The organism is Micromonospora sp. NPDC047557, assembly GCF_043205095.1.
Taxonomy (GTDB): Bacteria; Actinomycetota; Actinomycetes; order Mycobacteriales; family Micromonosporaceae; genus Micromonospora.
On sequence record NZ_JBIDDK010000016.1, the window covers coordinates 114,157 to 159,765 of the forward strand.

Below are 45,609 nucleotides of genomic sequence, written 5' to 3' on the forward strand. Positions count from 1 at the left end.
AGTGACACCGCCGCGTACGCCGCGGCGGACCCGGCGACCCTGGCGGTGGTGGACGCGCTGCGCCCCGACCGCGGCGACCTGATCGACTACGACGAGGTGTGGAGCGCCAAGCGGCACGCCCTGGAGCTGCTGCACCCGTACGCCCAGCCGGTCGACCTGGCCGCGGACCCGGCGCTGGCCAGCTTCGCCACCTGGTGCGCGCTGGCGGAGCGGCACGGCAACGACTGGCGTGCCTGGCCGGCGGAGCTGCACCACCCGGACGCCCCGGCGGTCGCCGAGCAGCGTCGGCGGCTCGCCGACCGGGTGGCCTTCCACGCCTGGCTGCAACACCTGTGTGACGAGCAGCTCGACGCCGTCACCGCGGCGGCCCGGGCGGCCGGGATGCCGGTCGGCGTGGTGCACGACCTGGCCGTCGGCATCGACCCGGGCGGCGCGGACGGCTGGCAGCTCGCCGACGTCCTGGCCCAGGGGGTGCGGGTCGGCGCCCCACCGGACGACTTCAACCAGCTCGGCCAGGACTGGGGCCTCGCCGCGTGGCGGCCGGACCGGCTCGCCGAGACCGGGTACGCGGCGTACCGGGACATGCTGCGGCGGACCCTGCGGCACGCGGGCGGCCTACGGGTGGACCACGTCGCAGGGCTGTGGCGGCTGTGGTGGGTGCCGCCGGGCGCCAGCGCCGCCGAGGGCACCTACGTCCGATACGACGCCGAGGCGATGCTCGGCATCCTCGCGCTGGAGGCCCACCGGGCCGGCGCGGTGGTGGTCGGCGAGGATCTCGGCACGGTCCAACCCGCCGTGACCCGGGGCCTGCGGGGGCGCAACATGCTCGGCTCGACCGTGCTGTGGTTCGCCCGGGAGGACGACGGCACCTTCACCCCGCCGGCCCGCTGGCCGCGTAACGCGCTGGCCAGCATCTCCACCCACGACCTGCCCACCGCGCCGGGGTTCCTGACCGGCGAGCACGTCCGGGTACGCGACGAGTTGAAGTTGCTCGGCACCGACGTGGCGGTGGAGCGAGCCCGGGCCGCCGCCGACCGCGAGCGGCTGCTGGCGATGCTGCGCGACGAGGCGCTGCTGCCCGAGCCGGCCGACCCGGGGTCGACGCTCGGCGGCGAGCCGGGCCCACCCGACGACGACGTGGTGGTGGCGATGCACGCGGCGCTCGCGGCCAGCCCCACCCGGCTGCTCGGCGTCTCTCTCTACGACGTGCTGGGTGAGGTGCGCCAGCCCAACATGCCGGGCACGGTCGACGAGTATCCGAACTGGCGGCTGCCACTGCCGGCGACCGTGGCGCAGCTCCGGGCCGACCCGCGGGTGACGCGGATCGTCGACCTGCTCACCGCCGCGCGTCCCCGATCGGCCGCCCCGCGCCGGTCCGAGGCGAGCAGCCCTCAGGCCGACCAGTCGTAGCGGGCGGGCAGCCCGAGGAAGTCGGCGTACCGTCCGAGGGCCTGCTCCACCCGGGCTCGCTCGCCGACGTCCAGGGTCGTCAGCGGCCGGATCGCCACGGTGACGGCGGCCCGGCCGAGCGTGCGCTTCCAGACGCCCACCACTCGGCCGGCGCGGACCACGGTCGCCTGGAAGATGCCGTTGTTGCCGGGCACCACGGCCGCCTGGTGCGCGGGGTCGAGCATCAGCGTGCGGTCCCGGTAGCCGAGCAGGTACTCGTCGAAGCCGGGCAGCGCCAGCACGTCGTCCTGCGGCGCGCGCGCACCGGCCAACGCCGTGTCGCCCAGCGCCGCGTCCACGTGCATCGGCTCGCCGTCGACGAGCACCGTGCTCAGCAGTTCGCCGGCGGCTGCCAGGCCGCGCCGGGCGTCGGTCAGGGTGAGGCCGCTCCAACCGGCGAACTCGCGGGCGGTGACCGGCCCGTGCCCGCGGACGTAGCGGTGGGCGAGCAGGGCCAACGCCTCGTCCCGATCCAGGTGGCGTTGCTCCGGCGCCCACTCGTCGAGCAGGGCGAAGGTCTGGTCGGTGCCGACGTTCGGCGCCACGCAGGTCACCCCGCGCACACTCGCGTACCAGAGCAGGTGGTAGCCACGCTGGCCGTCCGTCGACAGGCCCGCCGAGCGAAGGGCGGCCAGGCACTCCGCCCGCGTGAGCCGGCGCCCGCCGACCAGCGCGGCGCCGAGCACGTCCAGCGCCCGGTCCGCGTCGGCCTCGGTGAGCCCGAGTTGCGTTCGACGGGTCGCCGCGCCGGCCAGCGAACGGACGCCGGTCAGCTCCAGCATCCAGCGGGTGTCGGCGGGAGGTACGAGGTGCACGGTGCCCCGCATCGGCCAGCTGCGCAGCGCTTCGCGGCGCTCCAGCGCCGCCTGCACGTCGGACCTGGTGCACCCCGGCAACCGGGCGCCCAGCGACCACAGCCCGCTCGCCAGATCCTGCGCCTGCATCGCGCCGAACCACTCGACCACCTCGGCCACCGCGCCGGGCCGGATGCTCGGGTGCGGTCGCAGCAGCAGGCTCGTCATCCGCAGACCGAGCGCCTCGGACGCGGTGAGTTCCGTGGTCATCGGACTCCCTTCCCCGGAGGTGGCTGCGTCAGGGTAGGGCACCCGGCCGACAGTGGCTCGTGTGCATAACCACCTGAGCAGCGGGAAGGCGGCCCCCGGAAGTACGCGAGCCGCGCGTACGGAGGGGGAGTCTCATGACTGCCGCAAGCGAGCCGGCCCGGGGTGCCGGCGTACCGGCCGGGTCCCGGAGCCACCGGGGGGAAACCAACGCGAAGACCAGTGCGGCCGCCACCTTCGCTCTGGTGTTCGGCGTCGCCGGCCTGTTCAGCGTGTTGACCGCCATCCTCGCGTGGCTGGGGCTGGTGCTCGGCATCATCGGAATCATCCTCGGCATCGTCGGGCTCAAGATGGCGCAACGACCCGGGGTGACCGGCCGCGGGGTGTCGATCGGCGGTCTGGTGCTGAGCATCCTGGCGGTGCTGATCGGCCTCGGCCTCGCTGCGGGCATCACCACCTTCGTCAACAACGAGAGCGCGGTGGACCGCCTCCAGACGCAGGTCGACAAGTTGCGCGACAAGCTCTGACGCGGGCCGCCAGGACGGCGGAGCACGTTCGATGACACACGGCGCGGGTCGCGACCCGGGCCCCAGTAGGGTGGGCGACGTGCTTCGGCAGGTCAACGCCATCCGTTACGTCACGCCGCTGCGTGAGGGTGGCTCGCTGCCGGGCGTCGTGGAGGCCGACGACCTCGGCACGTACGTGGCGAAGTTCTCCGGTGCCGGGCAGGGGCCCAAGGCGCTCATCGCCGAGGTGATCTGCGGTGAGCTGGCCCGCCGGCTGGAGTTGCGGGTGCCGCCGCTGGTGGTCCTCGACATCGACCCGGTGATCGGGCGGGCGGAGCCCGACCAGGAGGTGCAGGAGCTGCTGCGCAACAGCGGCGGCGCCAACCTGGGGATGGACTTCCTCCCGGGCGCGCTCGGCTTCGACCCGGTCGCACACCCGGTCGACGCGGTGCTGGCGTCCCGGGTGCTCTGGTTCGACGCGTACGTGGAGAACGTCGACCGGAGCTGGCGCAACCCGAACCTGCTGGTCTGGCACCGGGAGCTGTGGCTCATCGACCACGGCGCCGCGCTGTACTTCCACCACAACTGGCCGCGCGCCGACGCCGCCGTGCACCGGGCCTACCGCGCGGACGATCACGTGCTGGAGCCGTACGCGTCGCGGCTGGCCGAGGCCGACGCCGAGCTGGCGCCCCAGGTCACCCCGGAGCTGCTGCGGGAGGTGCTGGCGCTGGTGCCGGCCCAGTGGCTGACCGCCGCCGACTTCGACTCGGCCGACGCGGCGCGGGAGGCGTACGTGGCGCACCTGTCGCGGCGGGTCGCCCGCCCGGCGGACTGGCTACCGGCGGGAAGCGTGGCATGAGGCATCCCTTCGAGTACGCCCTCATCCGGCTGGTGCCCCGCATCGAGCGCGGCGAGCAGATCAACGTCGGGGTGCTGCTCTACTGCCAGCAGCGCGACTTCCTGGCCGCGCGGACGCACCTGGACGCCGATCGGGTCCGCGCGCTGGCATCCGATGTCGATCTACCGGCCGTGGCCGCGGTGCTCGACTCCCTGGACCGGACCTGCTCCGGTGACGGGCCGGCGACCCGGATGCGGCTCGGTGAGCGGTTCCACTGGCTGGCCGCGCCCCGCAGCACGATGATCCAGGCGGGCCCGGTGCACACCGGCCTGACCGCTGACCCGGCCGGCGAGTTGGATCGGCTGATGGCGGCGCTGGTCCACTGAGCGGACCGGCCGGGAGGCTCGGGAAGTACCCCTGATCGCGCTGCGCCAGCGTCGTTGCCAGCGGAGCGCGATCCCCCGTTCAGGCGCCCGGTGCCATCCGGCGGCAGGATCCCGCCGGCACCGATGGCATCAGGATGGCCGCCCGCGCGGGCGGCCGGGCCGCAACGACCGGGAACTTGCGGAAAACTTGAGCCCGGACGACCGGAAGGCCGCTGTCGGCGTCGTTTGTCACCGCACCTGAGGGGTAGTCGCGGGAGCTGACCCGAGACGAGAAGGGGACAATCTGATGGCTGCCCAGACCAAGGTAGCGGTGATCTATTACAGCGCCACCGGCATCACCTACCAGATGGCGCAGGCCGTGTGCGAGGCCGCCGGGGAGGCCGGCGCCGACGTGCGTATGCGCAAGGTGCGGGAGCTGGCGCCGGACGAGGCGATCCGCTCCAACTCCGGCTGGCAGGCGCACCACCTGGAGACCCAGGACGTGCCCGAGGCGATGATCGACGACCTGGCCTGGGCCGACGTGGCGGTCTTCGGATCGCCCACCCGGTACGGCATGATCGCCGCCCAGCTGAAGCAGTTCATCGACACCACCGGTCCGCTGTGGGCGCAGGGCGCGTTGGCCAACAAGGTCTACGCGGGCTTCACCTCGACGGCGACCTCGCACGGCGGGCAGGAGACGACCCTGACCTCGCTCTTCAACGTCTTCTACCACTGGGGTGGTGTCGTGGTGCCCCCCGGCTACACCGACTCCAGCCAGTTCATCGCCGGCAACCCGTACGGCGCCTCGCACACCAGCAACAACGGGGAGATCGCCCCGGACGCGGTGGCGCTGGGCGCCTGCGCCCTCACCGCCCGCCGGGCGGTGCTGATCGGCGCTGCGCTCAAGCAGGGCATGGGCGGCTGACAGATGGTGCGACCGGTGGCGCGGGCGGGGGCTCTCGGCCCGCTCGCACCACCGGTCGCACCAGCCCTACCCCACGACGGCGGTGGCTATGCCGAGTGGGCGCGGCCGGTCGGCTACGCCTGGTGGGCCGGGCCGGTCGGCGATGCCTGCCGGGCCGGGCGTGGCGCCGGCAGCAGATCGGCCAGCAACTCGGTCAGCACGGTCAGCCCGTCCGGGCTGAGCACCGACTCCGGGTGGAACTGCACCCCGGCGAAACCCTGCCCGCGCAGGGCGTGCACGGACCCGTCGCGCGCGTCCCGGGCCAGCTCCACCGTGCCGTACGCGGTGTGCAGCCGGTCCACCTCGGCCCGCGCGGTGAACGAGGAGTAGAAGCCGACCCGGCGGGCCCGGCCGAACAGGGCGACCTCCCGTTGCAACCCCTGATAGGGCGCGTCGCGGCGGTGCAGGGGCAGCCCCAGCAACCCGGCCAGCACCTGGTGCCCCAGGCAGACCGCGAGGGTGGGCCGGCCGGTCGCCAGCAGCCCGTCCAGCAGCTTGCGCAACGCGGCCATCTTCGGGTCGTCCGAGCTGCCCGGGTCGCCCGGCCCGGGCCCGGCCACCACCAGGTCGTACTCGTCGACCGGGCCACCTGCGTGCCACGGCCGCAGGGTGACCGCGAGACCCAACGCGCCCAGTTGGTGCGCCAACATGCCGGTGAAGGTGTCCTCGGCGTCCACGATCAGTGCCCGCAGACCGACCAATCCGGGCAGCCCTGGCGCGTCCGGCGCCCGCTGGTCCAGCCAGAACCGGGCCAGCGGCGTGTTCCGCGCGGCGAGCGCGTCGCGTACCGCCGGGTCGTCGGCCAGCCGCACGACCGGCCCGCGGTCGCCGGCGGGCGCCGCCGGGCCGAGACCGAGCGCGGCCAGCACTCCGGCGGCCTTGGCGTGCGTCTCGGCCACCTCGCCGGCCGCCGTGGAATGCCGGACCAGGGTCGCGCCGACCGGCACCCGCAGCCGGCCGGTGGGGGAGATCTCGGCGGTACGGATCAGGATCGGCGCGTCCAGCGTCTGGCGACCGGCGTCGTCGTGACCGAGCAGGGCCAGCACGCCCGCGTAGTAGCCGCGGCCCCGGCGCTCGTGCCGGGCGATCACCCGGCAGGCGTTCTCCATCGGGCTGCCCGTCACGGTGGGCGCGAACATCGTCTCCCGCAGCACCTCCCGCACGTCGCGGGTGCCCCGCCCGGCCAGCAGGTACTCGGTGTGCGCCAGGTGGGACATCTCCTTGAGGTACGGGCCGATGACCTGGCCGCCGTGCTCGGCGACGGTCGCCATCATCTTCAGCTCCTCGTCGAGCACCATGTAGAGCTCCTCGACCTCCTTCGGGTCGGCGAGGAACCGCAGCAGCGCCTCCCGGTCCGGGGTGTCGCCGCTGGGCCGGAAGGTGCCGCTGATCGGGTTCATCATCACGAGCCCGTCGTCGACGCTGACGTGTCGTTCCGGGCTGGCGCCGACCAGGGTCCGGGTGTCGGTGTGCACCACGAACGTCCAGTAGGCGCCGCGCTCGGCGACCAGCAGCCGGCGCAGCGCGGCCAGCGCCGCCACCAGCGGGGCGCCCTGCACGCTGGCGTGCAGGGTGCGGTGGATGACGAAGTTCGCGCCCTCGCCGCGGCCGATCTCCTCGGTGAGCACCCGCTGCACGATCCGCGCGTACTCCTCGTCGTTGACGTCGAACGCGGCGTCGCGGGTGCGGACCGGCTGGTCGGGCAGCGCGGCCAGGGCCTCGGCCAGGGGGATCCGCCGGTGCTCGCGGACCTGGAGGCACTCCAGCGGGGCGTCGTCGTCGACGCAGGCGAAGCCACGCTCGGCGATCTGCCGGAACGGCACCAGGGCCAGCGTCCGCGCTCCGGGCGCACCCGGCGACAGCGGGATGTCCGCCAGGCGGTCGACGGTGGCGACGACGCCGGTGAACAGTTCCAGCTCGTCGGCGCCCTCGCGGCGCAACAGAGCGAACGGGCCGGGGTCGTCGCCACGGGAGATGGCGGCGAGCAGGTCGGTCAGGTGGGTCAGGCTGGTCATCGTGGTCTCCGTGGGCCGGGCGCCGCCAGCGGTGGCGGCCATCCGGGCCGGGAGATCCGGCGGCCGCCTCGTGGCGGCCGCGTGGATGGAGCTACGCGCGGGGGGTGGCCGCCGGGTCGGCGGGCCACCAGGAGGTTGGGTGCGCGAGCATGCGGTCCACCTTACGCGGCTGCGGGCCGGCTCGGGACCCCTTCGGGCCTACCGGTGTGCCCGGCCGGACCTCCGTTCCCGCGCGGCCGGCACCGGGTAACTTGACCGGCGATGAACATTCTCGCTCTCGACCTGGGCACCTCCTCCGTACGGGGGCTGGTGCTGGACGGGGAGACCCAGCCGCTGCCCGGCGCCCTGGCCCGGCGCAAGGTCAACCTCGCCATCGGTGACGACGGCACCGGCACGCTCTCCGGCCCCGACTACCTCGCCTGTCTCATCGAGTGTCTGGACGAGTTGGCCGAGGCGGGGCACCTGCACGACGTCGACCTGGTGGCGACCTCCGCGCAGTGGCACTCGGTGCTTCCGCTGGACCGCGACGGCACTCCGCTGGGCCCGGTCGTCACGTGGTTGGACACCCGGCCCGCGCCGGTCGGCGACACGTCCGGCCCGGCCGATCCGGACGCCTTCCACCAGCGCACCGGCTGCTGGTGGCACCGCTCCTACTGGTCGGTGCGCCTGCCCTGGCTGCGGGAACAGTCCGGCACGCCGATCGCCCGGTTCGTCGGCCTGCCGGAATACGTGCTGGGTGAGCTGCTGCAGGGGGCGCCCATGTCGGTCTCCCAGGCCTCCGGCACCGGCCTGCTGGATTTGAGCAGCCTGCGCTGGGACGAGGAAGCGTTGACGCTGGCCGGTGCGCGACCGCGCGACCTGCCGACCCTGGGTGAGCTGGACTGGCACGGCCGGCTCCGGCCCGACCGCGCCCGCCGCTGGCCGCAGCTGGCCGAGGCCCGGTGGGCGCCGCCGGTGGGTGACGGCGGGGCGTCGAACGTCGGCTCGGGCTGCGCCGACCCGAGCCGGGCCGCCGTCACGGTGGGCACCTCCGCGGCCGTACGCCTGATGCAGCGGATCCCGGCCGGAGAGCCGCTGCCACGACTGCCCGAACGACTCTGGCGCTACCGGGTCGACCACGACCACGTGGTGACCGGGGCGGCGTACTCCAGCGGTGGCAACCTGTTCGCCTGGGCGAACAGGGAGCTGCGACTGCCCCGGGGGGATGAGCTGGACGCGGCGCTGGCGTTGGTGCCGGCCGGCGGCGGCCGGCCGGCCGACCCTCGTTTCGGGGGCGACCGGCCGCCCGGGTTGGCGCCGGCGGGCTCGGGCGAGCTGCGCGGCCTGAGCTTCAGCACCACGGCGGTGGACATCCTGGCCGGGTTGATGCAGGGGCTGTGCGAGCTGGTCGCCGACGACCTCGCGGTGCTGGAGTCCACGGTCGACAAACCGGTCGGGGTGGTGCTGGGTGGCGGCGCGGTGGCCGCCTCGGTGTGGTGGCGTCAGGCGTTCGCCGCCGCGCTCGCGCCGCGACCGGTGTCGCACCAACGCAACCCGGAGATCGGTGCCACCGGCGCCGCGTTGGTCGCGCTGGGCCGCTTTGGTGCGGCGGCCGAGCTCGCCGACATCGGCCAGACGGATGAGCTGGTCTTACCGACCACGACAGGACGATCCCACCCGCAGTATCCTTCCTGAACTTTCGCCCTGCCCGGGCCGTTGACAGCGCTACCGAGCCTGGTTGGATGGACTGCGCTCCCCGGGTCGCGGTGGACGCGGCAGGAGGAGGCAGGGTGGCGGGAGGTCCCGATCCGGCGACCGGCGGGGTGTCGAACCACCGCCGGCGACGCTTCGACGTCCGCGTCGTTCCGCATCGACGCCGCTCGCCGTTCCGACTGCGGGACTGGCGGATGAGCACCAAGTTGGCCACCGTGCTGGTGGTGCCGTCGGTGGCGTTCCTGGTGCTCGCGGGCGTGCAGACCAGCGCCCTGGTCGGACGGACGACCGCGCTGAACGACTTCTCCCGGCAGGTCGGCATCGGCCGGGAGATCACCGCCGTGGTGCACCAGCTCCAACAGGAGCGGGACCGCTCGGCTGGTGAGCTGGGCGAGCTGCGCCGCGGTGGCGACCGGCAGGCCGCCGCCACCGCGCTGCGACCGTTGCAGGCGGCCTCCGACCGGGCGATGGCCGACCTGAGTCGGGCGGCCAGGCCGCTGGCCGACGCCGACGCGTCCTGGCGGGTGGCCTTCTCCGAGGCGCAGGAGGCGTACGACCAGGTGATCGACATCCGTCCGGCGATCCCGCCGGCGGTGCTCAGCAACGACACCATCCTGAGCAACTACCACCGGGCCGTGGGAGCGCTGCTGGACCTGCTCGCCGAGCCGACGCCCGGTCAGGACCGGGCGGCGCTGAGCGACTCGGTGCTGCGCTACGTGCAGCTGGCCCGGGTCAAGGAGCTCTCCTCCCGCGTTCGCGCCCAGCTCTACGCCGCCGCCCGCGCCGGCCGGTACGGCACGGAGGACCGGGTAATCCTCACCGACCTGCGCGCCCAGCAGTTGACCGCCCTCGGCGCGTTCCGGGTGGCCGCCACCACGGATCAGATCCGCCGGTACGACGAGACCTCCGTGAACCCGATGTTCCTGGTCGCCACCCAACTGGAGGAGCGCAGCCTGCCGGCCGGGAGCGCCGCGCCCGAGGTGCTGCCGTCGGAGCAGTGGTGGTCGGCCAGCCAACAGCGCCAGGAGTTGCTGCGCCAGGTCGAGGCGGGGGTGCTGGACGACGCGGTACGTCAGGCCGACGACGCCAGCAGCGGCCAGTTGCGGGCCACCCTGCTGGTGGTCGGCGGTGTCGTCGCCGTGCTGCTGGTCGCCCTGCTGATCTCACTGCTGGTGGGGCGGTCGGTCGCCCGGTCGATGCGGCTGCTGCGCAGCCAGGCGCTGCGCATCGCGCAGGTCGAGCTGCCGGACGCGCTGGATCGGCTGCGGACCGTCACCGGCGGGGTGCCGAGCATCGACGTCGCGCCGGCGGTGGTCCGTTCGCTCGACGAGATCGGTGAGCTGGCGGAGGCGTTCGTCGCGGTGCACCGCAGCGCCGTGACCGTCGCCGTCGAGCAGGCGCTGATGCGTCGCAACGTCAATGCGATGTTCGTCAACCTGGCCCGCCGCAGCCAGGTGCTTGTGGAGCGCCAACTGGAGCTGCTCGACGACCTGGAGCGCGAGGAGAGCGACCCGGACCAGCTCGGCAACCTGTTCAAACTCGACCACCTCGCCGCCCGGATGCGCCGGAACGACGAGAGCCTGCTGGTGCTTGCCGGTACGGACTCCACCCGTCGGTGGAACCGTCCGGTGGGTCTCGGCACCGTGCTGCTGGCCGCCGCCGCCGAGATCGAGCAGTACCAGCGGGTCCGGCTGGATTCGGTGGGCGAGGTCAACGTGGTGGGGCACGCGGTCGGGGAACTGGTGCACATGCTGGCCGAGCTGCTGGAGAACGCGACCGCGTTCTCCCGTCCGGACACGGTCGTGCTGGTGACCGCCCGGGTCGAGGCGTCGGCCGCGTTGATCGAGATCGTGGACGACGGCCTGGGCATGAGCCCGACCGCGCTGGCCGAGGCGAACGCGGTGCTGGCCAGCCCGCCGGCCGCGGACGTCGCGGCGGTCGAGCGGATGGGCCTGTTCGTGGTCAGCCACCTGGCGAGCCGGCTGGGCGTGCGGGTGCAGCTCGACGCACGCCAGAGCGGCCTGGTCGCGCGGCTGGTGCTGCCGGCCGCCCTGCTGGCTCCGGCCGGTGCGGTGGAGCTGGATCCGCCGGCGCCGGCCCGGATGCTGGCGGCGAGTGCGGCGCGGGGCGCCGCGGCGCGGCGGATGGCGGGGGCGCCCCGGTCGGCTGGTGCCCGTGGGCCGGCCGTCGCGCCGCTGGACCTGCCGGTGGCCGGTCGCCCGCCGGCTGCCACCGTGCCGCGCCAGACCCGCCCCGTGCCGGTACGCGCCGAGGACGTCTTGGCTCCGGCCGCCTCCGAGGACGGCGGCGGCTGGTGGTCCCGGCAGGGGCCGACCGGGGCGGCGGCCCCCGGCCCGGCCGCGCCGCCCGCCACTCCGGTGACGGCCGGCACGAACGAGCGGGGCCTGCCGGTACGCGTGCCGATGGCGCAACTCTCCGCGGTCACCCGCCCGGCCCAGCCGGAGTCGGCGCCGGCGCGCGCCGAACTGGACCCGGAGGCGGTCGGTGGCATGCTTTCCCGGCTCTACAGCGGGGTACGGCGTGCCGAGGCCGAGGACACCACCGAAATATCGGTGCCACCCTCGTGGGGGCACGACGAAGGAGGACGACGACAGTGACGACGTTGAGCCAGGAGGCACGTGACCTGAGCTGGCTGGTGAGCGCGTTCGCAGAGCGGGTGCCGGGTGTGGCGCACGCGGTGGTGGTCTCCTCCGACGGGCTGCTGGTGGCGATCTCCGACCATCTGCCCCGCGACCACGCGGACAAGCTCGCCGCGGTGACGTCCGGGCTGATGAGCATCACGGCGGGCGCGGCGCAGATGTTCGACGGCGACATCGTCAAGCAAACGGTGGTCGAGATGGGCCGGGGCTACTTCCTCGTGATGCAGGTACGCGACGGTTCGATCCTGGCCACGCTCGCGGCCGGCGACGCGGACATCGGCGTGGTGGGCTACGAGATGGCCCGGCTGGCGAAGCAGGCGGGGGAGATGCTCACCCCTGCCCTGCGGGCGGAGTTGCAGCAGGCGCTGCCCCGCTGAACGTTGCCGACCGTGACCCGGACGGTCACCGGCTCACCCGGAGCCGAGCCGTCCGGGCCCGGCCGTCCGGGCGGCCCGCTCAGAAACCGCCCTCGGCGATGACGGAGCGGTACCAGTGGGCGCTGCGCTTGAGCACCCGGCGCTGGGTGGCGTAGTCCACGTAGACCAGGCCCCAGCGTTGGTCGTACCCTTCGTCCCACTCGAAGTTGTCGAGCATCGACCACACGTGGAAGCTCTCCAGCGGCACTCCGGCGCTGATGGCGCGGTGCGCGGCGGCCAGGTGGTCGCGCAGGAAGGTGATCCGGCCGCTGTCGTCGACGGTGTCGTCGGCGGCCAGGGTGTCGGGGGTGGGCAGGCCGTTCTCGGTGACGGTGAGCGGGATCGGGCCGTAGTCGCGGGTGACCCGGGTCAGGATGTCGTACATCCCGTCGGGGTAGATCTGCTGCCAACCGGCCTCGGAGGTCGGCCACCGGCGTTCGGTGCTGCCGTCGGCGGTGACGTAGATGGGCGTGTAGTACTGCACGGCCAGCAGGTCGACCGGGGACGAGATCACCGCCAGGTCGCCGTCGCGGATGCCGCGAACCATCCGGCTCTGCGGGCCCAGGTCGGCCAGCACGTCCTGCGGGTAGCTGCCCTTGAGCAGCGAGTCGAGGTAGAGGCGGTTCTCATAGCCGTCGTAGAGCTGGGCGGCGGCGGCGGCCTCGGGGGAGTCGTCGGTGGGGTAGCAGGGGTGTAGGTTGAGCGCGGGGCCGATCCGGCCGGTGCCGTTGGTGGCGCGCAGCGCCCGGACCGCGAGGCCGTGGGCCAGTTGCAGGTGGTGGGCGACGAGGTAGGCGGCGTCCGGGTCCTGCCGGCCGGGCGCGTGGTGGCCCATGAGATAGCCGTTCTGTACGACGGTCTTGGGCTCGTTGATGGTGAGCCAGACCGGCACCCGGTCACCGAGGGCGGTGAAGACCGCGTCGGCGTAGTCGGCGAAGCGGTGGGCGGTGTCGCGGGACTCCCAGCCGTCGGCGTCCTGCAACGCCTGCGGCAGGTCCCAGTGGAACAGGGTGGCCATCGGGGCGATGCCGCGCTCGTGCAGGCCGTCCAGGAGGCGGCGGTAGAAGTCGAGCCCGCGCTGGTTGGGCGCGCCGGTGCCGTCGGGCTGGACGCGGGGCCAGGAGATGGAGAAGCGGTAGCTGCGCAGACCCAGGTCGCGCATCAGGTCGAGGTCTTCGGCGTACCGGTGGTAGTGGTCTGCGGCCACGTCGCCGGTGTCGCCGTTGCGGGTACGCCCGGGGACACGACTGAAGGTGTCCCAGACCGACTCGCCGCGGCCGTCCTCCTTGGTAGCGCCCTCGACCTGGTAAGCGGAGGTGGCCGCGCCCCAGCCGAAGTCGCGGGGAAAGCGCAGCGGGCCGGCGGGCCCGGTAGGTATCGACATGGATTCTCCTCGTGGATACGGGGCCGCCGCCGAGATTCGGGAGCGCTCCCAGAATAGGCCAGGAGCGGCCGGCCCCGTGAGCCGGCCGTCACGGCGGCCGGACATGGCGGGTCGAGGCGGGTGAGGGCCCCGGACAGCGAACGAGGCCGACCGGGCGGCGCTTGGCGCCTGTCCCGTCGGCCTCTTTTCCCATTGTGTACGGGGGTTTAGTGTGGGGACGGGGGAGGGCAACCCCCGTCCCCACCGTAACTGCACACACACGGGCGGAATTTGGGTCCTGCCGTGCGTGTCGCGCGGGAGCCGGGCCACGCGAGTGGCTCTGGTTCCACCTCCCTCCCTGTGGCGGGATGATGGCTGACGGCGGCGTCCGGGCTGGCCCGCCGTCGGCCTTCGGGTTGGTTCCCCGGGGCCGCCACGAGGACGGACCCGGTGATCTTCCAGTTGGAACCTTTGTCGATGGAAGCGCTCCCATCGACCGATGTTGCGACTGTAACGCCCGTCACGCCTTTGTGAAAGACCCAAAACGAGATCGAAACAACTGGGTGATCCTGCCTCCCGTGCGCTTGTCGTGGGAGCGCTTCCATGGCACACTGTCGATTCAACGCGACAGGAGCCAGATCGCGTGGGCGCGGGTCCGCCGAGGGCAGCCGGCAGTACGACTTCCGGTCACGGCACCCGAACGCAGCCGGCGGGACCCCCTCCCGCGCGGGCCGCACCGCCGCACCCCGGCCGGGCCCGGGGCGACCACCTTTCCGGCGCCTCGAATCCCCCGCGTACCACCACCACCCGCGGGCAGGCGCCACGCCGGGGACCATCCCGGCCTGGTCCGAGGAGACACCGCGCACATGAGACAACTGGCACGACGCCGCCGAGTGGCGATCCTCGCCGCCGCCGCGCTCGCCATCGGCGGGGTGACCCTGCCCGCCGGCGCCGCGCAGGCCGCACCGGCCTGCGACGTGGTCTACGCGACCAACGACTGGAACACCGGGTTCACGGCCAACGTGACCATCAAGAACCTCGGCGACCCGATCAGCAGCTGGTCGCTCAAGTGGACCTTCCCGAACAGCGGCCAGCGGGTCACCCAGGGCTGGTCGGCCAGGTTCAGCCAGTCCGGCAGTGAGGTCACCGCGACCAACGAGTCGTACAACGGCAACCTCGGCACCGGGGCCTCCACCACCATCGGCTTCAACGGCTCCCACACGGGGAGCAACCCGAAGCCCACCTCGTTCACCCTGAACGGCACCCCCTGCAACGGCACCCCGGCCAACCAGCCGCCCACGGTCTCCCTCGCCCTGCCGAGCGGGCCGTTCACCGCCCCGGCCGACGTGCCGCTGACCGCCACGGCCAGCGACCCGGACGGGACGATCAGCAAGGTCGAGTTCTACCGCAACGGCCTGCTGATCAACACCGACACCACTGCGCCGTACGCGTACACGCAGGAGGACCTGCCGGCCGGCAACTACACGGTGCAGGCCAAGGCGTACGACAACGCCAACGGCATCGGGGTCGCCGAGAAGTCGTTCACCGTCGGCGCCGCCAGCGGCCCGACGCTGATCGCCACGCCGTCCGCGGTGAGCGTCAACGAGGGTGGTACGTCCACCTTCAACCTCAAGCTCAGCGCCGCGCCGACGACAAGCGTGCCGGTCACCCTCACCCCCAGCGGAGACACCGACGTCACGGTCTCGCCGACCAGCGTCACGCTGACGCCGACCAACTGGAACACCGGGGTCACCGTCACGGTCGCCGCGGCGGAGGACACCGACACCGTCGGCGGCACCGCCACCATCACCGCGTCCGCCACCGGTCTCGCGTCCCTGGCGGTCGCCGCCACCGAGATCGACAACGACACCCCCGGCGGCGACAACGCCTACATCAAGAAGTTCCTCGACCAGTACGGCAAGATCAAGAACTCGGGCTACTTCAGCCCCGAGGGCGTGCCGTACCACTCGGTCGAGACGCTTATCGTCGAGGCGCCCGACCACGGCCACGAGACCACCTCGGAGGCGTTCAGCTTCTGGATCTGGCTGGAGGCCCAGTACGGTCGCGTCACCCAGAACTGGGCGCCGTTCAACAACGCCTGGACGGTGATGGAGAAGTACATCATCCCGTCGCACGCCGACCAGCCCACCGCGGGCTCCGCCGGCACCCCGCAGTACGCCGCGGAGTACAACCTGCCGAGCCAGTACCCCTCGGCCCTGAACCCGAACATCCCGGTCGGGCAGGACCCGCTGCGCTCGGAGCTGCAGTCCACCTACGGCACCGGCGACATCTACGGCATGCACTGGCTGATGGACGTCGACAACACCTACGGCTTCGGCCGCTGCGGTGACGGCACCACCAAGCCGGCGTACATCAACACCTTCCAGCGGGGCACCCAGGAGTCGGTGTGGGAGACCGTCCCGCAGCCGTCCTGCGACACCTTCAAGCACGGCGGTCAGTACGGTTACCTCGACCTGTTCGTCAAGGACACCGGCGCTCCCGCCAAGCAGTGGAAGTACACCAACGCCCCGGATGCCGACGCCCGTGCCGTGCAGGCCGCGTACTGGGCGCTGACCTGGGCCAAGGCGCAGGGCAAGCAGGCCGACGTCGCCGCCACCGTGGCCAAGGCCGCCAAGATGGGCGACTACCTGCGGTACGCGATGTTCGACAAGTACTTCAAGAAGATCGGCAACTGCGTCGGGGCCAGCACCTGCCCCGCCGGCAGCGGCAAGGACTCGGCGCACTACCTGCTGTCCTGGTACTACGCCTGGGGCGGCGCGTACGACGCCAGCCAGAACTGGTCCTGGCGGATCGGCTCCAGCCACAACCACTTCGGCTACCAGAACCCGTTCGCGGCCTGGGCGCTGACCAACACGCCGGAGCTCAAGCCGCAGTCGTCGACAGCGGTCGCCGACTGGACCAAGAGCTTCGACCGGCAGCTGGAGTTCTACACCTGGCTGCAGTCGTCCGAGGGCGGCATCGCCGGCGGCGCGACCAACAGCTGGGACGGCAGCTACGCCCAGCCGCCGTCGGGCACCAGCACCTTCTACGGCATGTTCTACGACGTCGACCCGGTCTACAACGACCCGCCGTCGAACCAGTGGTTCGGCATGCAGGCGTGGTCGATGCAGCGGGTCGCCGATCTGTACCTGCAGACCGGCAACGCGAAGGCCAAGGCGCTGCTGGACAAGTGGGTGCCGTGGGCGATCGCCAACACGACGGTCGGCACCAACTGGTCGATCCCGTCGGACCTGAAGTGGACCGGTCAGCCGACCACCTGGAACCCGTCCAGCCCGCAGCCCAACACCAACCTGCACGTCGAGGTGATCAGCAAGGGCCAGGACGTCGGCGTCGCCGCCTCCTACGCCCGGACCCTGATCGCGTACGCGGCCAAGTCGGGCAACGCGGCGGCGAAGACCACCGCCAAGGGCCTGCTGGACGCGCTCTCCGCCGCCAGTGACTCGAAGGGCGTCTCCACCACCGAGACGCGTGGCGACTACAAGCGCTTCGACGACGTCTACGACGCCTCCAGCGGGCAGGGCCTCTATGTCCCGCCGGGCTGGACCGGGAAGATGCCCAACGGCGACGCCATCGCCGCCGGCAAGAGCTTCCTCGACATCCGGTCCTTCTACAAGCAGGACCCGGACTGGCCCAAGGTGCAGGCGTACCTGAACGGTGGTGCGGAGCCCAGCTTCAACTACCACCGCTTCTGGGCGCAGGCCGACGTGGCCATGGCTTACGCCGACTACGGGACCCTGTTCCCGAACGGCTGAGAGCGACCGGGGTGGGTGGAGTGCCCCGCCCACCCCGGGGTTCGGCCGGGTCCGGGGGAACGATGGGACCCGGCCGGCGGACGGCCTGACACCCACGGTCAGGCCGGGGTGGGCCGGTCATCCGGCCAACGCAGCGGGTCGACCGGCCCACCCCACCGCCCGGACTGAAGACTGCCGCAAAAAAGCCCAGAAATTCGGGCTGTCGCGGGATCACACCAATGAGGATGACGGAGTAACGTACGTCACCGGAGAGGCCGCTCCCCCCGTGGCGGCCTCTCCACTTTTATGCCCGCCGGGGCCCCTTCCCGGCCGGCTCGTCGGGCCGGATGTCCGGGTCGCCGGTGACCGGGTGACGCAGCCCCGGGTGCCCGGCCGGCAACGACCGGCGCAGCACCACCCAACTCACCGCAAGCGCCGCCGCGACCAGCGGCCAGGTCAACGCGATCCGGGCCACCACGAGCGCGAGCACCTGTCCACTCAGGTACAGCGGGACGAACACCGCCACCCGCACCACATAGGTCGCCGTCCACACCCAACTCGCCCGGCCGTACCCGCGCAGCAGCGCCGGGTCCCGCCGCCACCGGGCCCGCTGGCCCAGCGCCGCGCCGACCAGCACGCCGAGCAGCGGCCAGCGCACCACGATGCTCACGGCCCAGGCCAGCGCGCTGGCGGCGTTCGACAGCAACTGGATCAGAAAGAAATTCTCGGCCCGGCCGGTCCGCACCGCGATGAGCGCCGCGACGCAGACGGCGAGCAGCCCGATCAGCACCGAGCGCGGCCGGTCACCCCGCCGCAGCCGTACGCCGGCCACCACGACGCCCACGGCGAGCGCCGCGCCCACCCCGGCCCACAGCGACTCGCCGCCGATCAGCCAGCCCAGCGCGAACGCCACCGGCGGCAGGGTGGCGTCCACCGCGCCCCGCCGCCCGCCCAGCAGGTCCGCCAGGGACTCGGCCGGGGCCGCCCCGCCGGCCTGCCGACCGGCCGTCGGCGCCCGGTCCGGGCCGGGCTCGACCTGGCCGGACTCCCGCTCCGGTGTGCCGCCCACCGCCACCTCCTCGCCTCCGCCTCAACCTAACCGCCGGGAGCCGGTGGGCCACCGGCCGACCGGCCGGAGCCGGCCGCTACGGTGTGCGGATGCGCGCGACGGCACGGGGTTGGACCGCGGTCTGGTTGGTCGTACTGGCGCTCGTCCAGGCGGCCGCCTTCCTTGCCGTCTGGCGGGTGGCCGTGCACACCGAGATCGGCCAGTGGGTCGACACGGTCGCCCTGACCGGCAACCGGATCGGGCAGGACCGCATTGACGGCCCCGTCGACCGGATCCTCAACGCGATGTCGGTGGTGTCCCTGCTGGCCGCCACCGCGGTGATCGGCTTCATTGCGCTCATCCGGGGTCGGATCGCCCTGGCCATCACCGCGACACTGCTGATCGCCGGCGCGAACGTCTCCACCCAACTGCTCAAGTACGGGCTGAGCCGGCCGGACTACGGCGTCGACCCGGAGCGCGCCGCCGTCGGCAACAGTCTGCCCAGTGGGCACACGGCGGTGGCCGCGTCGGTCGCGATCGCGCTGATGCTCGTGCTGCCCCGCAAGGTGCGCGCGGTCGGCGCCTTCCTCGGCGCCGGGTACGCCGCCCTCGCCGGGGTGGCGACCCTCTCCGCCGGCTGGCACCGGCCCAGCGACGCGGTCGCCGCGTACCTCGTGGTGGGTGTGTGGGCGGCGCTGGCCGGGCTGCTCCTGCTGATCACCCAACGGGAACAGGCCGAGGTCGCCCCCGGCGACGCGCACCGGATCGCCGCCCTGGTGCTCGGGGTGGCCGGCGTCCTCGCGCTGATCGCCAGCGGGTTGGCGCTGTCCTGGTTGGTCGACCTGCGCGGCACCGGCCCGGACGAGCTGAGCCGCCGCCCGCTCTTCGTCGGGTACGCGGGCAGCGCCGCCGGCATCGCCGGCACGATGGCGCTGGTGATGGCGCTGGTGCTGACCGTCGTGCACCGTCTGGTGCCCCGGGTCAAGGGCTGAGTCGGTCGGTGGACCCGGTTCGCGCGGCGTTCCGTGCCGAGTGCGTACGGCTCACCGAGATCCTGGCCGAGGTGGACGACGTCGACCTCGACCGGCCCACCCCCTGCCCGCCGTGGACCGTCCGGGAGTTGCTCGCGCACGTGCGCACCGGCGCCGGACGGCTGGCCGACGTGCTCGCCGCCCCCGCCCCGCCGCGCGCCGAGGTGGACGCCGCCCGCTACTTCGGCGCGGCGAAGTTCACCCCGCAGGTGGACGCCGACCGCATCGCAGGCGGCCGCCGCGACGCGTTGCAGGTGCACCGGGAGGCGTTGGCGACCGGGTTCGAGCGGGCCTGGCGGGCGGCCGACGCGGCGGTCGCCGTGGCCCCGCCCGATCGAGTGGTCCGGACCCGGCACGGCGACGCGATGCTCCTCACCGAGTTCCTGCGGACCCGGGTGGTCGAGGTGGGCGTGCACGGCCTGGACCTGGCGGCGGCGCTGGACCGCCCGCCGTGGCTCACCCCGCGCGCGGCCGCGGTGATCGCCGACCTGCTCACCGCAGGGCGACCCGCGCCGGCCGCGTTGGGCTGGGACCGGCTGGCCCTGATCCGCAAGACCACCGGACGTGCGGCGTTGACCGCGCAGGAACGGGCCGCGATCGACGCCGCCAGCTTCCGCTGGCTCGCCTTCGGCCGCTGACCCCGGCCCGGCCGGTCAGCTCGCCGGACGGGGCGCGGGAACGTGCGGGGCGACGCCCCGCAGGTGCGTGAGCACCACCGGATCGATGCGCCCCGGCACCAACCGCTCCTCCAGGTTCTCCAGCCCTGCCCAGGAGACCAGCGCCGCCTCCGTCCCGGCGCCGACCGGGTGACCGAGCGCGGTGAGCAACGTCGCCACCTCGTCGGCGACCGCGCCGCTCAGGTCGAGCAGGGTCGCCGGGTCGGGTCGGCTGAACAGCATGGTGTGCACGGCCAGCAGCCGACCCAGCTCGGTGACCGGGTCCGGATGGTCGTCCACCCGCAGGTCGATCAGCACGTCGCTGGTGCCGCCGTACCCGCCGCCGCGCTCGACCACCAGCAGGCCGGCGCTCTGCCGGCCGCGCCGGTCCCCGCCGGCCTCGTCACCGGCGCGCAGCGCCGCGACCAGCCGCTCGGCGAACGGCAGCGCCGAGGAGGCCAGCCACGCGTCGCCCAGCGCGTCGACGACCTCCGGGCCGGTGAGGATGTTGCCCTGGGCGGCCCAGCCGTCGCCGGTCCGCCCACCGGCCCACGGGTGGCAGGCCGGCCCGGTCCAGCTCGCACCCGGGCCGCTGACGCCCACCACGCCGAGTTGCCGGTGCTCCCGCTCGGCGTCGGCGGCGATCAGGCCGGCCACCACGTCGGCGGCGGCCACCCCGGTGCGGAGCAACGTCAGACCCTGCGGGCGATAGGCGAGGTTGACGTGCGCCTGGGTGGCCAGCGCGCCGACCTCGGCCTGCGCGGCCGGTACCAGCGCCCCGGCGGCGAGGAACTTGCTGGCCACGACGACGCCGTGGCGGCGGCCGTCGGCGGAGCGGGCGACGAGGGAGAAGGTCACCCGCCGAGACTAACCGGCTGTTGGGCGTACGCCGACGGTCAGAACGGCGTCGCGGCGGCCTCCGGCGGCGCGCCACGCGCCCGGCGGGCGTCGGCGACCGCGACGCCGCCCAGCACGAGCACTCCGGCGGCCAAGGCGGCCAGCCCCGGCAGGAACAGCAGCGGTACGGCCACCGCCGCCAGCGCCAGGATGGCGATCCACCGCGACGGGGAGACCCGCCCGAACACCTCGTACTCGAAACGGGCCCGGCCGGCCAGGAACAGCGCGGGTCCGCCGAGCACCATGGCCAGCCACGCCCCCGGGGCATGGCCCAGCGGATGATCGATGATCAGCTCGTAGCCGACCGCAGTGGCGGCCAGGCCGACCACCATCACCAGGTGCGTGTCGGCCGCCGAGCGGCCGATGTTCGCCGGGTGACGGGCCGTCATCACGGCCTCGCCCAGGATCTGCCCGGCGCGCTGGACGTAGATCCGCCACAGCATGATCGACGTGGCCACCGAGAGCGCGAAGGCCCATACGTGCCCCGACTCGTACGGGCCCTTGCTGTACGCGAAACCGGCCACCAGGATCGTCTCGCCCAGCGCCACGAGGAAGAACTGCTGGTACCGCTCGGCCAGGTGCTCCCCGGCGATCTCCCACTTCGAGACCGTCGACCGGCCCAGGCCCGGCACCGGCCAGCCGCACCGCGCCGCCAGGTACTCGATGAGCAGCGCCAGCGCCCAGAGCATCACCTGCCCGTTGGTGGGCAGCAACGCCCCACCGATCCAGAACACCCCGCTGACGGCGAACACCACTGTCATCCGCACCTTCAACCGGCGGTACGGGTGCGGTCCCAACGCGATCGACAGGATCAACGGCCGAGTCACCTGCGCGACGACGTACGCCGTCGCGAACGTCAGCCCGGTCTCGCTGAACGCCCGGGGGATCGCGACCCCCATCACCATGCTGCCCACGAGCGCGGTCAACACCACGGTCTGCAGCGGTGCCCGGTACGGGTCGTAGCGGCTGGTCGTCCACGCGGTGCCCTGCCAGACCGCCCAGAGCGCCAGCAGCAACAGCAGCGTCTTGCCGCTGCCGGTGACCGCCGGCCAGCCCAGCTGCGCCGGGCTCTCGGTCAGGTCCTCGAACGCACGCGCGGAGATCCGGGTGAGCGCGAAGACGTAGACCAGGTCGAAGAAGAGTTCCAGGAACGTGGCGCGACCGGGCGGGGTCGCCGCCGGGACCGGCTCCAGGTGTCCCGCAGCCCTGGAACCCATGGTCAGCGGCCTGCGCCGGTGCTCCGGTCCACCTCGAAGTCGTAGCACCCCGGCCGGCACGCGCGCCCGCGAACCGGCGATTCTGCCCACTTCGGGGATCTTGCTCGCAGGCCCCGTCAACGGGCACGATCGGTCGGTGACGAATCGATGGGGCATGACGGTGCCGTTGGGCGGGATCCCGCTGGCCGATCACCAGGCGGTCTACGAGACCCTCGATCGCGCCGGGTTCACCGACGTGTGGTCCTCCGAGGTCGCCGGGACCGACGCGTTCACCCCGCTGGCCCTCGCCGCGGCGTGGCAGCCGCGGCTGCGGCTGGGCACCGCGATCACCCCGGTCTTCACCCGCGGCCCCGGGCTGCTCGCCATGAGCGCGGCGGCGCTCGCCGAGGCGGCCCCGGGCCGGTTCGCGCTCGGCATCGGCGCGTCCTCGCCGGTGCTCGTGCGGGACTGGAACGCGGTGCGGTTCGACGAGCCGTTCCGACGTACCCGCGACGTCCTGCGGTTCCTGCGCGCGGCGCTGCGCGGTGAGACGGTGGACGAGGTCTACGACACCTTCACGGTGCGTCGGTTCACCCTCGAACGGCCACCGGCGGTGCCGCCGCCGATCCTGCTCGCCGCGCTGCGCCCGGGCATGCTCCGACTCGCCGGCGCCGAGGCCGACGGGGTCATCCTCAACTGGCTCAGCGCCGACGACGTGCCGCGGACCCTCGCCGAGTTGGGCGAGCGGCGCGCCGGCTTCGAGGTAGCCGCCCGGATCTTCGTCTGCCCCACCGAGGACGCCGCGTACGCCCGCACGCTCGGCCGCCGGCTGATCACCAGCTACCTCCCCGTGCCGGCGTACGCCGAATTCCATCGCTGGCTCGGCCGCACCGAGGCGCTGGCGCCGATGTGGGAGGCCTGGGCCGCGGGGGACCGGCGTGCCGCCAGCGCGGCGGTGCCCGACGAGGTGGTCGACGCCCTGGTGCTGCACGGCTCGCCGGAGCGGTGCCGAGCCCAGGTCCGCCGCTACGCCGACGCCGGCGTGGACGTGCCGGTCCTCGCGCTGCTGCCCACCCCCGAGGTGACCGCCGGCAGCTCCGCCGCGCTGATGACCCTCATCGCCCGGTTGGGCACCGAGCCCGTGGGAGCGTCCCAGTGAATCTGACCGACCGGATCGCGGTGGTCACCGGCGGCGCCGGCGGCATCGGGGCGGCACTGTCACGGCGCTTCGCCGCCGAGGGCGCCGCCGCGGTGGTCGTCGCCGACCTGGACGCCGAGGCGGCGCACGCGGTGGCCGAGGGCATCGGCCCGGTGGCGCACGCCGCCGCCCTCGACGTCACCGACGAGGCCCAGGTCCGCGCGCTCGTCGACGACACCGAGCGTCGCTTCGGCCGCATCGACCTGTTCTGCGCCAACGCGGGAGTGACCACCGGCGGGGGAATCGAGGTCGACGACGCGGCCTGGGATCGCGCCTGGCGGGTCAACGTTCTCGCCCACGTCTACTCGGCCCGCGCGGTGCTGCCCGGCATGCTCGCCCGCGGCGGCGGTCACCTGTTGCACACCTGCTCGGCGGCGGGCGTGCTGACCGCGGTGGGCGACGCCGCGTACACCGCGACGAAGCACGCGTCGGTGGGCTTCGCCGAGTGGCTCGCCATCACCTACCGGGACCGGGGCATCCGGGTCAGCGCCCTCTGCCCGCAGGGTGTGGACACCCCGATGCTCGCCGACGGCATCGTCGAGGGCCACCTGGGCGCCCGGGTGATCGCCGCCTCCGGGGCGGTGCTCACCCCGGACCAGGTCGCCGAGGCGACAATCGCCGGGCTGGCCGAGGAGCGGTTCCTGATCCTGCCGCACCCCGAGGTCGCCGACTACGCCCGCCGCCGCGCCGAGGACCCGGACGGCTGGCAGGCCGGCCTCCGCAAGCTGGTCCGCCGACTGACCGCCTGACGCTCTAGCGCTTGACATTCGTTCTAGCGGACCGGAACGCGACCGGCGGCCAGGAGGTGCGCGCTCGATCCGATCAGCGCCGGCTCGGTGCTGTAGACGCGGGCCAGATCCAATGCCGCGGAGAAGACCGTGTCCTGCGCCGGCCCACCTGCCGCGGCCTCCGCCGCCGTCCACGCCGGGCCCTCCACCCCGTGTACGACGACGTCGGTCAGCCCTGCCGCCGAACACTCGTCGGTGATCTCCTCGACGCGATGGAAGTACGCGTGGGTGAAGCCGGTGCGTGGATCGTTGGTGCCGTCGGTCAGCAGGCTCCTGGCCTCGTCGAGCAGCCGCTCGTCGAGGCGTCCGGTGGCGGCGAAGTCCAGCGGACCGGCGAAACGTGAGATGGCGGCGGCCACGACGGGACCGCCGGGGCGGGTGACCCGGACGGCCTCCCGTAGCGCCTGTAGCCGGTCGGCACGGCCCACCAGGTGGTAGAGCGGCCCCAGGAGCAGCGCGGCGTCGTACGCGTCATCGGCGTCGGGAAGCGCTCGCGCGTCGGCGACCCGTGCCTCGACGGGTGGCTGCCCGCCGCGTGCCTGCGCGACGTGACTCGGCACCAGGTCGACGAGACGGACCTCGTAACCGGCAACGGCGAGGGCCCTCGCGTACTCGCCGGTGCCTCCACCGATGTCCAGCACACGGGCACCCGGTCCGGGCAGGAGATCCCGCAGGAGCTGCATGGTGCGGATCCACTCCAGTCGTGCCTGCGGGCGGGCGGACAGCCGCTGGTCCTCGCGGTAGCGCAGCGTGTAGTAGTCGACGATCTCGCTCGTGTGCTGATCCACCCCCTGATGCTCGTCGTTACGCCGTACCCGCCGCCACCGTGTTTCCGCGCCGGCGTGCGGCCGATCCCTCGGCTGCGGGAGCGCATTCACCGCTGCCGGGGAGGAGGCGCGCGTCCGGCCCGCAGATCATCGGTGCATGAATGTCAGTGGATCCACGGCGATCGACCCGGTGCGGCGATGGGCGGTGGCCTGCGGTGTCTTCGTCGTCGGTGCGACGGCCCTGCGTCTCTATTGGATCGCGGGCGGCCGGTGGGGGTACACCGCCTGCGACCGCACCGCTCTCGTCGATCCGGCGGGTGGTTGCGGCGCCGACCGCGTCGAGGCGCTGCCGTTCTGGGCGGGATGGGGAGCGGTGGGGATCGGCATCGCCCTCGCGATGGTGGTGGTGTCCGCGGTCCGGTTCCCTGGCCGCCGCCCCGCCGTCGCGGCCAGTTGGACCGCCGCCGCGTTCCTGCTGGTGGTCGCGTTCCCCCTGCACCTGCTCTTCGAGATCCCGGCGGCGTTGGCGGGGCGTCCGTCGGACTGGCGTGACCTCGGCGCCCGGCTCACGCTGGTGGCCGGTGGCGTGCTGTTCGCCGGGCTGGCGAACGCATCCGGTCCGCCGCGCCGACCGGCGGCCCTCGGCTACCAGCCGGTGCCGCGGTGGACGCGACTCTGGGCGTACACGGCCGTCGCTCTGCCGGTGGTCGGCTGGGCCGTGCCGCACGCGCTCTGGGTGCTCGACGTTCCGTTCGGCATTTCCGAGCGGGAACTGAACGACATCGACCAGGACCTGTCGACGTTGACGGGCGTGGCGATCACCGTCGTCCCGCCGCTCGCCGGCCTGCTCGTCCTCGGGTTGGTGCAGCGGTGGGGGCAGCAGTTCCCGCGCTGGGTGCCGGGACTGGGTGGTCGAGGAGTTCCCCGGTTGCTGGCGGTGATCCCGGCCGGGGTGGTGGCGCTCGCGCTGGTCGCCTACGGCGTGCTGAGCGTCGCGGTGTTCGTCGGTCGGCTGGTGACGGGTGACCTGCCCTGGTCGGACGTGGTGCAGGGGTGGGCGGTGGCCGCCACGCTGACGGTGTTCCTCGCCTGGGGAGTGTCACTGGGCGTCACGACCACCGGCTATGCCCTGGCCACCGGCCTCATCGGTCATGCGCCGCGACCATCAGCCGGTCGGCGCGAGCCGCCGTTCGAACCAACCACGGCCGACGCGTCGACGACGTCGGCCCGCAACGATCGGAGCGCTCATGAAACCCACTGACCCCGGCCGTACCTGGGCTGCCGCTCCCGCGCCCTGGGCCGTCTGGGCCGCGTACGCCGTCCCGCTCTGCGTCCTGCCGTCCGCGATCTGGCGACTGTCCCTCGTGTTCACCGACGACACCGTCACCACGTGGTACATGATCTTTCTGTCCGTCCTGTCGATGGGGCTGGCCCTGTCGACACTCGGGCTGGTGCACCGCTGGGGGCAGCAGGTGCCGCACTGGGTGCCGCTGTTCGGGAGACGTTCGATCCCGGCACGCCCGGTCGTGCTCGTCGCGGTGGTCGGCGGTTCGTTGCTCGTCGCCATCTGCCTGTACCTGCTGCTGAACAGGACGTTCCACGTCGTGGACCGCGGCTGGGTGGGGATAGGGCACGACGAACCGGCGCACACCCCGCCGGGCTGGGACGTGCTGCGGTACTACCTCCCGCTGGTCGCCTGGGGCCCTCTGGTGATAGCCGTGGCCGCCGACTACGGCCGCCGCGCCCGGCTCCGATCCCCCCGATCCGCCACCGGTGATCAAGAGGTTCGGGTCAGGAACGGGTCCTGAGATGACACGAACCTCTTGATCACCGCGGGGGACGGCGGGGATGGGAGTGGGGGGACCGGCGGGCCTGGTGGAGGGGGGAGGGGTGCACGGACCAGAGCAGGCGGCGCCACCAGGGGCGGGCCGCGCGCAGGTTGGCGATGTAGACCGTGGCCACCTCGGCGGCACGGGCCGCCTGATCGGCCGCCGCGGCGCCGGGGGCGAAACCCACCTGATTGAGCAGGGTCGCCAGCTCGTCGACGCCCGGCTCGTCGCCGGGCACCCCGCCGCCGGTCGCGTCACCGTCGGTCGTGCCGCTGCCGGTGGCGCCGCCTCCGGGTGCGCGGCTGCCGTTCGCGCCGCCGCTGGCCGTGCCGGCTCTGGTCGTGGCTGCTCGGGCGTCGGCCAGGGTCTGTCGGGCCTGCGCGGCCACCTCGGTCGCCGCCAGGTCGTCGCCGACCGGGCGGCCGGCCAGTCGCAACGCGTCGGTGACCTCCCGCCAGGCGCCGGCGATGCGCTGGTTGGGGTCACCCCCCGCCAGTCGCTTGCGGGTGAGGGAGCGACGCATCGCCAACAGGGTGAGCAGCAGCGCCCCCACCACGAGCAGCAGACCACCGCTGCCGCCCGCGACCAGCACCGGCGTGGACACGCCACCTCGTGCGGGCGGCCCGTCGGGGGCGGCCACCGGCTCCGGCGAGGCGGTCGGCTCCACGGTGGGCGCCGGCGCCTCCGACGGCGGCGGGTCCTCCGGGGTCGGGCGGAAGTCCTCCTCCACCGGCCTCGGCTCGTTCTCCGGGCGGGGCAGCGGGTCGAACGCCACCCACCCCAACCCGTCGAAGAGCACCTCCGGCCAGGCGTACGCGTCACCGGCCCGCACCGGCCCCTGCCCACTGCAGGAGAAGCCGACCACCACCCTCGTCGGCAGACCGGAGAGCCGGCCGAGCACCGCGAACGCCGCCGCGAACTGCTCAGACGTTCCCCGCTGCCCGCCCCCGTTGCGCGGACCGAAGAGGAAGAAGGCCAGGTTCGGGTACGCGTGCCCGCTCGGCGCGTCGGCCACCACCCGGTAGTGCTCGGCCAGGAACTGCTCGATCGCCACCGCCCGCGCGTACGGGGCGCCGTTCTCCTCGGCGAGCTGTGCCGCCAACCGGCGCATCGGGTCGGGCACCCCGTCGGCGACCCGCAACACCCGGGCCACCTCCGCGCCGGCTGGCACGTTCGCGGTGGCCAGCAGGTTGTTGTCCGGGCGCTCCCGCGCCGACGTCACCGTGTACCGCAGCCCCGGCGTCAGTCCCTCCGGCCTGATCAGCGTCCCCGTCGCCGGGTCGTACGCCACCCGCGCCCCGCTGACCTCGCGCGGCGTCGCCACGGCCGGGAGCAGCCGGCCGCTCAGCTCCGCCACGGTGATCTCCTGCCGAACGGTCTGCACCGTGCTGTCCCGGGCCGGCGCGGTGGCCGGCAGGATCCGCCCCGCGTTGCGGTACGTCGCACCGACCCGCCAGGTGATCCCGTCGTAGTCGCTGAGCACCGCCAACCGGATCTGTACGCTGCGGCCCGCCTTCGGGTCGTCCGCGCCGCCGGTCGCCGTCGGGTCGTCCGCTCCGCCGGCCGGTGGGGTGGCGCCCACCGTGCTCACGTCGAGGAGCTTCTGCTCCGGGCGCAGCGCCCACCCGGAGATCCGGATCAGCGGGTTCTCGTCGAGCGTCTGCACCTGCGGTGGCTCCACGTACCGGCGCGGGTCCACCGGCCGCCCGTCGACCTGACCGGCGACCACCGGGCCGAGCAGCGCGACCAGGCCGATCACCAGCGCGACGCCGAGCGCCGCCGAGGCCGCCAGCCGAAGTCGTACCGCCGCGCGCATCCCCGGGGCGAGACCGGCCGTCGGGTCACCGCCGGCCGGCGGCGTACCCGTCGGCGCGGCGAGCCCGACCGCCGCGACCGCGACGAAGGCAACGGTCGTCCCGATCGCCGGTTCGGCGTTCGGGCCGACCACGTAGAGGGCCGCGGCGTAGAGCCCTGCCGCCGGCAGGTAGCCGAGCAGCACCCGGCCGGTGCGCAGCGCCACCTCCGCCCCGGCCAGACCGGCCAGCCACGCCGCCACCACCGGGACCAGCACGGTGTCCGGTGTGGGCTCCACCGGAATCATCGCGGTGAGCAGTCGGGGAATGCCGTTGCGTGCCGCGTCCGCGCTCACCTCCAGCAGGCTGCCCGGCAGGTCGGCGCGGGCGGCGGCCAGCCGCAACGACCACAGTGTCCACCCGGCCAACGCCGCCACCGACACCGGTGCGACCAGCCAGGACGGCAGCCGTCGGGCGGCGACGCTGACCAGCACCGAGCCCACCGCCGCGCCGATCACCAGCCGGGTCAGCAGGTCGCCCGCGTACACCCGGCCGAGCACGACCCCGGCGAGCGCGGTGAGCGTGATCAGCGCCAGCGGCACGACTGCCGCCCGCAGCGCGCGTACCACCCGCCCTGCGGCGCTCGGGCCGCCGGCCACCGGCGCCTGTCGAGGGGCCGCCGTCTCCTCCTGCGGCGCGATGCCCGTCACCACCGGCGTACCCCGTCCCACTCGGCGGCGAACTGCGCGCCGTCCACCGCGTCGACCACCACCAGGCCGGCCGTGCCCGCGGGCGTCGGCTCGGCCGCGCCGAACACCCCGACCACCACCGACGGGTACGCGCCGCGCAGCGCGCCGACATGTCCCAACCCGTCCCGCCCACCGGGGCCGGTCAGGAAGATCAGCGTGTCGCCGAGCCGGTCCTGGCGCAGCCGGGTGGTGACGGCGCGCAACGCGTCGTCCTCGTCGGACAGGTCGGCGGCGGCGAGCCGGTCCAGGGGCCCGATCTCGGCGTCCCCCGCCGGGCCGCGCTCGATCAGCTCCGGGCCGACCAGCAGCATCAACACCGGCAGGTCCGCGCGGTGCGCGGCAGTGACGACCGACGCCGCCGCTTCACACGCGGACTCGAACGACTCGGCCACCTCGCCGGACCGCTGCGGGTGCGCGGCGGAGCGGTTGTCCAGGAGGACGACCAGGCGGGGCAGGCTGGTGTCCACGTTCTCGCGCACCATCAGCTCGCCGACCCGGGCGCTCGTGCGCCAGTGCACCCGACGCAGCTCGTCACCCACCACGTACTCCCGCAGCGAGTCGAACGTGATCGACCCGTGCGGCACACCGTCCACCCGGCCGTCGAGGCTGCGCCCCGCGCCGGTGGGCACCGCCGTGAGCGGATGGATCCGGGGATGCACCCAGACCGGTGTCGTCTCGCCGTACGGGCGGGCCAGCGCCACCAGACCCAACGGGTCGCGCCGGGTCACCCGCAGCGGACCGACCGGCACCACCCCGCGACGGTCGGTCGGCACGTCGTAGCGGACCTCGGTGTCCCGACCGGGCCGCAGGCGCAGCAGCGGCACCGGCACGGCACTGCTCCCGCACCGGTCCTCGGCCAGCAGGTTCGCCGAGCGCAGCCGGCCGGCGTTGCGGACGGTCAGCGTCATGCTCGCCGGCTCCCCGCGCGCGACCCGGTCCGGGTCCGCCCGGCGGCCGACCACCAGTCGGGGCCGCCAGGCCGCGGTCAGCGCCGCGTAGCCGACGGCCGCGCCGGCCGCCGCGCCGAGCAACGTCAACTCGGGGTACGCGAAGCGGAACCCCAGGCCGAGCAGGACGACGGCGGCGACGAGCAGCCCGATTCCGCGGGCGGTGATCCCCATGGCGCTGCTGCCGGTCAGCCCTGCACCGGGGCGGGCTGCCCCGACGGCAGCGGCACCGGCACCGAGGCGATGGCCTGGCGCAGCACCTCCGCGGCGGTCACCCCGCGCACCTGCGCGTCCGGGGTCAGCAGCAGCCGATGCGCGAACACCGGTTCGGCGAGCGCCTTCAGGTCCTCCGGCATGATCCAGCCCCGACCGTCGATCAGCGCGTACGAGCATGCCGCCCGGGTCAACGCGATCACGCCCCGAGGGCTGACCCCGACGCGTACCTGCGGATGGGTGCGAGTGGCGGCGGCCAGCCGGACCGCGTACGCGTAGAGCGGCTCGGCGATGTGCACCCGGCGGGCCATCCGGACCATCTCCCCGACGGTCGCGGTGTCGGTGACCGGGGCGAGCGCCTCGGGGGAGCGGACCGTCGCGCCGCGCAGCACCTCGACCTCGACCGCCTCGTCCGGGTAGCCGACGGACAGCTTCACCAGGAAACGGTCGAGCTGTGCCTCGGGCAGCCGGTAGGTGCCGTCCATCTCGACCGGGTTCTGCGTGGCGACCACCAGGAACGGCGCCGGCACCGGGTGCCGGACGCCGTCCACCGTGACCGTGCGCTCCTCCATCACCTCCAGCAGCGCCGACTGGGTCTTCGGCGACGCCCGATTGATCTCGTCGGCGATCACGATGTTGGCGAACACCGGCCCCGGGTGGAACTCGAAGTCCCGGCTCGCCTGGTTGAAGATGGTCACGCCGGACACGTCCGAGGGGAGCAGGTCGGGCGTGAACTGGATGCGCCGCCACTGACCCTTCACGGTCGCGGCGATGGCCCGTGCCAGGGTCGTCTTACCGACCCCCGGCACGTCCTCCAGCAGCACGTGACCCTGGGCGAAGAGCGCGGTCAGCGCCAGCCGGACCACCTGCGGCTTGCCGAGCACCACCGCGTTGACGTTCTCGGCCAGCCGGGCGGCCAGGGCGGCGAAGCCCTGCACCTCCGGCTGGGTGAGCGGCTCGTGGGTGTTCACGGTCGGCGGTGCTCCTCGGCTGGTGGTTCAGCAGGTGGGCAGGACGTTGATGTTGTCGCCGCCCTCCAGGTTGAGCCAGGCCCAGGGAATGTAGTTCTTCCCGCTGTACTCGACCTGCACCCACCAGGTGCTGCGCTTGTCGTTGTTGTAGATGTAGGCGTAGACCTCTTCGCCCGACTTCTTGCAGTACGCCTTCAGTCGGGTGCCGTTAGCCACCCAGCCTGCCTGGCGGTCGTTGTCCTGCCGCGTGACCTCGAAGATTTCGTTGCCGTTGCGTTCGCCGGGGATCTCCCGCGTGCAGTAGCTCGCCTCCGGGCCGGACGCGCCGTTGCGGCACGTCGCGATCCCGTACAGCGGCTCGGTGCTCTCAGCCTTCTGGTCGGTGCCCTTGCCGGCGGCGTTGCTGGCGGTGACCGTGAACGTGTACGCCGTGCCCGGCGTCAGCCCCGTCATCGTGATGCTGGAGCACGCCCCGGCCTTCGCCGGCTCACCCGACGTGCTGAGCGAGCAGGTGGCCCTGCCGCCGCCCGCGTCCACGGTGAACGTGACGGTCGCCGACGTGGCCGTCGCCGACGAGCCGGTGACGGTGACCCGGGGCGCGGCGACCGTACGGGCCGTGGCGGTGGCCTCCGGACCGGGCCCGGCCTCGTTGACCGCCTTCACCTTCACGGTGACGTTCTGGCCGTTGCCCAGCCCGGTGACGGTGGTGCGGGTCTCGGTCACCTCGCTCGTCTTGCCACCGACATCCACGAGGTACTTCGTCACCGCACGGCCGTTCGCCTCGGCCGGCGACCACTGCACGGTGACCGCGCCGGGCTGGTCGGCGACCGTCCCGGCCTGCAGGTCGAGCGGTCGGCCCGGCGCCGCGAACGGCACCACCGTGTTGCTCACCGGCGACGCGGCCGAGCCGGCGCCCTTGTCGTTGACGGCCACGACGGTGAACGCGTACTGGGTGCCGAACTCCAGTTCACCGGCCGGCACCACCAGCTCCGTCTTCGTCGACTCGCCGGCCGGCGCGTTCGTCCCCGCCGACGTGGCCGTCACCGCGTACTTGGCGATCTTGTTGCCCTGCCCGTTCGCGGCCGGCCACTTCACCACCACGGTGCCGTCCGGTCGCTCCTGCGCCGTGACGCTGGCCGGTGGATCGGGCACCGCGGCGGTCGGGGTGACCGGGTTGCTGCTGCGCGCGGGGCCGTCACCCTTGGCGTTCACGGCGTGCACCGCGAAACGGTACGTCTCGCCGTTGGTCAGCCCCTTGACCTCCACCGAACGCTGGTTGGCGCCCACCTCCAGGCGTTGACCGGCGCCCTGCACGACGTACTTGATGATCTCGGCGCCGTTCGCGGCGGCCGGCCGCCAACTCACCCGAGCCTGGGCGTTGCCGGCGGCGGCGGTGACGCTGCGCGGCGCGCTCGGCTTGCCCACCCGGGGCTTCTTCGGCGGGGGCGGCGGCGGGGGCGCCGGCGGCGGGTCACCGCCCAGCACGTCGTTGGCGTACTTGTCGACCTCGCGCACCTGGTGCTTGTCGTCCACCACCCGGGCCGTCGCCGAGTCGGGCGAGTTGATGAAGAGGTGGTTCTCCCGCACCTCCATCTCCAGTGGCCCGTTCGCCCTGCCCTTGATGGTGTCGACCAACTGGCCGCCCGCGTCGAACGAGTAGATGGTGCCGGTCGCCTCGTCGGCGCAGTAGAAGCGGTCGGCCCAGGCCACCGCCGGGCTCAGCTGGTCGCCGCTGCCCGGCACCGTGAACGCCCGCTCCTCACCGACGTCACCCACGACCAACACCCGCCGCTCGGCCGGCACCGTCACCGGCACCCGCGGCCCGGAGGTGCGGGTCGGCATCGCCGCCGGGCCGGGCAGTGTCAACGGCGCCGAACGGACCTCACCCCGCTGCACCCGCACCAGCCGTGCGGCCGTGCGGTCGAGCACCGCCACCCCGTCGTCCAGGGTGGAAACCACCAACTCGTGGCTGGCGTCAGCCACGTCGTACGTCTCGACCCGCTCGGGGCTGAGCCCGCCACCGGCCGGCGCGGCCGAGGCCGGCGCGGACGGCAGCTTCGCGGCGGTGATCGCCGAGACGGTGCCCTCGCTGGGCACCGCGATCCAGAGTCTGCCCTCGCCGTCGAACGTGCCGCCGGTGATGCCCGGGGGATAGCGCACCGGCTCGCCGACCGGGCTCAACGACCGCGGGTCGAGCTGCCGCACGATGCCCTGCACGGCGTCGACGACGAACGCCGCGTCCTCGTGCAGGGCGACGCTCACACCCAGCCCCGGGGTGGTCGGCGTGGTCGCGGTGAGCTGCAGGGTGGCCAGGTCCAGCGAGCTGATCTGCCCGGTCTGCAGATCACGCAGGATCAGCAGCCGATCGGTCTGGGCGACCTGCATCGGGTGTCGGCGGGCACCGGGAACCTCGGTGCGGGTGTCCACCCGGGCGGTGACCCCGTTGACCCGGGCCAGCTCGCTGCGCACCGCGCTCCACAGCCAGGAACTCGCGTCGTAGTTGGCCACCGCGTTGTCCGCCGCCCCCAGCCCCAGGACGGTCAGCCCCATGGCGGCCAGCAGCGCGGTGACCGTGCCGACCGTCACCAGCCCGCCGCGCAGTCGGGACCGGGAACGGGGGGCGTCGGTCCGCTCGGCGTCGTCGATGCTGGCCACAGCCGGCTGCCTTCCCTGAGTCGTGGCAGGTGGCGTACGCCTCGCGGCGACCCCTCCCCTGAGCCGGGTGCCATCATATGGCCCGGCCGGGAACGGGGAAACCCGCACCGTCACCCCTGTGGATACCGAGCGTGCGCAGTGGACGCCCAGCTCAGCTCGACGATCGCGAACCCGACCGTGTCGACTCGGCGGTGTGGACCGCTCGCGATCAGCTTGGCGGCGTGGACCGTTCGCGGTTGGTGCAGACCTGGCTTGAGGTGGCGAAGCTGTCCGTGGAGTAGACCGCGAGCACCGTGAAGCAGTAGTCCACCCGGGAGCTGAGCCCGTTGACGGTGTGGCTGGTGCGCCCCGGTTCCACGGTGGCCATCACCCCGAGCGCCAGACCGGCCCGTCCGCCGGCGACCATGAACGGCACCGCCCCTCCGGACGGGTCCGTCCAGGTCAGGGTGATCGTGACGACGTCGTCGCGCAGCTTCAGGTCACCGGGAGGGGGGCCGGTCACCGCCGGCGCCGCCGTCACCGCGCCCCCGGGCGGCGGCGGCGCGTCGTCGCGGTTCAACACCACCGCACCCAGGCCGGCGACCGCGACCAGGGCAACCCCGGCCGCCACCGCCGCACCGATCAGCGTCGCCCGGCTGCGGCCCGTCGAAACACCCTCATCGGCGTACGCGGCCGAGTAGGTGTCCTGCTGGTACCGCTGCCCCGGGTACACCTCGTGGCTCTGCTGATAGGGCTGCCCCGGGTACTGCTGACCGGACGGGTACTGCGCGGCGGGCGGGTGCATGAGGGTGGCGGGCGGCCGGTAGGTCGCGGGCGTCAGGGGCACCGCCGTCGTGTCCCGCGGCGGGGCCGGCGCCGGCCCGACGGCTGGGAACACCTCCGTCGACGCGGCCGCGAACCCCGACGGCTCGCCCTGCACGGTCGACATCGTCGGGCTCGCGACCGGCATGCTCTCGCCGCCCGCTGTGGACTCGCCGCCCACGGTGGCCGCGCTGCTCGGTGTGGTCGCGCTGCTCGGGGTGGCCTCGCCGTCCGGCGTGGTCTCTGCGGTGTCCGTCCGGGACGGGTCCTTGGGGTCGCCGCCAGCCGTGGGCAGCGGATGCGGGGGCGCGCTGCTGCTCCAGGGCGGGGCGGTCAGTCCCCAGGGCGGCGCGCTCACCGGCGGCGCAGAGATGGGCTGGCTGTAGCCGGGCGGTCCGGATACCGGATAGGGGTGGGCGGGTGGTCCGGACACCGGGAACGGCTGCGCTGGTGGTCCCGACACGGGGTGCGTCTGGAAGGGCGGCGCGGAGACGGGTGGTCCATAGCCGGGCGGACCGTAGCCGGGCGGTCCGGACACCGGCTGGGTGTGGGCCGCCGGTGGACCGGAGGCGGGGTGGGACCGGTCGGGCGGTCCGGAGACGGGTTGGCCGTGGTCGGGCGGAGCCGATACCGGATGGGAAGGGCCCACGGCCGGTGCGGAGGCTGGGCCGACGTGCGCGGGCGGTGCGGAGACCGGCTGCGGCGCGGCGGGCGTCGGGCCGACCGCGTGGTGCAGGGATGGCCCGCTCACCGGGCGGGAGTCCCCCGCGCCTGGAGTCGTCGGGATCGCACCGGAGTGCCCCGGCCCGTCCGTCGTACGGGTCGATCCGCTCGGCCCGGTCGCTGCGATCCGGGCGGCCTCCTCGGCCAGCAGGGGCTCGATCTGCCGTACCTGAATGGTCGGGTCGGCCCACCGCGGAGCCGGCGGTGGGGGTGCCGACGGCGTGGCGGAGGGCTGCGCGGCGGCTGTCCGGGCCGCGGTCGCGGGGTGGGCCGGCGGGTGAGCCGGAGCCGCGGCCGACGGCGCGGAGGGCGGCGTCTCGACGACCGGGTGGATCGGCTGATCACTCGTGCGCTGACGCGGCGGTGCGGGTGGTGGCTGCTGCCGGACGTACGGCGTCGGCCGGCCGACCGCCCGAGACGGCGGCGCGACCGGTGGCCGGGGCGACGCCGCCGGCTGCTGCTCGGCCCGCTGGCGCGGCGGCACCGGGTGGGTGGGGCTGGCTGGCGTCGGCGACATGGGGGACGCAGGCGGCATCGGACGGGCGGGGCTCGCTGGCGTCGGCGACATGGGGGACGCGGCCGGTGCCGGATGGGCGGGGGTCGGGGGAGGCGGTGGGGCCCAGGGCGAGGCGGGAGCCGGACGTTCGCCTGCCGCCGGGCGCATCGCGGCCAGGGTCGCCAGGGACAGCGTCGGGCCGGTCAACGCCGATCGGGCGCCAGAGTCCGTCGTCGTGGCAGCGGCGGCGGACGTCGGCGGCCCGACGTCCGGCCGGTTCGGGCCAGGGTTGGGCTCGCCGAGGTAGTCGCGGGCGGCGCGTACCGCCGGGTGGTGCTCACCGAGCACGGCGGGCCCGGCGCTGGCGACGCGCGTGTAGTTGCGGCGGGCCTCGTGCCTGTTGCCCAACTCCTCGGCGACCTCGGCCAGTTCGAAGGCGAGCGCGAGCATCGTCGGCTCGGAGTGGTCCCAGCGCCGCTCGCCCGCCGCGAAGGCCTCCTCCAGCACCCGGCGGGCGGCAAGTGGGTCGCCCGCCTCGCGGTGCAGGCGGGCCAGCAGGTGCGCGGTGTGCAGCGTCTCGGGATGGTCCTCGCCGTACGGCGGACGGGCGGACCCGACAGCGTCCGCGAGCAGCTGCCGGGCAGTGCCGAGGTCGCCCTCGGTGCGCAGTGCGAGGGCCCGTTGCTGGATGGCGGCCAGAGGAGAGGGATGGGACACAGGGCAATGCTGCCCGTCACCGGGCCGCCGACGCTACCCGGGCTCACGCCCGATCCCACTTCGGTGACCTCGCGTGACGGGTGTGAGCAGGGGCGGAAGGGCGACCCGGCAGGGACCAGCGGGCGATGTGCATGATCCACGAGTGCCGTGTACAGTAACTCCCCGTGCGGCTCGCCGTGCCGACCTCGGATGGAAAGATCATCTGGGCGGCGAGGTAGGCTGAACGAGCAGGTCCGGGTGGCGGAATGGCAGACGCGCTAGCTTGAGGTGCTAGTGCCCGTATAGGGCGTGGGGGTTCAAGTCCCCCCTCGGACACAGATTTGAAGCATCCCTGCTGTACTTGACGTACTGGTGGTCAAGCTCGCTTGACCACGCGGATCGCATTTTCGCGACAGTCCCGACGGATGCGACGCTCGGCGGTGGTGATCGCCGTGGTTGAAGTGACCGTGGCTCCGCTCATCCCGCCGTTGATGCCTCCCGAGCAGGGCGAGGGGAATGGTCGGCGGCCAGGCGTGCTGCGGCGTCCTCCATTGCCCTTACCCGACCTCCCCATACCCCGGGCAGGCTCGTCGGTCTACGGCCTGGCTGCTATCGATGTCAGTGGTCGGATCGCTGATCGTATGATCGTCCGCGCTCTCGGATGGGGCGGCGGTACCCGTCTTCATATTTACGAGAGCGCCGGGCTCATCGTCGTCCGTCTGGACCCGCAGGGCGTCTTCACCCTGACGGGTCAAGGTCATCTACATCTGCCGGCAGCCGTTCGAAAATGGTGCGGCCTCAAGCCGGGCGACCGATTGTTGCTGGCGGCAGACCCCGATGGTGGCGTGCTTGTCGTGCATCCACCCGCAGCCTTGGACGCGGTGGTCGCTCAGATACACGCTGCTGCTCTCGGCGGTGAACAGCATGAGTGACACGGCGAGCCAGGCCGAACTGGATGCCGCTCGGTTGTTGCTCGCGAGGATGGGCATCTCGCCCGCTGACCTCATTGAGGCGGCGACAAAACGTCCGCAGGCCCCGACGTTCGCAGATTGCGTACCAATCGTGTCGGCGGCGGTCAGCGATGGAACCCGGCGCGCCTACGGATCGTATTGCAAGCGGATCTTGGAACAGTGGGGGCAGAGGCGACTCAATGAACCCACCCCGTCGGAGATCGAGCAGCTGGCGGAGCACGTCAAGACGCACGTGGTCGCTCGACGAAACGCACGAGGTGGCCGCAGCGCGGCAGAGCACCTGATCGCCGCGCTACGGTGCCTTTACCGGCGGGCGGTCGCTGACGGACACATCGCTGCGGCGGATAACCCCGCTCTCAAGGTAGCCAAGCCACGGCGCCTGCCCAGTACGAGGCGAGCAGTGGCCGACACACGGTTGGCAGAGATTAATGCAGTCGCCGCGAGTACAGGGGATGATCCGGCATTGGACAGCCTCCTGCTCCGCCTACACACCGAGACGGCATGTCGCCGGGGTGGCGCGTTGGCACTTCGGCCGGTCGACCTGGACCCGGAACAGTGCCTAATCCTCCTGCGGGAGAAGGGCGACACGGTGCGGTGGCAGCCGGTGTCGCCAACCCTCATGAGGCACTTGCAGTCGCATGCCGAGGAGCGGCATGCGACGGGGGCAGGTCAGTTGCTGCGGTATCGCAACGGGCAGCCCATCACGTACCGCCGCTACGACCACCTGTGGGTGCGGATCGGCGAGCATCTTCCGTGGGTGTATGTCCAGCAGATCAGTACGCACTGGCTGCGACACACGACCCTGACGTGGGTTGAGCGGAACTTTGGCTACGCAGTGGCCCGCGAGTACGCGGGCCATTCCGGCGGCGGCAGTGACGCCGGCACCACCACCACGTACGTTCGCGCGAGCCTCCACGAGGTTGCCGTCGCCTTGGCGGCTCTCACCGGCGAGCCTCATCCTCTAGCCTGAAGCGAGCAGGCGGGTACGCCCGGCCGACTGTGCCAGGCGTACCCGCGCTCAGGCTTGAACCGATACAGCAGATGCCAGACCACGAGGTGGGCTGGTGGAGCCGGTCCCGTTCGTTGAAAACTCGACACAGTGAATTTGCCACCAGATCTGGGAACCTTCGGTGGGCGGTGGAGGAGCGTGGGGTTCCGCGGCGGCGAAACGGGCTCACGCGGCGATATCAAACAGCGATCGATCTACCCGCCTCTTGCCGTGCTGGCATTTGCGCAGCTCATCAAGGGCAGCACCGGCCGGACTCGGCCGGTCTCCGTTGCGACTCGATGTAAACCTGGTCGCCGGCGCACGCGCTCGACAGGCAACACCGGCCGGACTCGGCCGGTCTCCATTGCGACAATGCCCACGTGCCCCGCTCGTACGTCGGCGCGCCGGCAGCACCGGCCGTACTCGGCCGCTCCATTGCGACATTGCGAGGTCCTTGGCCTCACGCGAGCCGTCAGTCTGGCAGCACCGGCCGTACTCGGGCGGTCTCCATTGCGACCACACCTCCTGGGTGGTGGCCAGGTCGCCGGTGTTCGCAGCACCGGTCGTAAGCAGCCGGTCTCCATTGCGAAAGACTTCGTCGACGATGAGGTGGGCGACGACGGCCCGCAGACGTTCACCCAGGATGGGGCGCAGTTGGTCGCTGGCGAACGCGGTCAAGACGGTGCGAACGTCGTCGTGGGTGCAGACGCCGCCACTGATCTCTTTGGTGAACGGCTCGTTGTCGATGTGGCTCCGCGGTCTCGGGCTGAAGACGGAGGAGACCACGATGTCGCGGCCGGACAGGGCCAGGACCGGTTGGTAGCGGGCGAAGTTGTGGGCGTAGGTGTTGTCCCAGGCGTCCCTGACTGTCAGGTCCGTGTGCCCGCCCGGCCAGCGCAGGTGGCCTGCACGTAGTAGGAACGTGAGGAGTTTCTGCAGGAACGTGTCGATCGTGACGACCCGGTGCGGGCCGCGCAGCGGGTCGACTCCCCAGGTTCTGACGATAGGGCGACGCAGTTCCGCGGTTGCGGCGCGGGTGAAGCTGAGCGCGACCGTGGCTCGCGGCTCGCCAGGATCGCGGTAGCGCAGGTACCCGAACCGTTCGGCGGCGACGGTGGTCTTGCCAGATCCGGGGGCAGCCTCGATGAACACGCCGGGCTCGACCGCGGCGGCGGCACGCAATTGCTCGCCCGTCAGTCCGGCAGGCTTCACGGTCTGGGCTGGCATGTCTCGGTGTCCTGTTCTGATCAGGGGGCGGCTGGCGTGGTGGGCACACCGAAGCTGAGTGCGTCGAAGCCCGGGTGGGCAATCTCGGCTTCCGGGTCGTACAGGAAGTCGAACAGCTCTCTGAGGTGGTCGGGTACATGTACGGAGGCCGCGTCGGCATAGATGTGGTCCTGGAGCAGTTCGGCCAGGTGCAGGGAGAACTGCGCCTTCTTCGGCTTGCCGGGGCCGGCCGGGGTTCCGTCGGTCTTGGCGCCGGCGAACAGCGCCGTGATGGTCGCGACATCGACCGGATCGGGTGCGGTCAGGCCGGTGCGTTCGAGTGCGGTGGTAAAGAGGGCTTCGTTGCCGGTGACCAGGGACGGTTCCAGGGTGGGGTGGCTGATGATGTACCGGAACGTGTCCGGGTGGTACTTGTTGGTCCAGGCGGGTTTCGTCGGGGTGAGCGCGACGGGTTTGTCGCTGTCGACGAGGACCACTACCCGGGCAGCGAGTTCGTAGCTGGGGGTGGCGAGCAGGTTCGCGGGAAACTCGCCGACCTTCCAGCCCATCACGGTGATGGTCAGCGCGCTGACGAACGCCGCAAATGCTCGCCGATGCGCTGTTCGACGGCCTGGATCAGGTCGGTGCTGGCCAGCGCGTCGAGTAGCCTGGCGGCTTTCGCCCGTAGGTTGGTCAGGTCGCGGCGGCCAGTAAGCCGCTGCTGCTGGGCACGTAACAACTCGACGAGCACTCGGGCTTCGCGGCGGGCCAGGTCGTCGACCGGGTTGCGAGTGGCCGGCAGATAGATCAGCCGGACTCGGTCGCGGAAGTCGTGGAAGTCCGTGCGAGCCGCGACGCTGCCGAGGCTGCGTGGCAGTTCCGTCGTCCATGACGCGGCGACAGCGGTGCTTCTGGTTCCCGCAGCTTCCTGCAGCTCACGGCCGAGAGGGCCCTCGTCGTCCGGGTCCGGGCCGTAGGAGTAGTCGACGGTGATGCTGGGCGGGCCGTCGCCCAGGGTGGCCGACGACGGCGGAGCCTACGACGAGAAACGCAGCCGGTGGGTGAGATACAACGCGTCGCAGACGGTAGACTTTCCAGCGTTGTTCGCGCCGATCAGCACACTGAACCGGCCGGTTATCTCGCACTCGATGAGGTCCTCGGCACTGGCGCGAAACCCATGGACAGTGATCTTGCTCAGGTGCATGCGGTTGTCTCCATCGAAACAGCGATACGTTGGATCACTCAGTCTCCCGGTTTGCAGCACCACCCCGTCGCGGACGCACGCGGACCGAAGGGTCGTTGCCCATCACCTCTATGCGCCGAGGCCACGCGGCCACGGCTACTACAGCTGCGCCAGCAGGAGCAATGCTTGGAACCTGTGGATCGGCTCGGTGAGGGCGTACCCTCCCGAGTGATCAAGCCAAGGTCACCGAGTATGCCGACGCGCCAACGTCGGCTGGGAGGGCACGCCCATGCTTACCGTAGTGGACGCCGGCGGGACGACGCCGAACGGCGCGTTGATCGACGAGATCGTCCGGGAGGGCGCGCGGCGGATGCTCGCCGCCGCGCTGGAGGCGGAGGTCAACACCTACCTCGCGCAGCTCGCCGACCAGCGCGACGATAACGGCCGACGCCTGGTGGTGCGCAACGGCTACCACGCCGAAGTCTCCATGTGACCCTGGTTGATCATGGTGGGCAGGGGGGCGGCCGCCCCGGGGCGGCGGCGACGCGGCCGGGGTGCGTGAGTTCGACCTGGTCCGCCACGCCTTCGCCGAGGACGGCTTCACGATGCCCGAGGCGAAGAGCAGCGTCTGCTGGATCGACGCGGATCGCATCTTCGTCCCCACCGACTGCGGGCGCGGCTCGCTGACCTCCTCCGGCTATCCACGCCTGGCCAAGCGGTGGCGGCGCGGCAAGCCACTGTCCGAAGCCAAGGTCGTCCACGAGGGGCAGGCCGACCCTGCGCCGGGTGCTGTCACGCGACCCAGTGTGGTCGTCGGACGGCGGACGAGTGTGGCAGGCCATTGAAGAGGGTGGCCGCCATGCGCCGCACAGCCTCGCGTAGCGTGTCGGCAGGGGTCGTGTAGGGGATACGCAGGCGCTGTTCGAACATGCCTGGGTGGGCAGCAAAGTAGGTACCCCCCTCAATTCGTACCCCGTAGTCCAGCGCCTGCTCGGCCAGTGACACGGCGATGGGCGCACCCAGGTCGACCCACAGAGAAAGACCACCGGGCGGGAGGTGCCAAGTCCACTGTGGGATGTGTTCGGCCAAAGCCTCGCTCAGAGCGGCACGCTGCTTGCGCATCTGTTCGATGCGGGATGGCAACAGCTGCCCTGTTCGCGCCAGCAGATTAAGGGCCAGGAGTTGGTCCAGAACCGAGCCGCCCATGTCGGTGGCTACCCGCTGGCCGGCAAGTTCGGTCACCAACCGCGAGGGCGCGCGCAGCCAGCCGATGCGCAGGCCTGCCCAATGGGTCTTGCTCATGGAGCCGATGGTGATGACTTGTCCATTCCCGCCGGCTGTGGCGTGTGAAGCGAACGGCGGGGGGACGGGGAGGTCGAGGGCGAGGTCGGCCAGTGTCTCGTCGATGATCAGCCAGGTGCCGGAGCGGTGCGCGGCGCGCAGGATCCGGGCCCGCTCGTTATCGGGCATGAGGCAGCCGGTCGGATTGTGAAAGTCAGGGATCAAATAGGCCAGTTGGGGCGCCGCCTGACGTATGGTCGATTCGACGATCTCGATATCCCAGCCGGTATCCGTGACCGGGACCGACACGGTGTGGAGCCGGGCTCGGCGCATGGCCTCCAGAGCGTTCGGGTAGGACGGATTTTCGACCATGGCTCGGTCGCCGGGTGAGCACAAGAGTCCTAAGGTCAGCGTGAGCGCGTGCTGAGCCCCCGAGGTCACCAGAATCTGCTCCGGCGTAGTGGCGAGGCCTCGCCGGGTGAAACGCTCGGCAATGGCTGCACGCAGTTCCGGCAGGCCGTAGGGGTGGTAGCCCGGCGTGCCCGCGTGCTCGGCCAGTTGAGGGGCAACCTCGGCAAGCGCATCGATGAGGGTGTGCTCCGGCAGCCCGGGGGCGGCCCTTGCCAGGTCGATCGCAGTGTCTGCCTGCGCAAGGAGCCGAGTGATGCCGGTGGGAGTACGGCCACGTGGTAGCGCCGTCCACGTACCGGAGCCCTGACGACTGTACGCATAGCCGTTTTCGCGCAGAAGGTCATACATTGCGGTGATGGTGGACCTGCTGGTGTTCAGGGTGGCCGCCAGGTCCCGCTCGGCTGGGAGTCTGACGTGCAGCGCGATCCGCCCGTCCAGGATCAGCGCGCTGATCTCCCGGGCCAAGTAACGGTAGGCAGGCCTGGCCCCCGCCAGGTTTGGCAGCATCGCCGCTAGCTGCCGACTGCCCAGTGTCGTGTCTGCGCGGGCCGCGCTGTCCACCCGATGACGCACGTCTGCAACTTTCATGCCAATCTCCCGAGATTGGTCGTGTTATCTGAGCCAATCACGGTACAGACTTGCCGACGGCTTTTGGAACCCATCAGCACGTTGGAGGCGGCTGGGCATGGAGTGGCAGATCAGGGCTGATTACGAGCGCGCCCTTCAGCGGCGTTCAGAGGGACACGACCCGACCGTTGTGATGCACAGGAGGCGCACATCCCTGCCTCCGCTCACTTATGTCCCCGTCGCTGAGCAACCACTGAGACGCGTTCCACAACTGTTCATCGGACTCGCGCTGTACGGATTCAGCCTGTCAGCCATGGTCCGAGCCTCGCTCGGCGTCAACCCGTGGAGCGTTCTGTACGAGGGTCTGCAGAAACACACCCCCCTGAGTTTCGGCACCATCAGCGCCGTCCTCGGCGTTTTCGTACTCTTGCTCTGGATCCCCCTCAAGCAGGCGCCGAAGCTCGGCACCGTCGCCAACATCATCATCCTTGCGTTCTCGTCGGACCTCGGCCTCTCACTCATCCCCCGACACCCGGACCTCCTGGTCCGGATAGGACTGCTCGTCGGTGGCGTTCTTCTCAACGGGTTGTCAGTCGCCATCTACGTCGGCGCGCGCCTCGGACCTGGCCCCCGGGACGGCTTAATGACCGGTGCAGCCACCAAGACCGGAAAGTCCATCCGGCTTGTCCGCACGATGATGGAGATCACCGTACTCGCCGCGGGTTGGCTGCTGGGTGGGACCGTGGGCATCGGTACGGTGCTGTACGCGCTTGCGGTCGGCCCAATCACTCAGGCCCTTCTGCCCTTGTTTACCTACCGGAGTGCGGACCAGGCGTTGCGGCGACCGGCTGCCCCGGAGAAGGCGACTGCGGCTGAGTAACGCCGCGAGAGGAAAGCACACACTCCAGATCAGGCATTCACGGCCTGCGGGCAACGACATGCGCCGGTCACGCGAGCGGTCGGCCCGTCGCGCTCGTTTGAGACCACTTCGCGTAGAGCACACCGCTGTCCAACAAATCCTTCAGAAACTCTAGACGGTATGAGCAGTCCGGTTGACCGGGCCGGGGCCTCACTCGCAACCTGACGTGGATTGCCGACGAGGAGTGGGCCTTGTCGGTAGTGCCGACATTTGCGGGAGGCCCCGGTGTTCACTGAGCGTACGAGTGTTGGTCTGGACGTGCACGCGCGGTCGATCGTGGCCTGCGGTCTGGACACGGTGACTGGGCAGATGATGCGGCGGAGGCTTGTCCCGTCGGCGGAGGCGGTCCTGGTCTGGCTGCGGGAGTTGCCGGCGCCGGTGGCGGTGGCGTACGAGGCCGGCCCGACCGGGTTCGACCTGGCCCGGCAGCTGGTCGCGGCCGGGGTACGGTGCGTGGTCGCGGCGCCGTCGAAGCTGCAGCGGCCGGCGGGCGATCGGATCAAGACCGATGCACGGGATGCGTTGCTGCTGGCCCGGTTGCTGCGGATGGACGAGATCGTGCAGGTCCGGGTTCCCAGCGTCGAACAGGAGGCGGCCCGGGACCTCGTGCGGGCCCGTGAGGATGCCCGGGGTGATCTGATGCGTTGCCGGCACCGGGTGTCCAAGCTGTTGCTACGCCACGGCATCGTCTACTCCGGCGGTCATCCGTGGAACGGGGTCCACGAGACGTGGCTTCGGGGTCAGCGGTTCGACCAGCGTGGCATCCAGCTCGCGTTCGATACCGACCTGGAGGCCATGCTGCTCACCTTGGATCGCCGTGACCGCCTCGATAAGGCCATCATCGAGATGGCCGCCAACGGTGAATATGGCGCCATCGTGCGGCGGCTGGGTTGCCTGCGTGGGGTGTCCACGTTGACCGCGTTCGGGCTGGCGGTGGAGGTCGGCGACTGGCATCGGTTCACCGGGGCCACGATCGGCGCTTACCTCGGCCTGGTCCCGACCGAAGAGCGGGCCCGGTGGAAACTCGCCTCACCCGCGGCCACCGCGCGCGGGAACGCCGGCAATCACCGGCTGCATCAGCGGTGGGAGAACTTCATCGCCCGGAAGAAGAAGACCGTGATCGCCAACGTCGCCGTCGCTCGCGAGTTGGCCGGATGGTGCTGGTCCCTGGCGGTCCTCGACGACTGACCCAACGCAGCACCCATGAGCAGCCAGGCGGTGCCGGCCGGACGTGGCAGCGCGTGGAGCAGACCCGCGCCAGTACTAATAACTCCTAACTCTTTGAGCTTTGGAGTCGGCGCCAGCAGATGATGGCGCAGGCGAGGGTGAGGAAGGCTTCGTGGATGTCGTCGCGGATCTCCCAGCGGATGCGCAGGCGGCGGAACCAGTGCAGCAGAGCGATGGTCTGTTCCACGACCCAGCGTCGGGTGTCGAGTCCAGATCCGTGACCGACGCCGCGTCGGGCGATGACCGGGGTGATGCCCTTGGCTCTTAACTCACGGCGGTACTTGTCGAAGTCGTAGCCGCGGTCGGCGTAGATGCGCTGCG

37 protein-coding genes, 1 tRNA gene and 2 pseudogenes (1 of these 40 only partly in view) are annotated in these 45,609 nt (G+C 72.3%); 22 read left to right on the forward strand and 18 right to left on the reverse strand.

Features of this window, described 5'->3' with window-relative positions; genetic code table 11:
* Nucleotides 1-1,410, forward strand: partial view of a 4-alpha-glucanotransferase gene (malQ, locus tag ACGGAQ_RS28300; RefSeq protein ID WP_393054381.1) — the 3' portion only. 615 nt of this gene lie to the left of the window's left edge; the window shows 1,410 of its 2,025 coding nt (coding positions 616-2,025); the start codon falls outside the window, past its left edge; it ends in the stop codon at nucleotides 1,408-1,410.
* Here the strand turns inward: malQ and ACGGAQ_RS28305 are convergent.
* Nucleotides 1,392-2,513, reverse strand: coding sequence for a winged helix DNA-binding domain-containing protein (locus tag ACGGAQ_RS28305; protein ID WP_393054383.1), 1,122 nt, complete (start codon nucleotides 2,511-2,513; stop codon nucleotides 1,392-1,394). The two genes, malQ and ACGGAQ_RS28305, sit on opposite strands and share 19 nt — an antisense overlap.
* Nucleotides 2,514-2,647: 134 nt before the next feature.
* Between ACGGAQ_RS28305 and ACGGAQ_RS28310 the strand changes: the two genes are divergently transcribed.
* The 4 genes from ACGGAQ_RS28310 to wrbA all read left to right on the forward strand — a co-directional run bounded on the left by ACGGAQ_RS28310 (nucleotide 2,648) and on the right by wrbA (nucleotide 5,144).
* A complete protein-coding gene (locus ACGGAQ_RS28310) occupies nucleotides 2,648-3,037 on the forward strand; it encodes a hypothetical protein (protein WP_393054385.1) in 390 nt (129 codons plus the stop codon).
* Nucleotides 3,038-3,116: 79 nt separating this feature from the next.
* Nucleotides 3,117-3,875, forward strand: a complete 759-nt coding sequence (locus ACGGAQ_RS28315; RefSeq protein WP_393054387.1) for a HipA family kinase — start codon at nucleotides 3,117-3,119, stop codon at nucleotides 3,873-3,875.
* Nucleotides 3,872-4,240, forward strand: coding sequence for a DUF3037 domain-containing protein (locus tag ACGGAQ_RS28320; RefSeq protein ID WP_354860965.1), 369 nt, complete (start codon nucleotides 3,872-3,874; stop codon nucleotides 4,238-4,240). Before ACGGAQ_RS28315 ends, ACGGAQ_RS28320 begins: the two co-directional genes overlap by 4 nt.
* A gap of 286 nt (nucleotides 4,241-4,526) precedes the next feature.
* A complete protein-coding gene (wrbA, locus tag ACGGAQ_RS28325) occupies nucleotides 4,527-5,144 on the forward strand; it encodes an NAD(P)H:quinone oxidoreductase (RefSeq protein ID WP_393054389.1) in 618 nt (205 codons plus the stop codon).
* A gap of 113 nt (nucleotides 5,145-5,257) precedes the next feature.
* Here wrbA and ACGGAQ_RS28330 read toward each other — a convergent pair whose 3' ends face one another.
* Nucleotides 5,258-7,189 (reverse strand): anthranilate synthase family protein, encoded by a 1,932-nt coding sequence (locus ACGGAQ_RS28330; RefSeq protein WP_393054452.1) that lies wholly within the window; start codon nucleotides 7,187-7,189, stop codon nucleotides 5,258-5,260.
* 270 nt (nucleotides 7,190-7,459) lie between these two features.
* Here ACGGAQ_RS28330 and ACGGAQ_RS28335 point away from each other — a divergent pair, with 270 nt between their 5' ends.
* The 3 genes from ACGGAQ_RS28335 to ACGGAQ_RS28345 all read left to right on the forward strand — a co-directional run bounded on the left by ACGGAQ_RS28335 (nucleotide 7,460) and on the right by ACGGAQ_RS28345 (nucleotide 11,927).
* Nucleotides 7,460-8,872: an FGGY family carbohydrate kinase gene (locus ACGGAQ_RS28335; RefSeq protein ID WP_393054391.1), complete on the forward strand. Its 1,413-nt coding sequence runs from the start codon at nucleotides 7,460-7,462 to the stop codon at nucleotides 8,870-8,872.
* Between the two features lie 95 nt (nucleotides 8,873-8,967).
* Nucleotides 8,968-11,508, forward strand: a complete 2,541-nt coding sequence (locus ACGGAQ_RS28340) for a nitrate- and nitrite sensing domain-containing protein (RefSeq protein WP_393054393.1) — start codon at nucleotides 8,968-8,970, stop codon at nucleotides 11,506-11,508.
* A gap of 5 nt (nucleotides 11,509-11,513) precedes the next feature.
* Nucleotides 11,514-11,927 carry a roadblock/LC7 domain-containing protein gene (locus tag ACGGAQ_RS28345; RefSeq protein ID WP_197281421.1) on the forward strand — a complete coding sequence of 138 codons (414 nt, stop codon included), beginning with the start codon at nucleotides 11,514-11,516 and terminating at the stop codon, nucleotides 11,925-11,927.
* Between the two features lie 79 nt (nucleotides 11,928-12,006).
* Here ACGGAQ_RS28345 and ACGGAQ_RS28350 read toward each other — a convergent pair whose 3' ends face one another.
* Nucleotides 12,007-13,350: a GH1 family beta-glucosidase gene (locus ACGGAQ_RS28350; RefSeq protein ID WP_393054395.1), complete on the reverse strand. Its 1,344-nt coding sequence runs from the start codon at nucleotides 13,348-13,350 to the stop codon at nucleotides 12,007-12,009.
* 845 nt (nucleotides 13,351-14,195) lie between these two features.
* On the opposite strand from ACGGAQ_RS28350, the gene ACGGAQ_RS28355 reads away from it, so the two are divergent.
* On the forward strand, nucleotides 14,196-17,102 hold the full coding sequence (locus tag ACGGAQ_RS28355) for a glycoside hydrolase family 48 protein (RefSeq protein ID WP_393054397.1): 2,907 nt from the start codon (nucleotides 14,196-14,198) through the stop codon (nucleotides 17,100-17,102).
* 283 nt (nucleotides 17,103-17,385) lie between these two features.
* Here ACGGAQ_RS28355 and ACGGAQ_RS28360 read toward each other — a convergent pair whose 3' ends face one another.
* The gene (locus ACGGAQ_RS28360; protein WP_393054454.1) at nucleotides 17,386-18,048 is read right to left on the reverse strand and encodes a DUF3159 domain-containing protein; all 663 of its coding nucleotides are present in this window, start codon (nucleotides 18,046-18,048) and stop codon (nucleotides 17,386-17,388) included.
* 185 nt (nucleotides 18,049-18,233) lie between these two features.
* Between ACGGAQ_RS28360 and ACGGAQ_RS28365 the strand changes: the two genes are divergently transcribed.
* On the forward strand, nucleotides 18,234-19,121 hold the full coding sequence (locus tag ACGGAQ_RS28365) for a phosphatase PAP2 family protein (RefSeq protein ID WP_393054398.1): 888 nt from the start codon (nucleotides 18,234-18,236) through the stop codon (nucleotides 19,119-19,121).
* The gene (locus ACGGAQ_RS28370) at nucleotides 19,118-19,798 is read left to right on the forward strand and encodes a maleylpyruvate isomerase N-terminal domain-containing protein (RefSeq protein ID WP_393054456.1); all 681 of its coding nucleotides are present in this window, start codon (nucleotides 19,118-19,120) and stop codon (nucleotides 19,796-19,798) included. The genes ACGGAQ_RS28365 and ACGGAQ_RS28370 overlap by 4 nt, the downstream gene beginning before the upstream one ends.
* A 15-nt stretch (nucleotides 19,799-19,813) precedes the next feature.
* On the opposite strand, the gene ACGGAQ_RS28375 is transcribed toward ACGGAQ_RS28370, so the two are convergent.
* Nucleotides 19,814-20,674 carry a DUF1028 domain-containing protein gene (locus ACGGAQ_RS28375; protein WP_393054400.1) on the reverse strand — a complete coding sequence of 287 codons (861 nt, stop codon included), beginning with the start codon at nucleotides 20,672-20,674 and terminating at the stop codon, nucleotides 19,814-19,816.
* 38 nt (nucleotides 20,675-20,712) lie between these two features.
* On the reverse strand, nucleotides 20,713-21,930 hold the full coding sequence (locus ACGGAQ_RS28380; protein ID WP_393054402.1) for a low temperature requirement protein A: 1,218 nt from the start codon (nucleotides 21,928-21,930) through the stop codon (nucleotides 20,713-20,715).
* Nucleotides 21,931-22,084: 154 nt separating this feature from the next.
* Between ACGGAQ_RS28380 and ACGGAQ_RS28385 the strand changes: the two genes are divergently transcribed.
* The gene (locus ACGGAQ_RS28385; RefSeq protein ID WP_393054458.1) at nucleotides 22,085-23,068 is read left to right on the forward strand and encodes an LLM class F420-dependent oxidoreductase; all 984 of its coding nucleotides are present in this window, start codon (nucleotides 22,085-22,087) and stop codon (nucleotides 23,066-23,068) included.
* Nucleotides 23,065-23,856, forward strand: a complete 792-nt coding sequence (locus ACGGAQ_RS28390) for an SDR family oxidoreductase (protein WP_354858542.1) — start codon at nucleotides 23,065-23,067, stop codon at nucleotides 23,854-23,856. The genes ACGGAQ_RS28385 and ACGGAQ_RS28390 overlap by 4 nt, the downstream gene beginning before the upstream one ends.
* Before the next feature lie 23 nt (nucleotides 23,857-23,879).
* Here ACGGAQ_RS28390 and ACGGAQ_RS28395 read toward each other — a convergent pair whose 3' ends face one another.
* A complete protein-coding gene (locus ACGGAQ_RS28395) occupies nucleotides 23,880-24,683 on the reverse strand; it encodes a class I SAM-dependent methyltransferase (protein ID WP_393054404.1) in 804 nt (267 codons plus the stop codon).
* A gap of 136 nt (nucleotides 24,684-24,819) precedes the next feature.
* Between ACGGAQ_RS28395 and ACGGAQ_RS28400 the strand changes: the two genes are divergently transcribed.
* Complete coding sequence (locus tag ACGGAQ_RS28400) at nucleotides 24,820-25,923, forward strand: hypothetical protein (protein ID WP_393054406.1); 1,104 nt, start codon at nucleotides 24,820-24,822, stop codon at nucleotides 25,921-25,923.
* Nucleotides 25,910-26,470 carry a hypothetical protein gene (locus ACGGAQ_RS28405; RefSeq protein WP_393054408.1) on the forward strand — a complete coding sequence of 187 codons (561 nt, stop codon included), beginning with the start codon at nucleotides 25,910-25,912 and terminating at the stop codon, nucleotides 26,468-26,470. Before ACGGAQ_RS28400 ends, ACGGAQ_RS28405 begins: the two co-directional genes overlap by 14 nt.
* A 19-nt stretch (nucleotides 26,471-26,489) precedes the next feature.
* Here the strand turns inward: ACGGAQ_RS28405 and ACGGAQ_RS28410 are convergent, their stop codons facing one another.
* The 5 genes from ACGGAQ_RS28410 to ACGGAQ_RS28430 form a co-directional block, all read right to left on the reverse strand.
* The gene (locus tag ACGGAQ_RS28410) at nucleotides 26,490-29,015 is read right to left on the reverse strand and encodes a transglutaminaseTgpA domain-containing protein (RefSeq protein WP_393054410.1); all 2,526 of its coding nucleotides are present in this window, start codon (nucleotides 29,013-29,015) and stop codon (nucleotides 26,490-26,492) included.
* Entirely contained in the window at nucleotides 28,991-30,154 is a 1,164-nt protein-coding gene (locus ACGGAQ_RS28415; RefSeq protein ID WP_393054412.1) for a DUF58 domain-containing protein, read from the reverse strand. The genes ACGGAQ_RS28410 and ACGGAQ_RS28415 overlap by 25 nt, the downstream gene beginning before the upstream one ends.
* Before the next feature lie 14 nt (nucleotides 30,155-30,168).
* A complete protein-coding gene (locus ACGGAQ_RS28420; RefSeq protein WP_354858549.1) occupies nucleotides 30,169-31,164 on the reverse strand; it encodes a MoxR family ATPase in 996 nt (331 codons plus the stop codon).
* Between the two features lie 27 nt (nucleotides 31,165-31,191).
* Entirely contained in the window at nucleotides 31,192-33,819 is a 2,628-nt protein-coding gene (locus ACGGAQ_RS28425; protein ID WP_393054414.1) for a fibronectin type III domain-containing protein, read from the reverse strand.
* 208 nt (nucleotides 33,820-34,027) lie between these two features.
* Nucleotides 34,028-36,556 carry a tetratricopeptide repeat protein gene (locus ACGGAQ_RS28430; RefSeq protein WP_393054416.1) on the reverse strand — a complete coding sequence of 843 codons (2,529 nt, stop codon included), beginning with the start codon at nucleotides 36,554-36,556 and terminating at the stop codon, nucleotides 34,028-34,030.
* Between the two features lie 231 nt (nucleotides 36,557-36,787).
* Between ACGGAQ_RS28430 and ACGGAQ_RS28435 the strand changes: the two genes are divergently transcribed.
* The 3 genes from ACGGAQ_RS28435 to ACGGAQ_RS28445 all read left to right on the forward strand — a co-directional run bounded on the left by ACGGAQ_RS28435 (nucleotide 36,788) and on the right by ACGGAQ_RS28445 (nucleotide 38,476).
* A tRNA-Leu gene (locus tag ACGGAQ_RS28435) sits at nucleotides 36,788-36,871 on the forward strand.
* An 89-nt stretch (nucleotides 36,872-36,960) separates the two neighbouring features.
* Nucleotides 36,961-37,467 (forward strand): AbrB/MazE/SpoVT family DNA-binding domain-containing protein, encoded by a 507-nt coding sequence (locus tag ACGGAQ_RS28440; RefSeq protein WP_393054418.1) that lies wholly within the window; start codon nucleotides 36,961-36,963, stop codon nucleotides 37,465-37,467.
* Entirely contained in the window at nucleotides 37,460-38,476 is a 1,017-nt protein-coding gene (locus tag ACGGAQ_RS28445) for a tyrosine-type recombinase/integrase (RefSeq protein ID WP_393054420.1), read from the forward strand. The genes ACGGAQ_RS28440 and ACGGAQ_RS28445 overlap by 8 nt, the downstream gene beginning before the upstream one ends.
* A gap of 204 nt (nucleotides 38,477-38,680) precedes the next feature.
* Here ACGGAQ_RS28445 and ACGGAQ_RS28450 read toward each other — a convergent pair whose 3' ends face one another.
* The 4 genes from ACGGAQ_RS28450 to ACGGAQ_RS28465 form a co-directional block, all read right to left on the reverse strand.
* Entirely contained in the window at nucleotides 38,681-39,721 is a 1,041-nt protein-coding gene (locus tag ACGGAQ_RS28450; protein WP_393054422.1) for a UvrD-helicase domain-containing protein, read from the reverse strand.
* A 20-nt stretch (nucleotides 39,722-39,741) separates the two neighbouring features.
* Nucleotides 39,742-40,269, reverse strand: coding sequence for a hypothetical protein (locus tag ACGGAQ_RS28455; protein WP_393054424.1), 528 nt, complete (start codon nucleotides 40,267-40,269; stop codon nucleotides 39,742-39,744).
* Between the two features lie 11 nt (nucleotides 40,270-40,280).
* Nucleotides 40,281-40,451: a hypothetical protein gene (locus ACGGAQ_RS28460; RefSeq protein ID WP_393054426.1), complete on the reverse strand. Its 171-nt coding sequence runs from the start codon at nucleotides 40,449-40,451 to the stop codon at nucleotides 40,281-40,283.
* A gap of 285 nt (nucleotides 40,452-40,736) precedes the next feature.
* Nucleotides 40,737-40,904: an AAA family ATPase gene (locus tag ACGGAQ_RS28465; RefSeq protein ID WP_393054428.1), complete on the reverse strand. Its 168-nt coding sequence runs from the start codon at nucleotides 40,902-40,904 to the stop codon at nucleotides 40,737-40,739.
* Nucleotides 40,905-41,172: 268 nt separating this feature from the next.
* Between ACGGAQ_RS28465 and ACGGAQ_RS28470 the strand changes: the two are divergent.
* Nucleotides 41,173-41,364: pseudogene (locus ACGGAQ_RS28470) on the forward strand (IS256 family transposase); the annotation flags it as partial.
* 73 nt (nucleotides 41,365-41,437) lie between these two features.
* On the forward strand, nucleotides 41,438-41,728 hold the full coding sequence (locus ACGGAQ_RS28475) for a hypothetical protein (protein ID WP_393054430.1): 291 nt from the start codon (nucleotides 41,438-41,440) through the stop codon (nucleotides 41,726-41,728).
* Here ACGGAQ_RS28475 and ACGGAQ_RS28480 read toward each other — a convergent pair.
* Entirely contained in the window at nucleotides 41,676-43,163 is a 1,488-nt protein-coding gene (locus ACGGAQ_RS28480) for a PLP-dependent aminotransferase family protein (protein ID WP_393054432.1), read from the reverse strand. The genes ACGGAQ_RS28475 and ACGGAQ_RS28480 overlap by 53 nt on opposite strands.
* 172 nt (nucleotides 43,164-43,335) lie before the next feature.
* On the opposite strand from ACGGAQ_RS28480, the gene ACGGAQ_RS28485 reads away from it, so the two are divergent.
* Nucleotides 43,336-44,022 carry a YitT family protein gene (locus tag ACGGAQ_RS28485; protein WP_393054460.1) on the forward strand — a complete coding sequence of 229 codons (687 nt, stop codon included), beginning with the start codon at nucleotides 43,336-43,338 and terminating at the stop codon, nucleotides 44,020-44,022.
* 264 nt (nucleotides 44,023-44,286) lie between these two features.
* Nucleotides 44,287-45,249, forward strand: coding sequence for an IS110 family transposase (locus ACGGAQ_RS28490; RefSeq protein WP_393054434.1), 963 nt, complete (start codon nucleotides 44,287-44,289; stop codon nucleotides 45,247-45,249).
* A gap of 85 nt (nucleotides 45,250-45,334) precedes the next feature.
* Here ACGGAQ_RS28490 and ACGGAQ_RS28495 read toward each other — a convergent pair.
* Nucleotides 45,335-45,609 (reverse strand): annotated as a pseudogene (locus ACGGAQ_RS28495) (IS5/IS1182 family transposase); the annotation flags it as partial.

Coding starts and splice junctions, on each gene's coding strand:
- ACGGAQ_RS28405 (WP_393054408.1), top strand. CDS start 25,910: ATGAAACCCACTGACCCCGGCCGTACCTGGGCTGCCGCTCCCGCGCCC.
- ACGGAQ_RS28355 (WP_393054397.1), top strand. CDS start 14,196: ATGAGACAACTGGCACGACGCCGCCGAGTGGCGATCCTCGCCGCCGCC.
- ACGGAQ_RS28465 (WP_393054428.1), bottom strand. CDS start 40,904: ATGCACCTGAGCAAGATCACTGTCCATGGGTTTCGCGCCAGTGCCGAG.
- ACGGAQ_RS28380 (WP_393054402.1), bottom strand. CDS start 21,930: ATGGGTTCCAGGGCTGCGGGACACCTGGAGCCGGTCCCGGCGGCGACC.
- ACGGAQ_RS28440 (WP_393054418.1), top strand. CDS start 36,961: ATGCGACGCTCGGCGGTGGTGATCGCCGTGGTTGAAGTGACCGTGGCT.
- ACGGAQ_RS28350 (WP_393054395.1), bottom strand. CDS start 13,350: ATGTCGATACCTACCGGGCCCGCCGGCCCGCTGCGCTTTCCCCGCGAC.
- ACGGAQ_RS28305 (WP_393054383.1), bottom strand. CDS start 2,513: ATGACCACGGAACTCACCGCGTCCGAGGCGCTCGGTCTGCGGATGACG.
- ACGGAQ_RS28485 (WP_393054460.1), top strand. CDS start 43,336: ATGCACAGGAGGCGCACATCCCTGCCTCCGCTCACTTATGTCCCCGTC.
- ACGGAQ_RS28320 (WP_354860965.1), top strand. CDS start 3,872: ATGAGGCATCCCTTCGAGTACGCCCTCATCCGGCTGGTGCCCCGCATC.
- ACGGAQ_RS28335 (WP_393054391.1), top strand. CDS start 7,460: ATGAACATTCTCGCTCTCGACCTGGGCACCTCCTCCGTACGGGGGCTG.
- ACGGAQ_RS28385 (WP_393054458.1), top strand. CDS start 22,085: ATGACGGTGCCGTTGGGCGGGATCCCGCTGGCCGATCACCAGGCGGTC.
- ACGGAQ_RS28450 (WP_393054422.1), bottom strand. CDS start 39,721: ATGCCAGCCCAGACCGTGAAGCCTGCCGGACTGACGGGCGAGCAATTG.
- ACGGAQ_RS28455 (WP_393054424.1), bottom strand. CDS start 40,269: ATGGGCTGGAAGGTCGGCGAGTTTCCCGCGAACCTGCTCGCCACCCCC.
- ACGGAQ_RS28400 (WP_393054406.1), top strand. CDS start 24,820: ATGAATGTCAGTGGATCCACGGCGATCGACCCGGTGCGGCGATGGGCG.
- ACGGAQ_RS28415 (WP_393054412.1), bottom strand. CDS start 30,154: ATGGGGATCACCGCCCGCGGAATCGGGCTGCTCGTCGCCGCCGTCGTC.
- ACGGAQ_RS28480 (WP_393054432.1), bottom strand. CDS start 43,163: ATGAAAGTTGCAGACGTGCGTCATCGGGTGGACAGCGCGGCCCGCGCA.
- ACGGAQ_RS28445 (WP_393054420.1), top strand. CDS start 37,460: ATGAGTGACACGGCGAGCCAGGCCGAACTGGATGCCGCTCGGTTGTTG.
- ACGGAQ_RS28310 (WP_393054385.1), top strand. CDS start 2,648: ATGACTGCCGCAAGCGAGCCGGCCCGGGGTGCCGGCGTACCGGCCGGG.
- wrbA (WP_393054389.1), top strand. CDS start 4,527: ATGGCTGCCCAGACCAAGGTAGCGGTGATCTATTACAGCGCCACCGGC.